This is a genomic window from Puniceicoccaceae bacterium (assembly GCA_040224245.1).
GTDB lineage: Bacteria > Verrucomicrobiota > Verrucomicrobiia > Opitutales > JAFGAQ01 > JAKSBQ01.
Genome location: JBEGIR010000004.1, coordinates 1 through 56,086, shown reverse-complemented (window position 1 = coordinate 56,086; position 56,086 = coordinate 1). Strand labels below are relative to the sequence as shown.

55 protein-coding genes (1 of these 55 cut by a window edge) are annotated in these 56,086 nt (G+C 54.6%); 31 read left to right on the top strand and 24 right to left on the bottom strand.

Annotation, left to right across the window (positions count from 1 at the left end; genetic code table 11):
* Positions 1-952: the 5' portion of a cysteine synthase A gene (gene cysK, locus ABQ298_00690; protein ID MEQ9822883.1), read on the bottom strand. Its footprint begins 11 nt before the window's first position; the window shows 952 of its 963 coding nt (coding positions 1-952); its start codon is at positions 950-952; its stop codon lies off the left edge, out of view.
* 125 nt (positions 953-1,077) lie between these two features.
* Entirely contained in the window at positions 1,078-1,347 is a 270-nt protein-coding gene (gene infA, locus ABQ298_00685; protein MEQ9822882.1) for a translation initiation factor IF-1, read from the bottom strand.
* Positions 1,348-1,534: 187 nt separating this feature from the next.
* Here infA and ABQ298_00680 point away from each other — a divergent pair, with 187 nt between their 5' ends.
* The 10 genes from ABQ298_00680 (at position 1,535) to ABQ298_00635 (ending at position 13,227) form a co-directional block, all read left to right on the top strand.
* Complete coding sequence (locus tag ABQ298_00680) at positions 1,535-2,233, top strand: hypothetical protein (GenBank protein MEQ9822881.1); 699 nt, start codon at positions 1,535-1,537, stop codon at positions 2,231-2,233.
* A 97-nt stretch (positions 2,234-2,330) separates the two neighbouring features.
* The gene (locus ABQ298_00675; GenBank protein ID MEQ9822880.1) at positions 2,331-2,843 is read left to right on the top strand and encodes a sigma-70 family RNA polymerase sigma factor; all 513 of its coding nucleotides are present in this window, start codon (positions 2,331-2,333) and stop codon (positions 2,841-2,843) included.
* Complete coding sequence (locus tag ABQ298_00670) at positions 2,833-3,432, top strand: hypothetical protein (protein MEQ9822879.1); 600 nt, start codon at positions 2,833-2,835, stop codon at positions 3,430-3,432. The genes ABQ298_00675 and ABQ298_00670 overlap by 11 nt, the downstream gene beginning before the upstream one ends.
* 154 nt (positions 3,433-3,586) lie before the next feature.
* Positions 3,587-4,156 (top strand): nucleoside deaminase, encoded by a 570-nt coding sequence (locus ABQ298_00665; protein ID MEQ9822878.1) that lies wholly within the window; start codon positions 3,587-3,589, stop codon positions 4,154-4,156.
* Positions 4,153-5,418: a DEAD/DEAH box helicase gene (locus tag ABQ298_00660; protein MEQ9822877.1), complete on the top strand. Its 1,266-nt coding sequence runs from the start codon at positions 4,153-4,155 to the stop codon at positions 5,416-5,418. The genes ABQ298_00665 and ABQ298_00660 overlap by 4 nt, the downstream gene beginning before the upstream one ends.
* A 157-nt stretch (positions 5,419-5,575) precedes the next feature.
* Positions 5,576-6,700 carry an efflux RND transporter periplasmic adaptor subunit gene (locus tag ABQ298_00655; protein MEQ9822876.1) on the top strand — a complete coding sequence of 375 codons (1,125 nt, stop codon included), beginning with the start codon at positions 5,576-5,578 and terminating at the stop codon, positions 6,698-6,700.
* A 9-nt stretch (positions 6,701-6,709) separates the two neighbouring features.
* Positions 6,710-9,832 carry an efflux RND transporter permease subunit gene (locus ABQ298_00650; protein MEQ9822875.1) on the top strand — a complete coding sequence of 1,041 codons (3,123 nt, stop codon included), beginning with the start codon at positions 6,710-6,712 and terminating at the stop codon, positions 9,830-9,832.
* Complete coding sequence (locus ABQ298_00645; GenBank protein MEQ9822874.1) at positions 9,825-11,258, top strand: efflux transporter outer membrane subunit; 1,434 nt, start codon at positions 9,825-9,827, stop codon at positions 11,256-11,258. The genes ABQ298_00650 and ABQ298_00645 overlap by 8 nt, the downstream gene beginning before the upstream one ends.
* 139 nt (positions 11,259-11,397) lie before the next feature.
* A complete protein-coding gene (locus ABQ298_00640) occupies positions 11,398-11,967 on the top strand; it encodes a helix-turn-helix domain-containing protein (protein MEQ9822873.1) in 570 nt (189 codons plus the stop codon).
* Positions 11,968-12,141: 174 nt separating this feature from the next.
* On the top strand, positions 12,142-13,227 hold the full coding sequence (locus ABQ298_00635; GenBank protein MEQ9822872.1) for a lipid A deacylase LpxR family protein: 1,086 nt from the start codon (positions 12,142-12,144) through the stop codon (positions 13,225-13,227).
* Between the two features lie 79 nt (positions 13,228-13,306).
* Here ABQ298_00635 and ABQ298_00630 read toward each other — a convergent pair whose 3' ends face one another.
* Together ABQ298_00630 and zwf are read right to left on the bottom strand one after the other, a co-directional pair.
* Entirely contained in the window at positions 13,307-14,302 is a 996-nt protein-coding gene (locus tag ABQ298_00630; protein MEQ9822871.1) for a glucose-6-phosphate dehydrogenase assembly protein OpcA, read from the bottom strand.
* Positions 14,303-14,352: 50 nt separating this feature from the next.
* Positions 14,353-15,900: a glucose-6-phosphate dehydrogenase gene (gene zwf / locus ABQ298_00625; GenBank protein ID MEQ9822870.1), complete on the bottom strand. Its 1,548-nt coding sequence runs from the start codon at positions 15,898-15,900 to the stop codon at positions 14,353-14,355.
* A 251-nt stretch (positions 15,901-16,151) separates the two neighbouring features.
* Here zwf and ABQ298_00620 point away from each other — a divergent pair, with 251 nt between their 5' ends.
* Complete coding sequence (locus ABQ298_00620) at positions 16,152-16,628, top strand: cytochrome c (GenBank protein MEQ9822869.1); 477 nt, start codon at positions 16,152-16,154, stop codon at positions 16,626-16,628.
* 31 nt (positions 16,629-16,659) lie between these two features.
* On the opposite strand, the gene ABQ298_00615 is transcribed toward ABQ298_00620, so the two are convergent.
* Positions 16,660-17,085, bottom strand: coding sequence for a YraN family protein (locus ABQ298_00615; GenBank protein MEQ9822868.1), 426 nt, complete (start codon positions 17,083-17,085; stop codon positions 16,660-16,662).
* A gap of 45 nt (positions 17,086-17,130) precedes the next feature.
* The gene (locus ABQ298_00610) at positions 17,131-17,895 is read right to left on the bottom strand and encodes a sulfite exporter TauE/SafE family protein (protein ID MEQ9822867.1); all 765 of its coding nucleotides are present in this window, start codon (positions 17,893-17,895) and stop codon (positions 17,131-17,133) included.
* 96 nt (positions 17,896-17,991) lie between these two features.
* Between ABQ298_00610 and ABQ298_00605 the strand changes: the two genes are divergently transcribed.
* The 9 genes from ABQ298_00605 to ABQ298_00565 all read left to right on the top strand — a co-directional run bounded on the left by ABQ298_00605 (position 17,992) and on the right by ABQ298_00565 (position 26,287).
* Positions 17,992-18,891 (top strand): thioredoxin family protein, encoded by a 900-nt coding sequence (locus ABQ298_00605; GenBank protein ID MEQ9822866.1) that lies wholly within the window; start codon positions 17,992-17,994, stop codon positions 18,889-18,891.
* A 16-nt stretch (positions 18,892-18,907) separates the two neighbouring features.
* Positions 18,908-19,837, top strand: coding sequence for a DMT family transporter (locus ABQ298_00600; protein MEQ9822865.1), 930 nt, complete (start codon positions 18,908-18,910; stop codon positions 19,835-19,837).
* A gap of 156 nt (positions 19,838-19,993) precedes the next feature.
* Positions 19,994-20,530 (top strand): DinB family protein, encoded by a 537-nt coding sequence (locus ABQ298_00595; protein MEQ9822864.1) that lies wholly within the window; start codon positions 19,994-19,996, stop codon positions 20,528-20,530.
* Between the two features lie 20 nt (positions 20,531-20,550).
* The gene (locus ABQ298_00590; GenBank protein MEQ9822863.1) at positions 20,551-21,303 is read left to right on the top strand and encodes an NRDE family protein; all 753 of its coding nucleotides are present in this window, start codon (positions 20,551-20,553) and stop codon (positions 21,301-21,303) included.
* Between the two features lie 5 nt (positions 21,304-21,308).
* Positions 21,309-23,720 (top strand): VTT domain-containing protein, encoded by a 2,412-nt coding sequence (locus tag ABQ298_00585; protein MEQ9822862.1) that lies wholly within the window; start codon positions 21,309-21,311, stop codon positions 23,718-23,720.
* Complete coding sequence (locus tag ABQ298_00580) at positions 23,717-24,184, top strand: DCC1-like thiol-disulfide oxidoreductase family protein (GenBank protein ID MEQ9822861.1); 468 nt, start codon at positions 23,717-23,719, stop codon at positions 24,182-24,184. Before ABQ298_00585 ends, ABQ298_00580 begins: the two co-directional genes overlap by 4 nt.
* Positions 24,181-25,038, top strand: coding sequence for a CPBP family intramembrane glutamic endopeptidase (locus tag ABQ298_00575; GenBank protein MEQ9822860.1), 858 nt, complete (start codon positions 24,181-24,183; stop codon positions 25,036-25,038). Before ABQ298_00580 ends, ABQ298_00575 begins: the two co-directional genes overlap by 4 nt.
* A gap of 227 nt (positions 25,039-25,265) precedes the next feature.
* Complete coding sequence (locus ABQ298_00570; GenBank protein ID MEQ9822859.1) at positions 25,266-25,772, top strand: OmpA family protein; 507 nt, start codon at positions 25,266-25,268, stop codon at positions 25,770-25,772.
* An 80-nt stretch (positions 25,773-25,852) separates the two neighbouring features.
* Positions 25,853-26,287, top strand: coding sequence for an MmcQ/YjbR family DNA-binding protein (locus ABQ298_00565; GenBank protein MEQ9822858.1), 435 nt, complete (start codon positions 25,853-25,855; stop codon positions 26,285-26,287).
* Positions 26,288-26,408: 121 nt separating this feature from the next.
* Here ABQ298_00565 and ABQ298_00560 read toward each other — a convergent pair whose 3' ends face one another.
* Together ABQ298_00560 and ABQ298_00555 are read right to left on the bottom strand one after the other, a co-directional pair.
* The gene (locus ABQ298_00560; GenBank protein ID MEQ9822857.1) at positions 26,409-27,803 is read right to left on the bottom strand and encodes a UDP-glucose 6-dehydrogenase; all 1,395 of its coding nucleotides are present in this window, start codon (positions 27,801-27,803) and stop codon (positions 26,409-26,411) included.
* Positions 27,804-27,825: 22 nt separating this feature from the next.
* The gene (locus tag ABQ298_00555) at positions 27,826-29,094 is read right to left on the bottom strand and encodes a PLP-dependent aminotransferase family protein (protein ID MEQ9822856.1); all 1,269 of its coding nucleotides are present in this window, start codon (positions 29,092-29,094) and stop codon (positions 27,826-27,828) included.
* A 199-nt stretch (positions 29,095-29,293) separates the two neighbouring features.
* On the opposite strand from ABQ298_00555, the gene ABQ298_00550 reads away from it, so the two are divergent.
* Entirely contained in the window at positions 29,294-30,103 is an 810-nt protein-coding gene (locus ABQ298_00550; protein MEQ9822855.1) for an alpha/beta hydrolase, read from the top strand.
* A gap of 34 nt (positions 30,104-30,137) precedes the next feature.
* Here the strand turns inward: ABQ298_00550 and ABQ298_00545 are convergent, their stop codons facing one another.
* The 6 genes from ABQ298_00545 to ABQ298_00520 all read right to left on the bottom strand — a co-directional run bounded on the left by ABQ298_00545 (position 30,138) and on the right by ABQ298_00520 (position 33,843).
* Entirely contained in the window at positions 30,138-30,608 is a 471-nt protein-coding gene (locus ABQ298_00545) for a universal stress protein (GenBank protein ID MEQ9822854.1), read from the bottom strand.
* A 65-nt stretch (positions 30,609-30,673) separates the two neighbouring features.
* Complete coding sequence (locus ABQ298_00540; protein MEQ9822853.1) at positions 30,674-30,898, bottom strand: hypothetical protein; 225 nt, start codon at positions 30,896-30,898, stop codon at positions 30,674-30,676.
* 3 nt (positions 30,899-30,901) lie between these two features.
* The gene (locus tag ABQ298_00535) at positions 30,902-32,170 is read right to left on the bottom strand and encodes an ATP-binding protein (GenBank protein MEQ9822852.1); all 1,269 of its coding nucleotides are present in this window, start codon (positions 32,168-32,170) and stop codon (positions 30,902-30,904) included.
* Between the two features lie 246 nt (positions 32,171-32,416).
* Positions 32,417-32,881, bottom strand: a complete 465-nt coding sequence (locus ABQ298_00530; GenBank protein MEQ9822851.1) for a hypothetical protein — start codon at positions 32,879-32,881, stop codon at positions 32,417-32,419.
* Between the two features lie 327 nt (positions 32,882-33,208).
* Positions 33,209-33,604: a type II toxin-antitoxin system VapC family toxin gene (locus ABQ298_00525; GenBank protein ID MEQ9822850.1), complete on the bottom strand. Its 396-nt coding sequence runs from the start codon at positions 33,602-33,604 to the stop codon at positions 33,209-33,211.
* Complete coding sequence (locus tag ABQ298_00520) at positions 33,595-33,843, bottom strand: hypothetical protein (GenBank protein MEQ9822849.1); 249 nt, start codon at positions 33,841-33,843, stop codon at positions 33,595-33,597. The genes ABQ298_00525 and ABQ298_00520 overlap by 10 nt, the downstream gene beginning before the upstream one ends.
* A 218-nt stretch (positions 33,844-34,061) precedes the next feature.
* On the opposite strand from ABQ298_00520, the gene ABQ298_00515 reads away from it, so the two are divergent.
* Both ABQ298_00515 and ABQ298_00510 read left to right on the top strand, forming a co-directional pair.
* Complete coding sequence (locus ABQ298_00515; protein MEQ9822848.1) at positions 34,062-34,745, top strand: YceH family protein; 684 nt, start codon at positions 34,062-34,064, stop codon at positions 34,743-34,745.
* Between the two features lie 158 nt (positions 34,746-34,903).
* The gene (locus ABQ298_00510; GenBank protein MEQ9822847.1) at positions 34,904-36,007 is read left to right on the top strand and encodes an acyltransferase; all 1,104 of its coding nucleotides are present in this window, start codon (positions 34,904-34,906) and stop codon (positions 36,005-36,007) included.
* Positions 36,008-36,057: 50 nt separating this feature from the next.
* Here ABQ298_00510 and ABQ298_00505 read toward each other — a convergent pair whose 3' ends face one another.
* A complete protein-coding gene (locus tag ABQ298_00505; protein MEQ9822846.1) occupies positions 36,058-36,426 on the bottom strand; it encodes an RNHCP domain-containing protein in 369 nt (122 codons plus the stop codon).
* Between the two features lie 344 nt (positions 36,427-36,770).
* Between ABQ298_00505 and ABQ298_00500 the strand changes: the two genes are divergently transcribed.
* Positions 36,771-37,631, top strand: coding sequence for a hypothetical protein (locus ABQ298_00500; GenBank protein MEQ9822845.1), 861 nt, complete (start codon positions 36,771-36,773; stop codon positions 37,629-37,631).
* Between the two features lie 49 nt (positions 37,632-37,680).
* Here ABQ298_00500 and ABQ298_00495 read toward each other — a convergent pair whose 3' ends face one another.
* The 5 genes from ABQ298_00495 to fabV form a co-directional block, all read right to left on the bottom strand.
* Positions 37,681-38,943 (bottom strand): DUF1343 domain-containing protein, encoded by a 1,263-nt coding sequence (locus tag ABQ298_00495; GenBank protein ID MEQ9822844.1) that lies wholly within the window; start codon positions 38,941-38,943, stop codon positions 37,681-37,683.
* Between the two features lies 1 nt (position 38,944).
* Entirely contained in the window at positions 38,945-40,132 is a 1,188-nt protein-coding gene (locus ABQ298_00490; GenBank protein ID MEQ9822843.1) for a glycerate kinase, read from the bottom strand.
* A 35-nt stretch (positions 40,133-40,167) separates the two neighbouring features.
* Positions 40,168-41,907, bottom strand: a complete 1,740-nt coding sequence (locus ABQ298_00485; GenBank protein ID MEQ9822842.1) for an Rne/Rng family ribonuclease — start codon at positions 41,905-41,907, stop codon at positions 40,168-40,170.
* An 80-nt stretch (positions 41,908-41,987) separates the two neighbouring features.
* Complete coding sequence (locus ABQ298_00480; protein MEQ9822841.1) at positions 41,988-43,208, bottom strand: FtsW/RodA/SpoVE family cell cycle protein; 1,221 nt, start codon at positions 43,206-43,208, stop codon at positions 41,988-41,990.
* A gap of 81 nt (positions 43,209-43,289) precedes the next feature.
* The gene (gene fabV / locus ABQ298_00475) at positions 43,290-44,489 is read right to left on the bottom strand and encodes an enoyl-ACP reductase FabV (protein MEQ9822840.1); all 1,200 of its coding nucleotides are present in this window, start codon (positions 44,487-44,489) and stop codon (positions 43,290-43,292) included.
* Between the two features lie 112 nt (positions 44,490-44,601).
* Between fabV and ABQ298_00470 the strand changes: the two genes are divergently transcribed.
* Positions 44,602-46,566, top strand: coding sequence for a long-chain fatty acid--CoA ligase (locus tag ABQ298_00470; protein ID MEQ9822839.1), 1,965 nt, complete (start codon positions 44,602-44,604; stop codon positions 46,564-46,566).
* Between the two features lie 60 nt (positions 46,567-46,626).
* Here the strand turns inward: ABQ298_00470 and rph are convergent, their stop codons facing one another.
* Entirely contained in the window at positions 46,627-47,361 is a 735-nt protein-coding gene (gene rph / locus ABQ298_00465; GenBank protein ID MEQ9822838.1) for a ribonuclease PH, read from the bottom strand.
* A 154-nt stretch (positions 47,362-47,515) separates the two neighbouring features.
* On the opposite strand from rph, the gene ABQ298_00460 reads away from it, so the two are divergent.
* The 4 genes from ABQ298_00460 to ABQ298_00445 all read left to right on the top strand — a co-directional run bounded on the left by ABQ298_00460 (position 47,516) and on the right by ABQ298_00445 (position 50,491).
* Positions 47,516-48,256, top strand: coding sequence for a DUF899 domain-containing protein (locus tag ABQ298_00460; GenBank protein ID MEQ9822837.1), 741 nt, complete (start codon positions 47,516-47,518; stop codon positions 48,254-48,256).
* Between the two features lie 72 nt (positions 48,257-48,328).
* Positions 48,329-48,721: a hypothetical protein gene (locus ABQ298_00455; GenBank protein ID MEQ9822836.1), complete on the top strand. Its 393-nt coding sequence runs from the start codon at positions 48,329-48,331 to the stop codon at positions 48,719-48,721.
* Positions 48,722-48,786: 65 nt separating this feature from the next.
* Positions 48,787-49,164 carry a YciI family protein gene (locus ABQ298_00450; GenBank protein MEQ9822835.1) on the top strand — a complete coding sequence of 126 codons (378 nt, stop codon included), beginning with the start codon at positions 48,787-48,789 and terminating at the stop codon, positions 49,162-49,164.
* A 4-nt stretch (positions 49,165-49,168) separates the two neighbouring features.
* A complete protein-coding gene (locus tag ABQ298_00445) occupies positions 49,169-50,491 on the top strand; it encodes a sigma-70 family RNA polymerase sigma factor (protein ID MEQ9822834.1) in 1,323 nt (440 codons plus the stop codon).
* Positions 50,492-50,545: 54 nt separating this feature from the next.
* Here the strand turns inward: ABQ298_00445 and feoB are convergent, their stop codons facing one another.
* Positions 50,546-52,777 carry a ferrous iron transport protein B gene (gene feoB, locus ABQ298_00440; protein ID MEQ9822833.1) on the bottom strand — a complete coding sequence of 744 codons (2,232 nt, stop codon included), beginning with the start codon at positions 52,775-52,777 and terminating at the stop codon, positions 50,546-50,548.
* 13 nt (positions 52,778-52,790) lie between these two features.
* Positions 52,791-53,057 (bottom strand): ferrous iron transport protein A, encoded by a 267-nt coding sequence (locus ABQ298_00435; GenBank protein MEQ9822832.1) that lies wholly within the window; start codon positions 53,055-53,057, stop codon positions 52,791-52,793.
* A gap of 391 nt (positions 53,058-53,448) precedes the next feature.
* Between ABQ298_00435 and ABQ298_00430 the strand changes: the two genes are divergently transcribed.
* Positions 53,449-55,008 carry a hypothetical protein gene (locus ABQ298_00430; protein ID MEQ9822831.1) on the top strand — a complete coding sequence of 520 codons (1,560 nt, stop codon included), beginning with the start codon at positions 53,449-53,451 and terminating at the stop codon, positions 55,006-55,008.
* Positions 55,009-55,042: 34 nt separating this feature from the next.
* Positions 55,043-55,417 (top strand): hypothetical protein, encoded by a 375-nt coding sequence (locus tag ABQ298_00425; protein MEQ9822830.1) that lies wholly within the window; start codon positions 55,043-55,045, stop codon positions 55,415-55,417.
* Here the strand turns inward: ABQ298_00425 and msrB are convergent.
* Positions 55,410-56,086 (bottom strand): peptide-methionine (R)-S-oxide reductase MsrB (msrB, locus tag ABQ298_00420; protein MEQ9822829.1); only part of this gene is annotated, 677 nt, incomplete at its 5' end. The two genes, ABQ298_00425 and msrB, sit on opposite strands and share 8 nt — an antisense overlap.

Genomic DNA, 56,086 nt, shown 5'->3' with positions numbered 1-56,086 from the left:
CGGCCTGCAGGGCCTTGGCTTCTTCGAGTGCCTTTTCTGCCAGAGCCGTGCTCAGGTAGCGCTCACCGAAGCTGCAGCCAACGGTGACGATGCGCTTGCCCGCCATTTCGGGACGTGAGGCGAGCTGAATCGACGCCCAGACATTGGCTCCTGTGGAAATTCCGCCCAGCAAGCCTTCCTTGGTTGCCAGCATTTGCGCCGTAGCCAGGGCATTTTCATTGCTCACCTGAATCACTTCATCGACGATGTCGGTGTTCAGGTTCTTTGGAATAAACCCTGCTCCGAGGCCCTGAATCTTGTGGGGTCCGGGATTGCCGCCTGAAATCACGGGACTCGCATCTGGCTCAACTGCAACGGAGTGCAGGGCCTTGCGTGCCTTGATGACCTCGGATACCCCGGTGATCGTGCCACCAGTGCCGACGCCTGAGACGAATGCATCGATGTTTCCACCCATGTCGTTCCAGATTTCCTCAGCAGTCGTTTTGCGGTGTACTTCAGGGTTGGCCGGGTTTTCAAACTGTTGTGGCATGAAGGCCTTGCTGCCGTATTTTTCGACCAGCTGTTGAGCCTTGGCGATCGCTCCGGACATGCCTTTGGGGGCCGGAGTCAGTACAATCTCTGCGCCGAGCATGCGCAGCAGCACCCGGCGTTCGAGTGACATGGACTCAGGCATGGTGAGAATGCACTTGTAGCCCTTGGCTGCGCAGACAAAGGCGAGAGCGATGCCAGTGTTGCCAGAGGTCGGTTCGATGACCACGCTGTCTGCGCTGAGTTTTCCGTCGCGTTCGGCGGCTTCAATCATTGCGCGGCCAATGCGATCCTTAACACTTGCCATCGGATTGAAGAATTCGCCTTTGACGAAAATTTCTGCACCGACCTCTCTGGAGATGCGCTCCAGCTTGATCAGTGGGGTGTTCCCGATGGTTTCGATGATGTTCGTTGCTAATGCCATGATTTTCCTTCGATGATGTGATGAACGATTTGACGGTCAGCTCGCTTCAAGCGGTTGATGCACGCAACCGTCGGAAAAGTTCCAGAGGAAGCTTTATTCCAAAATCGGGATTATTCAAAACAAAATCAGCGTCGACGCGGTCCGTAACTGCGACGGGGTGCGTTGCGATGGGTATTTGCATTCTTGATGCGATAGGTGATGCGCGCCTTTTCGAGATCGTATGGACTCATGATCATTTTCACCATGTCTCCAGTGGTGATCTTGATGAAATTTTTCCGGAGCTTTCCGGAAATGTGGGCCAAGACGCGGTGTCCATTTTCAAGTTCTACCCGGAACATAGTGCCCGGGAGTACCGCTACAATTGTGCCACTCACTTCAATTTCATCATCTGCCATAACCAAATATAAAAGTCCTTTTTTGAATCATCATCGTGTTGAATAAAAGAACAACTAGAACGGAAAATGGCCGGAATGGCAATGAAATTGTCGGCTTGCACAATACCTGCAGTCGTGGTGTTCACTGTGGTCAGCGTTCTTGCACTGCCTTATTGTGATTCGAAGCGTTCTGGGTATCCCTACTCCCATGAGATCTCAATTGGAAAAAATGGGTGATGAAGTCTGGACACTTGCGTTCCCGCTTCGCTTTCTGGGCATGCAGTTGGGTCGTCGGGTCTGTGTGATGCGGTTACCCGGGGACCAGCTGGTCATCCATTCCACAGCTCCCTTTAATGAAGAGCAAGTTCGCGAAATCCATTCACTCGGGCGAGTGGAATTCCTCCTGGAGGGAACCATTCTGCATGATACCTTCAGTCGGGAGGGGCAACGTGCATTTCCCACGAGCACTTACCTGGTGCCAGAGCATTTTCCCAAGGCAGCGATGGGGAGCCGAACAGGTTCAATCGCGGAGATCGAAGGCAGAACGAAGGGCGAAATCCAGGTATTGCGCCTCGAAGGGATGCGCATGCTCAATGAATATGCCTGCTTTCACCGCACTTCCCGCACCTTGATCGTCTGCGACTTGCTGTTCAATCTGGTTCAGGCTACGGGATGGACCCGCTGGTGCATGCGGCACCTCATGGGTGTGAAGCAATGGCCTGCAGTCGACCGCCCCGTGCGCTGGGCAGTGAAGGACCGCAACGCTTTTGTCCATTCCCTGCAGGCAATGTTGGCCTGGGACTTTGAGCACGTCGTGGTCGCCCATGGAGCGATCATCAAGCACGACGGAAAGCGCATTGTTGAGGAAGCCATACAAAGGGCCGGTTTTACTCCAGTTGGACAGTGATCCGATAACGATCACAGGTGATTTGCGACTTTCATCCGATCCATTCCATTCATTTTGTAAGGATTGGGGCATGCTCTGCCACTAGTGCTTATGAATCATGAGAGTTAGTGAGCAAAAGCGAATCTTCAACAAATGGCTGAGCGAGCATCGCGGAATCATCTTTAAAGTCGTGCGTGTCTATTCGAACACTCGACACGACAACGAAGATCTCTTTCAGGAAATTGCAGTGCAACTCTGGAATTCGATTCCAAACTTTCGCAACGGTTGCGCCGAAACCACATGGATCTATCGGGTCGCTTTTTATTCTGCATCCTCCTGGGCGCACAAGGAGCGCCGGAGGCGAGAAACGCGTGAGCAGCTCGAGCAAGCACAACCGTTTTTGAATGAAGGAAGCTCGTTTCACAGCGAGCGGCTTGACTGGCTCTATGAGCAGATCGCGCGGCTTCAGGAGCCTGATCGTTCGCTCGCACTGCTCCTACTCGACGGATTTCGGTATCGGGAAATCGCAGAAATCGTTGGTCTCTCAGAAAGCAACGTCGGTGTGCGCATCTGTCGCATCAAAAAAGCGCTCACGCAAACTTTATCTCAGGAAACCACCCATGAACTATAAGCAAATCAAACAAATGTGGAACGAACAACACGCAGAAGGATTTTTCACCTTCGACGAACAATCCTTCAATCAGCATATTGAGAAACGCTGTGCAGAAACTCAGCATCGAATCAACTGTCGTGACTGGACCACCCTGGGCATATATCTCTTCACGGGGCTGTTTCTGCTGGCCGTGCCTCTCGTGACCGGGAATGGATATCACAAGCTGTTCGGAGCGGGGATTTTTTTCGGTCTCGCCTTCTATGTATTACGCCGCAGGCAGATTCAGCAGGGGATTGAATTTCGCTTCGAGCAGAATCTTGCCGGGCATTTGGCTCGGGCCGTTCACCGTCAACGCGATCATGTGCGCTTCTCAAAATCGATGATTTACTGGGTGGGGTTGCCCTACTTTGCATTTGCGACGGTGAACTTTATTGCAGTTCAGCAGAACTTCAGTCTGGGGTGGTATCTCACGACCTTGATCCCGATCCCGCTCATGTATCTTGTGATTCAACTCGGGCTGACCCGAAGCGATCTGCCCCGACTTCGGGAGCTTGAATCCATGCATGCAGCCTTCCGCGAAGAGAACGACTCAAGCGAGCCATACTGAATCTGAATTCCCTCGTAGTTCCGATAAGTTTCGCGAGTCCCCAGTGTGAGCGTCGACCAGCAGGCAAAATGTAACCGTGAAAACTGGAGTCTGAGACGAGACCGCCGTGATTGATCAGTTGCCTTTTGATCAAAAGTATGGGAATGCGGATGGCATGCAGAAACAGCCGTGTCCTTTTCCCAAGATTCATCCATCCCAGCTTCATAGGGATGATGCGTTTTACATGGCACTGGCCTATAATCAGGCGATTGAAGCCTGGAGGGAGGACGAGGTGCCCGTCGGCGCGGTGATCGAACTGGGCGGTGAAATCATCGCGAGTGCGCACAATCAGGTGATCGGGAGTTGTGATGCGACGGCGCACGCCGAGGTGCTTGCGATCACCCAGGCCTCGCGTGCGACCGGCGATTGGCGTTTGGTTGGAGCAACGCTCTACGTCACCAAGGAACCCTGCCCAATGTGCGCGGGTGCGGCTTTGCTGTCCCGTGTGTCCCGTGTGGTTTATGCGTTTTCCGACCCTCGCATGGGCTGCCTGGGCGGAGCAATGGATGTGAATGCCCTGCAGGATGCCTGGCACCACATGGAGGTAACAACTGGTGTGATGGAGCAGGAGTGCCGCACATTGGTGCAGGCCTTTTTTGAGACAAAGCGTGAAGTTTCCAAGCGCATGAAAGCGGGCAATGCATCGCCTGGAATGAATGGGTCTGAAGGAGAACCCCTGGTATGAAATTTGAAAAATATGCCCTGTGCGAACCGCTTAAGCGAAACCTGGCAAACCACGGGTTTCACCGTCCGACAGACATTCAGTTCAAGAGCATCACACCGATTTTGAGGGGCGAGGATGTGCTCGCAATCGCGCAAACGGGAACGGGAAAGACGGCGGCGTTTGCGATTCCCATCATCGAACGCATTCACACCGGCAAGGTGAGCAAACGGGTGGAGGGCATCGGATGCCTGGTCCTCGTGCCCACCCGTGAGCTGGCCAAACAAATTGCAGGAGTGTTTGAGCGTCTGGCAGCCCACAGCCGTGTGTCGGTGTATTCCCTGCATGGGGGAGAGGAGCAGGACCCGCAGATTCTGCGATTGCAAAAGGGCATTGATGTGCTGATCGCCACACCCGGTCGCATGTTTGATCTGATTCACCAGCAGCACCTTGATGTTTCCACTGTGGAGATGCTGGTTCTCGATGAGGCCGATCACATGCTCGATCTCGGATTTATCGATGATATTCGGTATGTGAAAAAGATGCTGCCGACCCGACATCAGACGGTCTTCATGTCGGCGACCATTGACAAGCACATCAAAAAAACGGCCTATGCGCTGGTGCGGGGAAACGCGATCCGCATCCAGCTCTCGCCAAAGGACCCGGTGGCCAAGAACGTCGAGCATTTTGTCATGTTTGTGAAGCATGATGACAAACGTTTTTTCCTCGAGGAGTTTCTGAACGACCATGCGGAGAGCAAAGTGATCGTCTTTGTGCGCACGCGGGTACGTGCGGAACGCGTGGTCAAGGCAATGGCGCGGGTGGGACTCGATTGTGTTCTGTTGCATGGAGAAATGGAGCAGGCAGAGCGCTCTTCGGTGCTGGATGCGTTTCGCGAGGGTCAGCATCGCGTGTTGGTCGCAACCGACGTGAGTGCGCGCGGTATTGATGTGCCCGACGTGGAGTTTGTGATCAATTACGACCTGCCTGTGAAGACGGCCAACTACGTGCATCGCGTCGGACGCACCGGTCGCGGCACGAGCAAGGGAGTAGCGATCAGTTTCTGTTCAGAAGAAGAGCGCAGCGTGCTCGAGGAAATCGAAACGTTTATCCAAAAACCCGTCGATGAGCTGCGTGTAGGTCGAAAGGCCTATCGTCGAACGGTTGAGATCATGAAAAAGACCGACGCCGAACCCGAAGCCCTTTTTGACTCGTTGGAAACGCTTGTGCAGGAGCAGGGACTCTACGAAGACCGGCGTCCCAAGCGCAGGAAGCGCAAATCCTGAACGACCTGTCAATCACACCGTTGATCGCAAATGGTCCCTACGACTACAGGAAGAGGATTTTTGAATTTCGTAATAATGAATAAACATTCATCCATTTTTATTGACGGATCATTTTGCTCCGTCATTTTCGGTGGATCAACAATTCAAAGTAATGAAGATGAAATCAAATTTCCTGGCGATCCTGATTGTTCTGAGCCTGATGGGCTGTAGCAAGCATTCGGAAACAACGCATGAACTCCCTCCTCCAGAAGTGTCTACCGTACGGGTTCAACCCGAATCGATAGTGCTGACCCGCGACCTTGTGGGGCGGGTGGATTTGGTATCGGAAGCAGAGGTTCGCCCCCAAGTCAGTGGAATCATTCGCGAGGTGCTCTTTGAGGAAGGTTCGGCAGTGACGGAGGGACAGCAGCTCTACGTCCTGGATGACGCCATGTTTGAGGCCGAGCACCAGCGAAACCTTGCAACGCTTAACCGTGCGCAGGTGTCTGCAAAACTCGCCTACAAAACTTACGAACGGGCTTCGGCTCTGGTAGAGGCCACTGCGATCAGTCAACAGGCCTTCGATGATGCGGAGGCTGCTTTTCTCAGTGCCGAGGCTGAAGTGCAGGTTGCGGAGGCTGCTGCCGCTGCCAGTGAAGTGAACCTGGGATACACACGGATCGAGTCTCCTATCGCAGGCATTATTGGAAAGTCCGATGTCACTCGCGGGGCACTTGTGATGGCAGGTCAGGGTACAGCGCTTGCAGTGGTGAGGCAGCTCGATCCCGTTTATGTGAACTTGAGGATGGCCAGTCGTGAGTGGACTACACTGCAGGCACGGATTCGTGAAGGAACCCTTGAACAGGCGATTCGGCACCCAGTGAAGCTGACTTTGGAAGATGGGCGTTCGCTCAGGCAGCCGGGCGAAGTTCTGTATTCGGAAACGACAGTTGATCCGGTAACAGGAAGCTCATTGCTACGGGTGAGAGTGGAGAACCCTGACCACATTCTTCTACCGGGTATGTTTTTGCAGGCACGGGTAAATCTTGCGGTCAAAGAAAATGCGATCCTGGTGCCGCAGAAAGCTGTGCAGCGAAGTGAAGCGGGCACCACCTCAGTGCTCATCCTGAATGATGATGGCAAGGTTGAAAGCCGTGAAGTAACACTGGAAGGAAGCCACGACAATGACTGGATCGTTGGCAGTGGACTCGAAGCAGGGACTCGGGTGATTGTCGGTGGGATGCAGTGGGTTCGTCCAGGTGCTCCAGCTGTTGAATCTTCATCGAATTCGAACCCGCAATAAGGAGCGAGTATGGCACGGTTTTTTATCGACAGGCCCATTTTTGCGTGGGTCATTGCACTGATCATCATGATCGCAGGGGGACTGTCCATGGTCACCCTTCCCATTTCACAGTATCCGCAAATCGCACCGCCGTCGGTGACGATTCAGGCAGCTTATCCGGGCGCTTCTGCCAGTGTGATCGAGAACTCGGTAACGCAGATCATCGAGCAAAATCTTACGGGACTGGATGGGCTGATTTATTTGTCTTCGAACAGCTCCTCCAATGGATCAGCCCAAATCACACTCACCTTTGAAACTGGCACCGATGCGGACATTGCCCAGGTGCAGGTGCAAAACAAACTGCAGGCGGCGATGCCACTGCTGCCTTTGAGTGTGCAGCAGCAAGGAGTCACCGTGAATAAGGGCAATGATAGCTTTCTGATGGTGATCGCATTCTACTCCGAGGATGGGAGCATGAGTGATGGTGAGATTGGGGACTATGTTTCCTCGAATCTCAAAGAGGCTATCGGGCGCATCGAAGGAGTGGGTTCGGTTCAGGTATTCAACTCGCAATATGCCATGAGGATATGGCTAAACCCCAAGTTGCTCGAAGCCTACAAGTTATCGGTGAGTGAGGTTATGGCAGCGATTCAGTCGCAGAATCAGCAGGTAGCGATTGGGGCGTTGGGAGGCAGTCCGCTGGTCGAGGGACAACAGATCAACTTCACGGTAAACACCCGTGGCCGTCTTCAGACAGCAGATCAGTTCCGCGAAATCATTGTTTCGAGTCTGGCAGATGGTTCGAGCCTGACACTGGGTGACATTGCAGAGGTGGAGCTGGGAAAAGAAAGTCATGCCATGAGAAGCCGCTACAACGGCAAGGCAGCGACGGGTGTGGCGATTTCTCTCGCAACAGGGGCAAATGCGCTGAATACGGCAAAGAAGGTGGAAGCATTCATGAAGCAAGAGCAGCAATACCTTCCATCTGGGCTGCAGGTTTCCAAAACCTTTGATACCACTCCCTTTGTCAAGGTGGCGATCAAAGGAGTGGTGAAGACATTGCTCGAAGCGATCCTATTGGTGTTTCTGGTGATGTTTCTGTTCCTCCAAAACTGGCGGGCCACCCTGATTCCAACCCTTGCGATTCCGGTGGTGTTGCTGGGAACCTTCGGGGTGTTGGCGGCATTTGGGTTTTCGATCAACATGCTTACGATGTTTGCCATGGTGCTGGCGATCGGTCTTTTGGTGGATGACGCGATTGTCGTGGTGGAAAACGTGGAACGCCTCATGTCTGAGGAGGGTCTGACCCCCAAAGAAGCAGCGCGAAAATCAATGGATCAAATAACGGGTGCCTTGATCGGAATCGGTGTTGTGATCTCTGCTGTCTTTTTGCCGATGGCCTTCATGGCGGGAGCACCAGGAGTGATTTATCGTCAATTTTCGATCACCATTGTTTCATCAATGACGCTTTCGGTCATCGTGGCCATCGTGTTTACGCCTGCTCTGTGCGCGACGATGCTCAAGCAGATTGAGAAAGGACACCATATTCGTGAGAAGGGATTCTTTGGCTGGTTCAACCGTAGTTTTGATGCAGCAAACTCCCGTTACCAGCGGGTGGTTGATGCCATAACCTCCCGTCGTATCCGGGGAATGATGGCGTATGCAGTCATCGTTGGATTGATGGTCTTTGCCTTCCTCCGCGTTCCGACAGGCTTTCTGCCCGACGAAGACCAAGGAAGCTTTTTTGCAATGATCATGGGGCCAACTGGTTCGACGGAAGAGAATACCACGGAGGTGGTGAAAAAAATGGAGCACTACCTCATGAATCATGAGAGTGATGTGATTCGAAATATCTTCCTTGCGCAGGGATTTAGTTTTGCGGGATCAGGTCAGAATAGCGGCATGGCGTTTGTGGATCTGAAAGATTGGTCTGAACGCAAAGAACCTGAAAAACACGTTTCTGCAATTGTGGGAAGGGCTAGTGCTGCGTTCATGGGAATCAAGGAAGCCATGGTCTTTGCTTTTGCACCTCCACCCATCATGGAGCTGGGCAATTCGACAGGCTTTGACTTCTACCTCAAGGACAATGCAGGGCTAGGGCATCGGGCACTGATGGATGCAAGGAACCAGCTTCTGTACATGGCTTCGCAAAATCCGCTTCTGGCCAATGTGCGACCCAACGGTATGGAGGATGCACCGCAACTGCAGCTGGAGGTCGACACGCGGAAGGCGGTGGCTCATCAACTCAACGTGGCGGAAGTCAACAACACGCTTGGGGTCGCATGGGGCGGCCGTTACATCGATGATTTCATCGACAATGGGCGCGTGAAGAAAGTGATCCTGCAGTCAGCTGCTCCCTTCCGAATGCAGGAAGAGGATTTTCTCGAATGGAGTGTCAAAAATGCGGCTGGGGAAATGGTGCCTTTTGCCGCGTTTGCACAGACCCATTGGACTTACGGGTCTCCGCGGCTGGAGCGCTACAACGGTGTTGCAGCGGTCAACATTCAGGGCCAGGGCGCACCCGGAGTGAGTTCGGGACAAGCGATGGATGAGATCGAAAACCTTGCGAAAATGCTTCCACAGGGTTTTGGAATTGAGTGGACGACGACTTCCTATCAAGAGCGTCAGGCTGGGAATCAAACGGCGGGGCTGTATTTGCTGTCGCTGGTGATTGTATTCCTTGCACTGGCAGCGCTTTACGAGAGTTGGAGCATCCCTACCGCCGTGATCATGGCGGCTCCGCTGGGAGTGTTGGGGTCTCTGCTGGCAGCGGTTCTGTCAGGCCTGGAGCGGGACATCTATTTTCAGGTTGCCATGCTCACGACAGTGGGCCTCACCAGCAAAAATGCGATTTTGATCGTTGAATTTGCAACGCTCAATCTCAAACAGGGCATGCGATTGCGGGAGGCCACTCTGGCAGCAGTGCGGGATCGTTTGCGACCCATCCTGATGACCTCGCTCGCATTTGGATTTGGGGTTGTCCCGCTTGCGATGGCCGATGGTGCTGGGTCGGGTGCGCAGAACGCCATTGGATTTGGAGTGCTTGGTGGGATGATTGTGGGCACGACACTGGGTATCTTTCTCGTGCCCCTATTCTTTTATGTGATTGAACGTCTCTTCATACGGAGAAAACCACAAGGAACTCATGCATAAGGCCTTTATTCAATGGGCATCGTTGGGAGCAACGATCATTTTACTAAGTGGTTGCGCTACGCTGCCGCCGAAATCAGTGGAATCGACCACTCCAGTTGTCTCAACGCAGTGGCAAGTTCCTCAGGGAACCTCCATGCACGGTGGCACAGATTGGGAAAACGTGGTCAATTGGGAAGCGTTTTACCAGCACGCGGGACTGAAAGACCTCATGGAGATGGCGTTGGCCAATAATCGGGATCTGCGGGTTTCCATTCTCAATGTGGAGCGAGCGCGGGCGATGTACCGCATCCAGCGTGCGGATCAATATCCGTTTTTCGCTGTGGATGGATCATTGACGCGATCCGGTGGAGGTGGTGGTGAATCCGTGGAATCGTACCGTGTAGAGGTGGGTCTTGCACAGTTCGAGATTGACCTGTTCGGACGTGTCAAACAACTGAGCCGGGAGGCACTGCACCAGTATCTCGCAACCGAAGAAGCACAGCATACGGTTCGGCTGACATTGCTGGCGGAAGTGGCGGATGCCTACCTTGACTACGTCTATAATGCGGAAGCACTGGCATTGGCAGAGGAGACTCTGAAGAACTATCAAGAACAAATGGGTATTCTGCAGGAACGAATCCGGTTTGGAACAGCATCGTCACTCGAAATCAGCCAGACGCGCGCTGTCATGGAGCAAGCTGCGGCCAGCGTGGCGAATTACAAGGCATCGATGAACACTTCGCTCAATGCCTTGACTCTGCTTGTCGGGCAACCGCTCGACCTTGCTGGGTTGGGGATGACGCTGGATCTGGCTGTGACACGTGCGTTTCAGATTCCCGAAGGTCTTCCCTCCGAATTGTTACTGCGGCGACCCGATATCCGGGCCGCAGAATGGACGCTGGTCGCTGCTGAGGCGAATTTGGAAGCAGCCCGACTGGCGTTTTTTCCCTCCATTGTTCTGACGGGGGCAGTCGGAAGTGCCAGTGGTGACCTCACGGATCTGTTCTCCAGTGGAACGGATGTCTGGAGCTTTGTGCCGCGCATCCGGATTCCACTTTTCCAGGGTGGGCGCCTGATTGCCAACCGGGACGCTTCCGAGGCGTCGCGTGAAATGGCGGTAGCCCAGTATGAACGTTCGATTCAACAGGGATTTCGGGAGGTTTCCGATGCCTTGACACAGCGGGCAGAAAGCGAGCAGGTGTTGCAGGCAAACCGCAATCGATTGCAGGCACTTGAAGAGGTCTTGCGGATATCGCAGGTTCGATTCGATGCGGGATCGATGGACTATTACCAGTTATTGGAAGCAAGGCGTGCCTATGTTGACGGCAAACAATCACTGCTTGCGTCTGTTCGACAGGTGGAGCGCAGCAATGTGTCGCTCTATCGCAGCCTGGGAGGCGGGTTTACTGCAGAGGACATAAATGCGGAGGTGGCAGGTATATTCTGAGAGAACGATGAGAACTGCAGGCAGAGGAGAAGAAATTGACTTTGGATGCCTGCGGTTCTTTGTAGCACACTGAGCATTGCGTCAATCCCGTATAAACAAATACATTAGCAAAATGACAAAGTTGGCAGAGCGGATGCAGATGCAGCGACAAAACATCCTGAATGCTGCGAGGAGGGCCTTTCGGGAGCGCGGCTTTCATGCGGCAACCATGAGCCTGATTGCCGAGTATGCCGGGGTGAGTCAGGGCTTGGCCTACCGCTATTTCAAGAATAAGGATGCCATTACTGAAGCCATCGCCATTGAGGAACAGAAACGGTTGCAAATCTTTGTGTCTGGGTTGAAGGACTTTGATGCGATTATCGCGGCAGTTGTGAATCACGTCAAATCACTGGGAACGGATGAGCATGATCCCCAAAAGGATACGATTCTTGAGATTGAGCTGAACTCGGAGGCGAACCGCAATCCCGCGATTGACGCCATCATTCGGGAATGGGATTCCAAGGATGAAGCGTTGTTCAAGTCGTGTTTGACTCACTGTTACGCGCAACAAGGGCGCACCCTTTCGGATAAGGAAATAGAGGCGAAAATCTTTCTTATCCGGGTGATTTTTGATGGATTTGCGGTTCGCTCCCGCATGGTTCCGGAAATCATGAATGATTCCCTGCTATCAGAACTCGAGCGGGTGTTTCGCGAGATTTTTGAGATCTGATCTTGTTCTGCTTGCGTCCTGTCTGGTCGGTTCTGGAGCGAATATGGAATGATAGCCATCGCACGATTTTGAATGCGTTTTTGTCGAATACATTTTTCCCACGTTTTGCGGAAAACTCAGAATGGCATTGGGTTTGCACGCTTTGGGGTGCAAGCGATCCGGGGAATGCTGAGCATGCTCGTGCGTACCGAGTTGCTGGTATTCGTCATGCTCTCTGGCGGGGTTGTCACTCCAGCGCAAGCTGAGGTCCATCAAGAAGCTGGTGAAGCAGGAGGATTTTGGAGGGTTGAAATCGGAAATGATGCCTTCCTCAAGGAGGACTCCAATTTTACGAGTGGGTTGAGCATCCAGTTTTTCGATGATTTGAGGGCAGCAGATGGCGAGAATTTCGGATCCGGAAATGCATTCAACTGGCCGCTGAGATGGGTTGCCGGGAGTCGGAAAAGTGGGTGGATCAGGGAAGGCTATGCTGTGGGTCAGTTGCTGGTGACGCCGGGGGATCTTCAGGCGGAGACCTGGGAGGAGGGGGAGTTACCTTATGGGAGCACGCTGACGCTTTCGAAGATCTGGCAGTTTTTCAACGAAGAAGAACAACGCGCTCTGCAATTAACGGCAGGTGTGCTTGGAGATGAGTCTGCAGGTGGACGCATTCAGGATTTCGTTCATTCGAAACTGGGTTTGGGACAAAGCCCTGAAGGTTGGGATACTCAGCGGGAGACGGAGTTACTGTTGAACCTGGCGATTCAATACAAACGAAAGTTGTGGCGTTGGGGAGTAAGGCAGAATGATTGGTCGGGGTCTTTGCTGGTCGCATCGGGCGGACAGTTTGGGAACTTGATGACAGGCTTGGATACAAGTGTCGCTTTGCGCTGGGGGTGGAATTTACCTGTCGGATTCTCACCCGAACCCGCTCCACCAGGTGTTGGCATTGCAGATGGAGGGTTTGCTCCATTGGATGAGGGAGCATCGAGTCAGTCGCTCGAATTCGATCTGTCGCTGGGTGCAAATTGGATTGCATACTCGGTCATCTATGATGGAAGCATGTTGACCAGTGATGATCGAAAGGTTGAGCGAAAGCCAGGGATAGTCAGTTTGGGGATCACGACTTCCTATCAGATTCGAAATCGCTTCACCTTGCGAGTCGGACTGGTATTCTCAAGTCCGCTGCTCGAAAACATTCATGCGGATGTGATTTCGAACGGGTCGGAAACCCGTAGGGATGTCTCATATGGATCGATTGTGATCGAGATCCCGTTGTAAAACAGGGATGGTGGTTCCTGCCTGACGATATAGGTGCAATGAGTGTTCCCCACTGCGGGTTGGAAACAGACGTTGGTTCTCAGCGACCGAAAAAGATCGCCTCTGCGAGTACGCTGACAGGTTCGAGCGGGCGAAAGCTGGCGTGGTGGGTGCCGCTGCGATTACCCAGGACGGAGGTTGAGGTTGCCTCGTTTCCCGATGCACAGAGTATCCAGTGAAACCGCTGCGCATTGTCATACAGAAACTCGACCTCAAGGCTGGTATCCTCGCATTCCAATTCGCAGCACCGGAAAGGGACCGAGGGTTTTGTGCCGAGAAATGCGGGTGTTTGATCAAGACAGCGTTCGAGCCAGTTGCGCAATTGGTGAGCATTGGCACGATGGGCTTTATGGGAGCGCACTTCGATGGTGTGCAGTCCATCCACAATGAGTGCGGGGTCAAACGTACTGAGGACTTGTCCGATGGATTGCTTGATCGGGAGCATGCGTGCATCTGCAAGGTCCCGGATGCGCCAGGGGTCTGGGGTTGGGATTTCCTGATAGTCATCGCTCTCCACGGCGGAGTCGTACAGGATGCGCTTCGAGTTTTTCACAAATGCGAGGTATTTGTTCTTCACGGCCTTTACGGGCATGCGGTGGAACCAGTGATAGATCGGGAGGTCGCTTTCCAGCCACACCGATACCTGGTTGAACAGCGAACGAGGTTCGCTCGATGCATATTCCAACAGTACAGCCTCACAGCAGCACATTTCCCGGTGACTCTCACCAATGTAACACTGAGTGAACAGTTTGCCCTTGAGCACATCGGCCTCTCCGGCATCTTCAGAGGGGGCCAAAAACAGAATGCGGCCAGGATGGCGTTGCGTAAACTGGATCGCAGCCTCAAAGAGGGACTGGGCCTCGGATTCACTGGTATCCCAACCCACGTGAAGGATGAGATTGAGCTGTGAGGCGCGAAACTCTGAGGGAGCAGAGGTCTTCGAATCCTCGTCGCCACGCCACATTTCTCTCAGTTGGCGGGAGATTTCGGAGATCGGCATGGGAACGCCGGGTAGATTGTCTAAAATGGAAGCCATGGATCAATCGGTTGTGTCGGGGAGAAGTAAGTCCCGGATCGCATTGTGCATCAGACGCTGGGGCGACGCCACTCGTGACGAAGATCCCAGAGCATGCGTTCGGCGGCGAGCGGTCCCCATGAGCCTGCCGAGTAGGTTTCGAGACCCTGTTGCCCATGTTCTTTCCAATAGTCAAGAAGCGGCGTGATGATGCGCCAGGATTCCTCTGTTTCATCACCACGTATGAAGAGCGTACTGTCTCCGACGAGAGCATCAAGGATGAGGCGCTCGTAGGCTTCCGGAGTATTGGAGCCGTAGGTCGTTGAGTAGTTGAAATGCATTTTCACCGGCTGGGTTCGCGTTTCCAAACCGGGGATTTTGGAGTTGAGCAGCAGAGTCACTCCTTCGTCGGGCTGCACGCGAATCACCATGACATTGGGCGACAGGTCGAATCGGTTGCCTTCACTGAACAGGATGCCGGGGGGGCGTTTGAATTCGATGGCGATTTCACTGATGCGCCGGGCCATGCGCTTGCCTGAGCGCAGGTAGAACGGGACTCCCTTCCATCGCCAGTTGTTGATGAACAGGCGAAGCGCGGCATAGCTTTCGGTTGTGGAGCGCTGGGGAACGTCCTGCTCGTCGAGGTATCCCGGGACGCGCTTGCCCTCCACCAGACCTTCCCGATACTGGGCGCGCACGGCATCTCCCCCATCCTTGCGAAGCTCCAGTGGCTGGATGGCCTTGAGCACCTTCACTTTCTCATCGCGGATGGACTCGGGGTCGAGCGACACGGGTGGTTCCATCGCCGTGAGGGAGAGCAGCTGCATCGTGTGATTCTGAATCATGTCGCGCAGGGCACCGCTCTGGTCGTAGTAGCCAGCGCGCGATCCGACGCCGAGCTGCTCTGCTACCGTGATCTGCACACAGCTCACGTATTCGCGGTTCCAGATGGGTTCAAAAATGGCGTTGGCAAAACGCTGTACGAGCAGATCCTGCACCGTTTCTTTGCCCAGATAGTGGTCGATGCGGTAGACCTGATCTTCGTCGAACTGTTGAAGGATGGTTCGGTTGAGTTCCCGTGCCGTTTCAAGATCCTTGCCGAACGGTTTTTCGATTACGATTTTGGGTTTGAGTCCAGAGGAGTGCCCGTGGCGGGACAGCTTGCTTTCGCCCAGATTGGTGACAATGGGTTCGAACACGCTCGGTGGTGTTGAAATGTAGTAGAGCAGCTGGAACTGGCGATCATGTTCGGCCTCAATTTCGTGTACGCGGTCGTGCAGGCGTTGAAAGGCATTCAGATCGTCGTAGGAACCAGCGAGGTATTCGATATTGGGTTCGATGCGTTCCCAGATGTCTTTGTCGAGACCCCGGCGCGAGAAGGTTTCGACGGCATCGCGCGCGAACTGACGGAACTCCGGATTGGGAATCTCCTTGCGGCCAAATCCGATGAGGGTGAAGTCTGAGGGCAGCAGATTATCCACTCCCAGGTTGTAGAGCGCAGGAATGAGCTTGCGCTGCGTGAGGTCTCCGGAGGCACCGAAGATCACGAGGATCGTTGGGTTAGCCCCGCGGTGTTTGCTAAGCCCTGTCAGGAACGGATGTCGTTGGTTCTCAGCCATATCTTTCGCAAAGAAAGGGGAAAGCCATGCATTTGCAATGTTTGAGCGTTGCGAAAGTGGAATTTCTGCGATGCCTCAGTTAAAACCTTGGCGCATGCCGAGGGTTGATGCAGGACCGCTGATGGCTGGCGGCGTCCGTTCCTGAGCGCTTCCTGCGCATGGTAGACTGGGTTGACGCTTCGTCCGGTTGTTGCTGACAGGAGGGCTGGGTGCCTGCATAGCTGGGATCATCAACTGTTTTCATCGCGTCCATGCACAGCCGGTCATCGCAGGTTTCCTCGAATCAGCAGATCCAGAGTCTCATAGGAATATGGGGGAGCATCCTTGTTTTTACCTTGGTCGTGACGTCGGTGCGCTGGCTGAATCCAGAGCAGAGTGCACTGGTGCGAACGGCACCAGCTATGACTGTTGCGGGTGGCACTGTGCCGGAGTTGCCTCCGGCATCGCAGGAGTTCACGGAGGTGTCCAGTGCGAATCCCATGGTGCGGAAAACCTACCAATTGCACTGTGCTTCCTGTCACGGTATGCCGGGTGAGCCGCGGGTGGCGGGCCTGACCGGCAGTGATTTGTTTGACGGGCAGTCGGAGCGACCCTTCACACGGGAGTCGATTCTGCAAATTCTAAGGGAGGGGTTGCTGGAGAAGGGCATGCTTCCGATGACGGCACTGCTCAGTGAATCTGAAATCGAAGCCATTGCGGATTTTCTGTTGGAGCAACAGCCGGGCTGAATCTGGATTCTACACGCTTGAACAGGTGGATTCAGAATACATCGATGTTGCGAAAGTGATGAATCTCAGTCGCATCTGTCCCCTGCATGCGCAACTCAACGGCATCGTAACGGTAGGTGCGGGGTCGGGGTCGCAGGGTTCGCAGGTAGGCGTAGGCTGCCTTGCGCAGGTTGCGTCGTTTCTTGCGGGTTAGCGATGCAAAGCCGGGTACCCGTGCTCCATCCTGTCGGGCACGGACCTCCACAAAAACCAGAACGTTCCCCTCCCGACAGACCAGATCAATCTCCTGCTGACCGTTGCTCCAGTTGCTTGCCAGCACCTTGAATCTGGCGTGGCGTTTCAGGAATTGGGCGGCCAGCTGTTCGCCGAGTTGTCCCATGCTTCTGCGGTCGTGGGCGACAGGATTGGAGATTGCCGCGAAGAGGGATCGCAGGCGGATGCGCAGATGGGAGAACATGTGGAGGCGTTATTGCGAGAGCTTGGAGGGATGGAGGTTTCGGCTTCAAAACAACAGCATTTTCACCCCTGCGACAACAATGAAAAGCCACACCAGAAAGCTGAAAATGTGCTGGGGCACCCACTTCATGAGGCGAGGTGCGATCATGGCTGCGACTACGGCAAAAACGCCAAATCCGGCACTCAACTTCAGTGACGCCCATGTGATGTTGCCAATGCCGACCTGGATGGGCATCTTGCACAGGTTGATGATGAAGAAAAACCAGGCTGCCGTGCCGATGAAGGCAAATTTGGGAAGGCGTGACATCATCAGATAGATACCGATGACCGGGCCTGCTGCGTTGGCCACCATGGTGGCGACGCCTCCGAGCACACCTGTCGATCCGACGAAGGCCTGCTGCTTGAAGGTCAGGCGTTGTCCGGGAAGTTCATCCGGGTGTTGCTGGAAATACTTGCGCAGGGGTGTCAGTGCGACCATGAGCAGCAAAATGGCACCGATCACGCGTGTCAGCAGTGCGTCGTCCATGTTTTGAAAAACAAAAGCCCCTGCCACCACCCCGAGCAGGGTCCAGGGAAGCAGTCGCCACAGGTGTGTCCACTGGGTGTGGGAATGATAGACCGCTACGGCCACCACATCGGCACAGATGAGGATGGGCAAGAGAATGCCAACCGATTCCCGGCTTGGGAAGATCATGGCCATGAGAATGACAGAAAGGTTTCCGGCACCCGGAAGTCCACCTTTCCCCAGTCCCACCAGCAATGCCGCGAGTATGCCAATTGCACAATCCATCAGGTCGAGTCCGAGCATCATGCTCGCAGTCTTCGCAATTTCCGGGGGATTTCGACTCGAAAGATTGAAAATTTCAGGTATAGCTGGACTGAACGTCTGATCTCGTCCCCACGCATCATGAAACCTGTCTTTTTTCTGTTTCTGAGTCTATTTCTGTGTGCTGCAAGTGTCAGCTATGCCAGACTGGAACCGGGTGACAGCGTCAGCAAAATGCGCTTGGAGCTGGGGGAGCCGACAGCAGAAATCCTGCGGGGAACGACCACGATCTACAGCTATCCACAGGGTGGCGTGCATGTGAGGGATGGACGGGTGGTGCGATTGAGTGAAGGCTTTTATGGCAGTGCTGACCAGATCATCCGGCAATCTGGAGAAAGCTCCTGGCAGCGCAATTTGTCCGAAACAAACCATGGTGCTGAGTCATCGGGCGGCGCAACTTCTGCCCCTGAGGCAAGACAGTCGGATACCGGACTGTCTTGGTACAGCGATTGGAAGCAGGCAAGCGAAGTGGCCGTTCAAGAGCAGCGTCCATTGCTCGTCGTGATTTCGAGTGCAGAGGACTGTTCTTCCTGTCGGGAATGGGAGCGACATTTTCGCAGTCCCGAATTTGTCCATTACGCGCAGGATTTTCTGGTGTTGTTGTGGTTTGAAGCACCGCAACTCGAGGGATCATCGAGTGCAGGCGAGATATTTCCGGATGGCGAACCTTTGCAGCAGCGTCCCGTGTCCACCATTCCAGAACTGCGGGTATTTGCACCGGATCTGAGCGAAATCGGCTGGCTTGGTTACGAGCCGATGCAGACGATAGAGTTTGTGGAGGCTGTGCATGGACTGTTTGAACTGGATCCCGAAACCGCCGAGAAATGGGGGAGGTCGATTCTCGAAGATGAGTTTGGGGACACCCTTGATCGCCTGCTGTGGATCGAGGGGATCAGTGGCAGCGCAATCCTGCTTTCGGCGCAGATCTTTGCGGGCTGCGTACTGACTTTCCTGTTGATTCGTCGATGGATGCGCAAATAATGCGCTGCATTTTCCAATGGTTTGGGTCGGACTTTTTCTTGGCATTGTTGCCTGTTCGTCATCGGTGATTTTCATCAAATCCACGACGATGGATCCTGCCTACCTCGCGGGTCTTCGACTGCTCATGGCATCCTTGTTGCTGGCTCCCTGGTTTATTCGGGACTGTCGTCGGGCAGGCAATATTCAGTTTCGGCGAATCTGGCTTTCCTCCCTTCCGGCAGGCTTTTTTCTCGCGGCGCATTTCATCACCTGGAACGAGGGTGTGCGGTTGACGCTGGCGGCTCATGGAACCCTGATTGTCAACATGGTACCCATCGCACTACCGTTTTTGCTGTGGCTGACGCACCGCGAGCGGGTGAACCGAGTGGAGGTGGTCGCGACCCTGGTTTCGATGGCGGGCATCGCGATACTGGCGATGAATGACTACCACTTCTCCCGGGAGCACATGATGGGAGATCTCATCTGTTTTGCATCGATGTTGCTCTTTGCTGCCTATCTGTCGCTTGGGCGCAAGAACCGCAGCGCACATTCCGTCTTTGTTTACATTGTTCCAGTCTATGTGAGTGCATCAGCCATGTGCCTCGCGGTCAGCCTTCTTCGATTTGAGCAGCTTCTGGACAATGGTCCTCGCGATTACCTGATGGCTTTGTTGTTGGCACTGATCCCGGGTGCGATGGGTCATACACTGATCAATAATGCGATGCGTCACCTCCGCGGGCAAATTGTCGGTGTGATGAATGTGAGTCAGTTTCTGTTTGCGGGTGTGCTGGCATTTTGGGTGTTTGGCGAAGCCCCGAATGCAGTCTTCTATCTCGTCAGCACCTTTATTGTCGCGTCCTGCGTGGTGGCGATTCTGACCCACCGCAGACCGCAAATGATCGATCCAAGCGGCAAGACGACTGGTTCTGAGAACGAACCTGTCACTCCGGCGTCAACGCCTTCATAGGAGCTGCTGCCAGACGTTGCATGGCGGCTTTTTGCCGTGTGAGTGGGGTGCTTTCGAAATTGAATTGGACAATGCGCAGAGGAACTCTAATTTCAGGCAATCGCTTCGCGATCCCGAACGCGATCTGTAACCACACCCTTTCCAGCGTTTCACCCCATGCCTCCTGCCTTGATTGAAGCCAATATCACTTTTTTGGAATCTGCTAAAACACTGCTTGCTGCATTGGATGATGAGCGATTTTCGCAGGTGCAGGTTCCCGGTGGCAAATCGGGCATCGGAGCACACTTGCGTCATGTTTCGGATCATTACGAATGTTTACTGGATTGTCTGGAAAATGAGCGGGACATGGTGGACTACGATCACCGCAATCGTTCCCCAGAGCAGGAACAATCCGTCCAACATGCGGCAGACTGTATCGATTTGATCCTGAGTCGCTTGCGCAATCTGAAGACCCCCTCAATGGAACAGCCCTTGCGGGTTTGCATGCAGACGGGAATGAATGCAGACAGCCAACAGCCGGATTCCTGTTTATCCAGTGTTGGCAGAGAATGGCAGTTCCTTGTCAGTCACACCGTGCACCATTTTGCGATCATTGCGATGCATTGTGAAGCCATGGGAGTGACAGTTCCAGAGGTTTTTGGGGTGGCACCATCCACCTTGCACTATCGGGCTGCTCGCAATACGGGTGCTTGAAATATTGGGGATGCTTGAACATGTGCACCTTGACCTGGGAATTCGCACTCGATCAGTACACGGTATTGTTCAACCGTGACGAACGCCGGGAACGTGCTCCCGCTGAGCCCATTCAAATCACGGGAGCTGGGAATGAGCGGCGCTGCATCCATGCGCGAGACGGTGCCAGAGGGGGAACCTGGATGGTGGTTAATGCGGCGGGAGTCACCACCTGCCTGCTGAATCGGTTTGATGTAGGTTCAGCGGATGCTTGCTCAGGTGAATTTGAAAGCCGTGGCTGGTTGGTGATGACGCTTCGCGACAGCTCGGGCTGGAGCGAAACTCAGATGCGAATTCAGGAACTTGATCTCAAGCGCTATCCTGCGTTTCATCTCTTTCAATTTGATCCGATTCAGGGAGTGCACAGCTTGTTTTGGGATGGGTCCGAAGTGCAGCTGCATGAGCATTCGTGGAGGTGTGATGCGGCCGTTAGCAGTTCATCCTTCGAAAATGATCGAATTGTTGGCGCGCGCCGGGCCAGTTTTGCAGCACAAGTGAGAGCAACCGAGAGGCAGCAACGCCTTTGTGAACTGGAGTATTTCCACCGCAACCGAATCCCGGGGCAGGGTGCGGAATCGGTCAACATGGTGCGTGAGGATGCGCGCACCGTGAGTCATTCGCGCGTGGATGTGGACGCACAACACGTTCGTTTTGCCTACAGCGAACCCATGGGAGAGGGTCCCGAATTTTCAGCTCCCCTATGCCTGAGCTTGCAACGGGAATCCACCCAATGATCGACATGATGCAGACTCGAAAACGTTGGTGGATGCTGGTGTCGGGACTCATCTACTTCCTGCTGCTGGCACTCTCTGCCCGCCTGCATGATCTGCACGTTGGTGACACGCAGGATTCACCTCCGGCAAGCGAAAGCATGGTGCGTTTTCTGAGCCAGTTTGAGGCCGCAGTGTGGTTTAGTGATGACGGCAGGGTTTGGGTGAAAGATGCAACCCGTTTCCACGCGATTGTACGCACCTTTGAGGGCATGACTGGAGGGCTGAAGGTGCCAGAGATGGATTTCACAAGCAGTCAAGCCCCTGTCGTCATTGTTGCAGAATCCTATGCCTGCATGACCGCACTCGCATTTGCCAATGAACATCCAGAGTGGTGTTCGCATTTGGTTCTCATTGATGCAAAAGGGCTGCCTGCATTTGAAACACTTGGGCATCCCCTGTTGGATCGCAGTCTTCGAAGTCTGCAGGGTGGGATAGCCTGGATGCTGCGGCATGGGGTTCCGTTTGCGTGGGCGCTGGCGCCATCACTGGTGGAGACCAAATTGGCGGCAGCCATTGTTGCCAGTGGTTCGGTTCCATCCTTGCTCGACACGCTCGACCTGCAGATGCCCGTTTCCCTGTCGGTGTCACAGGGGCAGGAGCTGGAGCAGAGTCGCGTGCTTCACCGCTGGATTCCTCACTCCCGTCTGATGCGCGCTGCCGATGAGGAACGGATCGTTCCGGATCTCACTGCACGGGTGGAACTAACCGAACCCCACCAAGTTCTCAGACTCACGCCAAACGAGCGAGCAGAGATTCGAAACACGTGGGCGGCGCGACATGAACTGTGGCAGGGGCGGGCGCTGTGGGTAGCCGTGGTTTTGATCGCACTCTCGACCCTGATGAGCGAAGACCTGGCCTGTGTGGGTGCGGGGTTGCTGGTCTCCCACGGAGCACTGGCCTTTCTGCCTGCGGTGGCTGGATGCGTATTGGGGATTTTTTTCGGCGACATCGCCCTTTACGCATTGGGACGGTTTTTGGGGGAGAAAGTCCTGATTCATCGACCCTTTTGTTGGATGCTCTCGAGGGAGACCCTGCTCGCGAGTGAGCGGTGGTTTTTGCGCAATGGCATTTGGGTATTGATCGCAAGCCGCTTCCTGCCGGGCACCCGGGTGCCCGTGTTTCTGGCAGCGGGCATCCTCAAGTCTCCCTGGTGGCGCGTGTCGGCAGTATTGCTCGGTGCAGCTGTCGTGTGGGTTCCGCTGTTAGTCGGTCTGTCGAGCTGGCTGGGCGAACGCATGCTGCACTGGTACGATGAATTTGGGTTCTGGACGGGGTGGATGATGCTGGCTGCGATGATCGCGCTGGTGACCCTCCTGCATCAAGGCATTCCCCTGTTCACCTTTCGGGGACGAAGGTTGGCCTATGGAAAGTGGATGCGAGTGATTCGATGGGAATTCTGGCCCTCCAAATTGCTGTATTTGCCGGTTTTCGTTTACATTATGGGATTAGCAGTGCGATACCGCAGCCTGACGCTTCCGTCTCTTAGCAATCCCATGGTTCCATGTGGGGGATGGCTGGGAGAGTCAAAAATTGAGATTCTGCGTCAGCTTGCAGATGCGGGCGTACCGGTGGCACCTTTTGCCGTGTTGGAACCCCATGAACTCACGGTCCATCGATTGCGGGCAGTGATGGAGGAACAGGGATGGCAGTTTCCCGTCGTAATCAAACCTGAGCGCGGTGAGCGTGGTCGTGGAGTGTGCATTGTGCGCTCGGAAAGCGATCTTGACGATGCGTTTCACGGGCAGTCCCAACGCCTGATTGTGCAGCAGTATGTCGCAGGGATTGAGTTTGGTGTGTTGTACCGGAGGTTGCCAATGCAGAGTGAAGGGTGCATTCCTTCGATCACCCGAAAGCTCTACACCTCAGTCGTGGGAGATGGAGTGAGCACCTTGGAGCGATTGATCCTCAAGGATGAACGCGCGGTCTGTTATGCATCCTCCCTTTTGAAGCGGCACGCCGAATCCATCTACAGCATTCCGGCTGACGGAGAAAGGGTGCCGCTCGTGGAAATCGGAACTCATGCACGCGGTTCCCTTTTTCTGGATGCTTGCGAATTTACCAGCGACGCCTTGCGGCAGTTTCTGGATCGGGTCAGTCACGCTGTGCATGGGTTTTATCTGGGACGTTTTGATCTGAAAGTTCCGGATGAATCGTCCCTGACAAATGGAGAGTCCATTCAGATCCTCGAGTTAAACCTGCTGACCTCCGAACCTGCGCACATGTATGATCCAAAATACCGGGTGTGGCATGCCTGGCGATTGTTGATGGAGCATTGGCGAAGTGCCTTTGAAATCGGTGACCAGGTTCGAAAGGGCGGTGGTAAACCCATCGGAATTCTTGCATTACTGCGACTGGTGCGCCAACACTACCTGTCATGAAATTGACCCGCTCTGATCCGGCCAACTGGCCATTGATTCGGCAGGTCGTGGTCTTTGACGGCGACTGTGGCATGTGCAATCAGTTCGTGGGCTGGGCGATCCGGTGGTTACGTCAACCCGATACCGGCTTCCTGCCCTCACAGAGCGAGGCCGGACAGCGCTGGTTGTCCGCCAATCACAGGGAACCGGAACCCACGACGCTCCTGCTGGTGCGCCCTGATGAGATCTATGAACGCTCCGATGCGGTGCTGGAGCTGTGCGCGGGCATGCGGGCACCCGTTAGATGGATGCATGGGTTGCGTTGGATTCCCCGCAGCGTCAGGAATTTACTTTATCGCGGGGTCGCGCGTGTGCGACGCGCTCTACCGTTTCGCAAGCAGATTTGCCAACTCGATGGCGACCGTCAACGTCTGTTACTTGACAATTCGAGCGCAAACTGGCCTCAGTGGTGGCGCAACCCATGAATGACTCTCCCTCCAATATCGCAGAGACCCTCGCTAATGTTGCCGGACTGACCCTGCTCGCCGGCTGCCTGTATTTCTGGCTGAGACGCTGGAGAGTTGGCCCTGCGGAGACGGGAACCAGTCCGTTGACATCACAAGATGCGTGGAGCGCGGGGTGGCTCGACCTCCTGCTGGTGCTGTGGTGTGGTGTGATGCTGCATTTTGGGATTGCGATGGGCATCATACGGTTCGTGTTTCCGGCGGGATTTGATCCGGCGATTGAATCCATGGACGGCCTGGAGACGAGTTGGTACACGATACTCTACAGCTCAAGCATCCAGCTGGCAATGCTGCTCACTCTGCTCGGTGCGCGCTATGCCTACAAACTGCGCTTTTTTCGTTCAGGTGTGTCAACATCCCCCTCGCTGATAGCCTTGGATCGATTGTTGCGCTACCTCCCATTGATCTGGGCGGCATCACTGCTGTCGATCTGGGTCAATGAGCAATTGGGGATCAGTTCGGGTGAACAGGAAGCAGTTACCCTGATGCAGCGTATCGAAGATCCTTGGAAATTTCTCGCATTGGCAACGCTCGCAATCGTGGCGGCTCCCCTGCTGGAGGAGCTATTGTTTCGGGGCATTGTGCTGCGCTTTCTGATCGGGCAGACCTCATGCCGGGTTGCGCTGATCGTGAGTTCGTTGCTGTTTGCCCTGTTGCATTTCAACCTCGATTCGTTTCTGCCGATCGCGGTGCTCGGGTTTCTTCTTGGCAAGATTTATCTGGATACGGGGGACCTGCGTACGAGCATTTGGATGCACACGTTTTTCAACACCCAATCGGTATTGGTGCTGACACTCAGCCGATGGGTTGAGTGACGGGGATCTGAGAGTCTAAGAGCTTCCGCTGCAGGCATTGCCGATTCGGGCCAAGTCAAACTCTTGTGAAATCCCTTCGTTGCTGTCGCAAATCCGTGGTTTCGGGTCGTTTAATGATTTGACGATACTGAGTTCGTGGCTTTTATGAGTTAGATATGTTCAAGCTTATCAAGCCTATCGCTCTGACGGCTTTAGCCATACTCCTCAGTTCTTGTGGCTCGGATACCATGACCGGGCCAAGCCCCGAGGATACTGTATTGGTTAATACCTCTGAGATCCGCCCCGACTGGATCCAGGAACTCGATCTCGGTGAACAGGGCATTGTGCTGGAGGAGCTTGAAGAAGAAGGACTGGAAGTGCGCCAGGCCGCTCTGGTGGATCCTGAAATTTGGGGAGACCCCAGCCGACCCAAGATTTCCGTGTATTTCGACCTCGACAAGTGGGTTGTTCGACCGGCAGACCAAGGACTGGTTGAGAGTGCTGCACAAACCCTGATGGATCGTCCTGAACTTCAGGTGTTGCTGACCGGTTTCTGCGACTGGCGGGGCACTACGGATTACAATCTCGCCCTGGGTGAGCGACGTGCGAACAGCGTCAAGGATTTCCTGGTGCAACTGGGAGTGGACGGCGGTCGCATCAGTGTGCTCTCTCGCGGCGATCTGGATGCCGTAGTCAACGCAAGCCCCAGTCAAATGGCGGAGGAGCGACGAGTGGACATTTTGATTGTTCGCTGAGCGATAGACCCCGGATTTGGTTTCGCGCGTCAGTCACAGGATTTCCGGCAGGCGTAAAAGAGAAGAGAATTGGGAATCAGATGGAACCCGAAGCACTGCGGTCATACTTGCTTGGGTTTCCAGAGGTGAGCGAAGAAACTCCTTTTGGACCGGATGCGGTTGTTTACAAAACGGATGGCAAGATGTTTGCCCTCACCGATTGGGATACCCTTCCACTGCGCATCAACCTGAAGTGTGACCCGGAACGCGCCCAACAGTTGCGTGATGCCCACCGATGCGTGGAACCCGGCTACCACATGAATAAAAAACACTGGAATACAGTGACGCTCGATGGCTCCGTGCCCGACGCCGTGTTTCTGGAATGGGTTCGCCATTCCTTTGAGTGTGTATTGAAGGGCATGCCCAAGGCGCGCCAGCAGGAAATCCGAAAACAGCTGGAGTCGAATGCCCGCTCGGAGTCACCCGCCACGCGGGAACGCGAATCCCTGCGCGAGGATCTGCGTCGCGGCATCTGATCGCAAACACGGCTGCATCTCTCCACAGAGTGTCGAGTGCATTGAGGTGGTGTTGTGCATGATTGCCATCCGGATGAAAGTGTCGATCCGGATGGACTTCATTTAATACCGCAACGGATGATCAGGCTTTCCCGATTCGGGGGATCGCTGTTTTTCCGATGGCGTGAGCATCAAATCCCAGTGCCTGCATGGCATTGACATCCAGCAGGTTGCGACCGTCGAATAGGAAAGCAGGCTTGCGCATGGACTTCTGAATGCGGGCGTAGTCGAGGGTTTTGAATTCGTCCCACTCCGTTAGGATGATGATGGCATCTGCATCCTTGGCTGCCTCGTAAGGGTCTTGGCAAATCGTTACATACGGATTGGGTGAGGCATCCGACATCTGTGCGGGCTGCTGCAGATCGTGGAAGATTTGCCGCTCGGTCACCTTGGGGTCGTAGATGTGCAGCATCGCGCGTTCTTCGAGCAAGTCCCGGCAGACGTAAATGGCGGCGGATTCCCGTGTATCGTTGGTGTCTTTTTTGAAAGCAAACCCAAAGACCGCGATTTTTTTGTCGGTCACCGTATTGAACATCTCCTTGAGCATGCGTCGTGAGAAGCGGCGCTTCTGATAATCGTTCATCGAGACGACCTGGCGCCAGTATTCGGCAACCTCAGGCAGTCCAAATGTATCGCAAAGGTAAACCAGGTTGAGAATGTCCTTTTGAAAGCACGAACCCCCAAATCCAACTGAACTCTTGAGGAACTTGGGGCCGATGCGAGAGTCAGTTCCGATGGCGTGAGCGACCTGATCCACATTGGCTCCGGTCGCTTCGCAGAGTGCAGAGATTGAATTGATGCTTGAAATGCGCTGAGCAAGAAAGGCGTTGGCGGTGAGCTTGGACAACTCGGAGGACCAGAGATTGGTGGTGATGATTTTTTCCCGTGGAACCCAGCTACCGTAGATCGATGCGAGGGTTTCAACGGCGGCCTGGCCTTCGGGACTCTCTTCGCCGCCGATGAGCACGCGGTCAGGTTGCAGCAAATCTTCGACAGCAGTGCCTTCGGCGAGGAATTCCGGATTGGACAGCACCTGGAAATCCAGTTTGCGCGAGTCAAAAATCTTTTTGAGCGACTCGGCGGTTTTGACGGGAAGCGTGGATTTTTCGACGACAATTTTGCTCGACTCCGAGACATCTGCGATCCTGCGTGCGCAGGCTTCGATGTAGGTCAGATCGGAGGCCGAACCCGCACCGACTCCGTACGTTTTGGTTGGGGTGTTGACGCAAATGAAGATCAGGTCTGCTTCTTTGATGTGGGTGTCGACATCGGTGGAAAAGAACAGATTTTTCCCCCGGCATGCTTTCACGATGTCATCCAGCCCAGGCTCGAAAATCGGCAGGTGATCTGAGTTCCACTGGTCAATGCGCGACTGATTGATGTCAACGACGGTCAGTTGAACGTGCGGGCACTTGTGAGCGATGACGGCCATGGTGGGTCCGCCCACGTATCCGGCTCCGATACAGCAAATTTTCATGAGAAATTGGGTAGTAGGTAGGTTATGATGAGATGGAAGCGACTTCACAGAAGCGCCTGGAAGCTTCCACGAGTTTATCATCGCAAAGCGCGCCGATACTCAAGCGAATAAAGTTCCTGGGAGCTTGTGGGGCGAAGCAGAAGCTACCGGGCACGTAGATGACGCCCTGTTGTTTGCATTTTTCACTGAAGATTTCCCCCATGTCCGTGTTGATGGATTCGGGGGCACGGAGCCAGAAGAGCAGGCCTCCGGCGGGTTTTTCCCAGTGCCATCCGCGCTCGTGCAAACCAAACTCACGCAGGGTGGAGTCGAGCAATTCCGCCTTGCGACCGTAGTGCTGACCGAGCTGGTGAGTCAGCGAATCATAGGCGTTGCGCAGCAGCACTTGTTCAATGATTGCCTGAGAGAAGTTGGAACTGCCAAAGTCCTGATTTCCTTTCGCGCACACCATCTTGGCGAACCATTCGGGATCGGAGCAGGTGCCGTAGCCGATTTTCAGTCCGGTAGCCAGGGGTTTGGTATAGGTTCCCAGGTAAAGCTTTGGAAATGCGTCAAAGCAGGGCAGACTCATGATGCTGGGTGTGGGGTCGAGCTCATCATAGGCGAGTTCGCGGTATGCGGCATCTTCAATCACGGGAATGCGGCACTGCATGTTTTCGAGCAAGCGGGCGACCGCTTCCTTTTCCCAGAGTTTCAGACAGCGGGATGAGGGATTGGCGTGGTAGCCGATGAGGTAGGCTGCTTTGAGCCTGGGTAGCTCGCCCCGGGCTTTGAGGTCCTGTAGAATTGCCTCGAGCGCATCGGCGTCGATACGACCCTGTGCATCCACCGGGATGCCAATGGGCCGGACCTGCAGCCCCTGAAGCATGGAGAGATACACAAAGTATGTCGGACTTTCGACCAGCACATAATCGCCGGGGTCACAAAGGGTGTGGGTAGCCAGAAAAAGTGCCTGTTGCGAGCCGTTGGTGATGAAGGTGAGATCCTTGTCAAAGGCATGCTCCTGTTCCATTGGCAGGGCGTTGAGCCGGTCGCAGGTGAGCTTTCGAAGGATGGAGCGGCCCTGGGTGGTGCCGTATTGCAGGTATTCGTGATTCGGATTGGTGTGCGGCAGCCCGGCTACGATTTCTCCGATCAGATCGCTCGGCAGCACGGCGTTGTCGGTAAAGCCGGCAGCGAGGGACAGGATGTCCGGATATTCGAGCGGGATGGACATCAACTGATTGATGACCGGGACTTCGAGGGTTTCTCCAACAGAAGAATAGCGAATGGATGCGGGTGCTTGGCTCATGAGCGTTCAGGATGATGACATCCGTCAACGTGTCGGAAGGGTTGGTACGCGTTGCGCAGTCCAACCCATGAGAAAGCCTCGATTTCTCGCATATCCGCTGCCGTGAAACAATCTCAAAATTTAAATTGCCCCGGCACGCCTGCATGAGCGATGCTCCAGTTCTATTGTCCCTGTGGTCCGTCGGTGCGGGGCATTCGCTATGCAAGTATTCCGGCACATCCTTCAATCGGTCTGGTCCCTTCTCTGGAAGATCCTACTGTTTGTGGTGTCACTGCTCTTGTTGGCATCCCACTGGTTTGCGGATATGCTGATCTTTCAGCCACCACCACCTTCTTACACGGCGGACTACCGCTACTTTCAGGTGGAGACTGAGCGTGGAGAGCGCATTGCCTGTCGCTTCCTCAGCCACCCCACTTCGCGCTACCTGATCATCTATTCTCACGGCAATGCCGAGGATCTGGGGTTTGTGGAAAATCTGCTCAAGGGATATCGCCAGGCCGGATTCAGCATTCTGGCCTACGACTATCCAGGTTACGGGCTGAGTAGCGGCAAGCCCAGCGAAGCAAGCGTGTACCGTGCCATTGAGGCTGCGACAGGATTTGCCGTTTCCCAGCTTGGATACCCGCCCGAGTCGATCCTCTTCCATGGACGATCTGTGGGGAGTGGACCCGCTGTGGAAATGTGTCGTCGTGGAGAATTCGCCGGACTGATTCTGGAGAGTGCCTTCACCTCCACGTTCAAAGTGGGCATGGAGATCGCATGGCTGCCCTGGGACCGTTTCCAGAATTTGCGCAAGATTCCGGAAGTGAGTGAACCAACCTTCGTCATCCATGGCACCGAGGATGGCGTGGTCCCCTTTGAACACGGTAAGGCATTGTTCGATCATTCCCGCGCCCCCAAGTTCTTTTATTGGGTGGATGGAGCGGGTCACAATGACATCCTACCCTACATGGGTGAGGAATACTGGCAAATTCTCCGTGATTTTGTGCGATACCTGGAGCAGGACTAAATCCCCACATCATCCACTCCGGCTGGATGCCGTCTCATTCCTCTGGAATGAAAAACAGGGCACACGGAGCCTTCTTCACAAGTGCGAGTTCGGGATTTTCTCCGAGCAGGCGCGAGAAGAACCCCTTATGGTGCAGACCCATGATCAGCAGATCGGGCTTGTGTTGTTCGCACTCCCGGATGATGCCAGCGACTTCGTTGCCAATGAATACCTCAGTGGAGACTGTTAATCCCTGGGCTTCACCCTGTTTCTTGAGCGTCTCCATGATGGCTTCATCGCGCTCAACCTGATCATCCACGATTTCAGTGGCGGTGGGCATATCCACGCCAAAACCAGTCATGCCACCGTAGGGGCCGATGACGTTGGAGTGCACAACACTGGCTTCCGGTTCCTCCACGTGCAATAGAAGCACCTCGGCCCCCAGTTTACCAGCCAGCTCATATCCCTGCTTCAGGATCCGCTGGGTTTGGGCGGAAAAATCCACCGCAATCATGATTCGTTTCATACGGATACCTCCTTTCGGGTTCCCTCTAAAGATATGGGAATTCGGCGGATTTGCAAACGATGACGTCAGCTGGCAAATAGTGCTTTCCCACGGTTCGCTGCTGGCAGCGGCGGGGTATGGGTTTTCAGGCGGTCGTGCAGAATCACCTCCCGTTTGTCCGTGCGCCTGGAGTCGTCGTTGAGACCCACCGGATCCGCCGTGTTGCCATTGAGCGTGTCGTAGCCGTAGAGGTGCTGCAACCGTTGCACCATGGCCAACTCGATGTCGTTTTCGGAGATGAAATTCGGCATGGCTTAGAGTTCCCAGAGCTTGGAGATCGGCACGGCGAGGATGCGGGAGTCTCCCAGAGCAAAGGTATCATCGCCATCATGCAGAAGCACGCCCGTCTGGAAATTCCCTTTCGCGTATTCTGCAAGTTTGTGAAGGCCTTTGGCATCACTGGAGGAAACCGATTGCGAGAGTTTGATTTCCACACCCCAGACCTTGCGCCCCCGTGTGATGACACAGTCCACCTCGTTCTTGTCCTTGTCCCGGTAGTGCCAAAACCGCAGATGAGGTTGGAACCAGCCCGCTTGCGCATGGAGTTGCTGCACGACAAACGATTCCAGCAAATGACCGAACCGGTCCCGCTCCTTCAACCAATCGCCAGCTTGAAGTCCTAACAAGGCCGCGGCCAGGCCGGTATCACAAAGATGAATTTTTGGCGTTTTCACCGCACGTTTGGTAGCGTTCTCATGCCAGGCGGGAAGTTGGCGGATGAGAAACATTCTCTCCAGGATCGCGATATGGTTTTCGATGGTGATCCGCGCTTTTTTCAACGCGGTGGATAATTCGGATACGTTCAGAAGGGTGCCAGTGCGCTCGGCAAGCAGCTCCATCAGTTTCAAGAGGTCCGTCCCTTCCTTGATTCTCGCAACATCGCGAATGTCTCGTTCGATCACGGATTGAAGATACTGGAGCAGCCAGTCCTGGGCGCGGGTGGGGTCGCGCCGAACGGCCTCGGGATAACCTCCTGCAATCAACTTGCCGGGTAAGGTGGATGGCACGGGTGCACGGCTGCCAACCAACTCGGTCTTGATTTCCCCAGCGATGAATTTCTGCAAGAACAGACCTTCCGAACCCGCGATCTCGGATTCCGTGAGCGGATGCAGTTGAAGGATTTCCATGCGCCCCGCGAGCGAATCGGCCAGGTGGGGCAATTGCAGCAAATTGGCGGAGCCGGTCAAAAGAAAGCGACCCGGGCGCCGGTCGTGGTCCACACTGCGTTTGATTGCCAGCGTAAGCCCCGGTGCGCGTTGCACCTCATCAATGGTGACCTCATCCGCCAACTCTGCCAAAAAGCCCTGCGCATCCTCCCTCGCGAGCTTCAGGTAGGCCGCGTCATCCAGGCTCACCAGTTGGCGGGTGGGAGCCATCCGGGAAACGAGGGTTGATTTTCCACTCTGGCGTGGCCCCAGCAGGCAAACCACCGGGGTATCTTGCAATGCCTTCGCGATGCTTTCCTCCAAACCGCGTGCCAGGAAGGTTTTGGGGCTAGGCGCAGATGGACGGTCCCGACTCATTGCAAAGGATGTAGTTGACCATTTGCAAAGTGTCAATGCGGCAATTTGTAAAGTTATTGTTCGACCATTTGCAAAGTAATCGCCCGATAGATGACTACATAGATGTGGCTGATGGCTCTCTGTCAACCGGCAATTTGCTCTCTGGTGGCGCGGCTGATTGTGCCCTGACCCCACACCAATTCCGCTCATTTGCGAACGTTGCACCAGGGATCGCCTCAGTTTCGGGTCCGATCAACCCTGAGCGTTTCAGCGGGTCGGGAACCGTCGGCTCCCATACAGGTATGCCCACCCGATGGCCAGATTGATCAGTGATGAGAGCAGGGAGAACAGGGGACGTGCACGCAGTTCTATTGCATGGGGACTTTCGACAAGGAACAATAGGGGCAGGAATGCGATTCCCCGAAGCAGGAAGATGCATCCGATCAGCAGCAGTGCTGTTCTGCAAAAGGGAAGCGCGCGAAGGATGCCTGCGCCCGACAGTCCGTAACATCCCCATGTTGCAAACACAATGGCCAGAACCGCCGTGACGACACTCGGAATCCACGATCCTGCTTCCGCATGGAGCGCCATTTCCTCTCCAGCACCGAAAAACCGATAAGCATCGGCCCCGATGGCGATCATGATGACGTGCAGGAGTGCAATCAGCAGACAGGCGATGCCCCCGGCTAGCAACAGGACGGCGGCCGTGGAACGAGGAGATGATGGTTCCATAATTTCAATACGTGAGGTGAGTTGAGCTATACGCTTCCATCTACCTGACGGATTCGGCGATTCATTTCAACGTCGGAATGCATCCGCCACAGAGATCTCACAAAACACGGATTTGGGGCATTAGGTTCCCGAAGAACTGCTGACCGAGCAGCAACGCAAGGTCATTGTGTTCGACGGTCATCGAATCGCTGCTGCGGGAAAAGGGAAGGCAGGCAGGGACTTTGGGGATCTGGGACGTGGGGAAGAAGAATATTTCAGTGGATAATGATAAGGAAATAGTCCGCGAATATTCGCAGAATCATTCAACAAGGAGGAGGTTTCGCTGGTTCACTCCTCAAACTTCACTTTTACCTGCGGCAAGTATTCGAAATGACTGTCGCGGGTCAGGAGGAGTGCATTGTGCTGGTAAGCGCAGGCGGCGATCCAGATATCGTTAGTGGGGATGGGAGTTCCGTTATTGCGAAGGTAATGAAGAAAGTCCGCATATATTTCTGCGGTGTGGCGGGTGAACTCCGGTTGCTTCACTTGGGGTTCATCGAGAAACGAATCCAGTTTGCTCAAGTTGTGGTTCAGCCGGTTCCCATCTTTGAACCCGTGAATCAATTCACCCATTACGACAACTGGCACTAGAATTTTGTCGGAATGTGCAAGTGTCTCTTTCCAGTATCCAAACCGTCTCCAATCACTGTAGGCATTGGTGTCGAGAACAAGCGTTATTTCCATAACTCTTCGTCGATTTCGTTGAGACGTTCCAAATACTTATCCCAATCGGGTCCAAAATCAGAATCACCCGCAAATTTATCCAAATTGTTTTTCCGGACGGGTTTTTTTTGATCAATTTCAAGACCTCGCGCCAATGCGTTCACCAAAACCGTATTCATGGATACACCCCTGGCTTTCGCTTCTTCTTTGGCCTTTTTCACCCAGGACTCTTCGACCCTTCTGATGGTCACCTGCTTCATGATGCATGCACTTTCGCATGAAAAGTGCATGCAGTCAACGCTTGAAAGTGTACAGCTCTTGAGCGTGCATGTTCCGGAGTTTGTTAAACACTGTCGGGTCTCCAGATTGGGGTGTGCTTTTCTGGGCGCTGCTACCGACGAAGGGGTTTTCTTCCGACGTAGCAGGAGTCGATGCAGCTTTCTTGATTCCTGAAGAAGAATGGAGTAGAAATGCTCTCATGAGTGAGCAACCGGAAGCAATGGGGGATTGGACTGCGGAAGAAATCAGGGTGATGGGGGTATTGCTTGAGAAAGAATCCGTAACGCCGGATCAGTATCCCATGACGCTGAACTCCCTGATCACGGGCTGCAACCAGAGCACGAGCCGGGCTCCGGTGGTGGACTACGAACAGGTGGAAGTGGAGGATGCGCTCACGTTGTTGCGGGATCGCAAGCTGGTTTACCGGGTGGATCAGGCGGGCGCAAGGGTACCCAAGTTCCAGCACCGCCTGGTGGAGCAGTGGCAACTCACGCGTCCGGAACTGGCGGTGCTCTCGGTCCTGATGCTGCGCGGACCGCAAACTCTCGGACAACTCCGTCAACGCACCGAGCGCATGTATCAGTTTCCGGATCTGGAGCGGGTGCGGCAGACGCTCGACGGGTTGATGCAGCGGGAAATCGACCCCGACTCCCTGGTTCGCATCCTTCCGATGCACAGCGGCACCAAAGAAGTGCGATACACCACAACCCTGGCACCGACAGATGTGCAGAGCGAGGCGCCCAACGGGCTTGTGGAGAGTGTGAAACAGGAGACAGAACCCTCCCCGGATTCACTTCAGGGGTTGCGCCACCGGGTCAGGGAGCTGGAAAGCTCGCTGGAGTTGCTGCGTCAGGAGTTTGAGACGTTCCGCTCCCAATTCTGACACGATTTTCTGCAACGGATTCTAAGCGTCGATCCAAGGATGGTTGTGGCATATTGCCGAGGCGGATGTCACGTTTTGCAGTCAACCTTGAAACCTTTGCAGGGTTGTATCCGTCATGGAAACACCTATGTCGATTTCCCCCGTATAGACCTTCAATCATGAAGCAGCCCCTGCCCGTTCATTCCCGCAATGCGGCCATTGATCACATCCGCATCTTTCTCACACTTTTGGTGATCTTTCATCACGTCTCCATTGCGTATGGCGGCAGTGGCGGATGGTACTGGAAGGAAGTGGAAGACGGATCGAACCCCTTGCTGATTTTTTTCAACGCCGTCAATCAGTCCTACTTCATGGGATTCTTTTTCCTGTTGGCGGGTTACTATACCGCACCGTCGTTCGAGCGAAAGGGAGCCATGCGTTTCACAAAGGAACGCCTGCTGAGGCTCGGCATTCCGCTGACGGTGTATTTCTTTGGGATTGCTCCCTTCACGGTTGGCCTCATTCGTCACCACGAAGGGGCAGGACTCTTCGAGGGATGGTGGAACATGATACTCGCAAAGGAGTTTGAACCGGGGCCGCTCTGGTTTGCAGAGGCACTGCTCCTGTTCACGTGTGTCTATGTGGGATGGCGGCTCATCCGGGGGAAAGGAAATGGACTGAAAACTTTGCCCGGTGCCCTTCCTCTGACGTTTTGGGCGATGGGTCTTGGATTGGTGTCCTTTGGCATACGACTCTGGCTGCCCGTCGGTGAGTCGGTGCTGTGGTTGCAGCTTGGCTATTTCCCCTGCTACATTTTCCTGTTTTTTGCGGGAATTCTGTGTTCCCAAAATCAACTCCTGGAGCGCATCACATTTCGACAATCCTGGCCGTGGATGCTGGTTTCAGCTGTGGCATTTGCTATTCTTGTCGCAGTCTTTTTCACAAGATCGCAGGCGGGTTCCTTTTCGGGAGGTTGGAACCTCAACGCTTTGTTTTATGCATTGTGGGACCCCTTCATGGCATGGGGCATGATACTGGGTTTGCTGTGGCTGTCTGGGAAATGGTTTGCAGGCCCGACTGTCGTGGGTTCCTGGCTCGCCGGGAATGCGTATGGGGCCTACATTGTGCATCCGCCGATTGTCGTGGGGTTTTCCCTGGCATTTTCGCAAGTGGGTTGGCAACCCACGCTAAAGCTACTGGTGGTGGGTTGCCTGTCATGCCTGTGCAGTCTGCTACTGGCTGCATTGCTGCGCACCATTCCCGGATCGAGAAAAATCCTGTGAGGAATCGCATGCGCCGCTTCCGTGGAAGTGTGCATACGCAGGGCTTCCCCTCACCATAGCAGTGGGAAGGGCGGACGGGTGATGGGTTGGATGGCCAGGGCGAGCAGGGTGCGCTCGTCGTCATCCCCGGCGATGCGGTTGAGGTGCACGACCTTGCAGGATTCGCAGCGGTGCACGAGCATCCACTCGCCGTCCTCGCGAAGGGCAATGGAGATGGGTTTCATAAGCGAACCGCAGCCGGCCTTGCGGTCGCCGGGAGTGTGATCGAGATGCACGCTCCACAGGCACCACGGGCAGTGATTGCGGTGCTGGGTGCCGGGTGCGTCGAGACTGAACTCAAGTCCGCAGTGGCGGCATTTCAGATAGTGTGACTTCGTTGCAGTGCGCGGTCGCGCAGGGGATGGAAAAGATTTGGACATGTGAAAACAGCGTTGTGGGCTGGGTGGCTCATTCAAACCTGCCGGGCAGGCACACGCGTAAGACACGCCTCCAAGGCATGTATCGCGACTCATTGTTTCGCACCCTGCGCGCACGAAGCGCGTTGTCGATCTCCGCTAAAGGGGGTCGCGTGCGAAACCACAACTATGCTACAATCTCTAACATCCAAAAAGTATTGAAGGCATTAACCGCAGGTAGTGCTGTGGCGTCAAGCTCAAGATGATTCCCGGATGGGAGGCATCCAGCGGTGTGGCTGAATTGACTCAGGAAGGGAGTGTTACGTTTCGCATTGGATGGTGGCTGGTTTTGCGATATGCTTTTCTTCATGAAATTGCATCAAGGTCTTCGATCAGGTTTCCACTTGGGAGCCTTGGGATTCGGGTTGCTGTTGACGGTGGGCAGCGCGACGGAAGTGTTGGAAAACCGGATTGGTCGCTTTGATCCCTCCCGGGATTTGTTTCTGGCTCACTTTGACAGCAAGACGGATGTCGATGACCTGCATTCCATTGCAGGGGTAGCGACTGTGCTGGCGGACCCACGCTTCGCAAAAGTGAATTTTCATGCGGTGGCGGGGGCGTATGGTGTGCAGGACGGGCTATATGTGCCATCGAACGAGTTGTTCGAACTCGCGTTCGGTTCGCAATGGTCCGACGCCCACAACGCCTATGATGAAGCTTTGCAGCAAGTCTTTGGGAAGGTTGAGCGGACCCTGAAGCAGGGCGGCAGCATCTGGATCGCAGAAGCCGGACAATCGGACTTTTCAGCGGATCTCGCGAGACGAGTGTTGCAGTATCTACCCGGGGTGGATCTTCGCGAGCGCTTCCACATCGTGCAGCACAGCAACTGGAATGAAGAGGTGACCGATGCTGAGGATTTGCAGTTTGTGCAGACGCACACGGCCTATCAGAAGATTCCAGACGGGAACGGATTCAACAACGGCACCCCTGGATTCAGGGACCCGAACTGGATCGATTGGAAGTCCTATATAAAGGATGCGCGCCTTACCGAAATATGGGAGATGGCGCTTGAGATCGCCAACCGCTACAACGCGGCGGAAGGACGATACCTGAACACGGCGATCCAGGAAGGCGGCATGGACTTTTCGGATGTGGTGGAGACCTGCTGGATTTTTGGGTTTGAAGCTCTGCCGGATGCCGAAGCTTTTTTCAAGGAATTTGCTCAGTAGGCATCGGGGGCATGGGATTCCGACTCCGGATGCCGGACTGGATGGGGACTCAACGATAAATGTGATGGGCGGCGGCCCAGACCCGGAACTTGTCGGAGCGCGATTGCCAGCGCTCGATGAAACCCCTCGCATCCGCATCGGCGCCCTTGGTGGAGATTTCGGTCCACCAGGCCTGGGACCCGACGTGTTTGTTAAAGAGCGAAATTCGTGCCGCTGTGGCACTGGCATAGGGGTTTTGCTGCTGCAGCTTGCAGGCTAACGGCATCATGTGAAAGCTGAGAGCGGTTGGGCGAAGGGTTTCCCAGTTGAATACCTGCACATAGGCTCCTTCCACGGTGTTGCCGCGTGCATCTGTGGCACTGGCTTTGACAAACTGCACACCGCGCAGCTTGAGTGCGTTGAGCGCGTCGACGAGGTGGTCGGTCTCGATTCCGGGCATGCTGAGCAGGCGGAAGGAATACTCGGTCCCAAACCCATGGCGAAATGCATTGATCTCGGCCCCCAGCCCCGTCATCGCGTAGCCGAGCACGGAGGAGAGTGTGGGAATACCTGGAGACGTGGGAACCCATTCCAGTCCGGTCTGATCCCAGGTCATGGACCTGCGCCAGTTTTTCATGGGAATGATGGTCAGGCGACCGCTGTTGCGCACCGACTGTGGCAGATCGAGCCAGCCCTCGGTCAGCTTGGCGATGCGTGCAAGTTCACCAATGGTCAATCCGTGAACATAAGGCACCGGGAAGCTGCCCACATAGCTGCGCAGATCCTCGTCCATGGGTGGACCATCGACCTTCTCACCGCCAAGCGGGTTGGGTCGGTCGAGGATCATCACCTCAATATCGTTGCGAAAACATGCTTCCAGCGTCAGCCGCATGCAGGACACGTAAGTGTAAGAGCGCACCCCGATATCCTGCAAGTCGATAACCATGACATCCAATCCTTCCAGCATGGCATCGGTGGGGGTGCGGTATTTGCCATAAAGCGAAAACACGGGCAAACCGGTTGCCGCATGCGTCTGGTTTTCAATCGGGTCGTTTGCTGGAGCTTTTCCATCGATCCCGTGTTCGGGGCCGAACAGGGCTACCAAATTCACCTGGGCGGCTTCGTGAAGAATCGTTATCGTGGAAACTCCGCTTGAATCTACTCCGGCGGGGTGGGTCAACAAGCCCACTCGCTTTCCTTTGAGGGGTTCAAAATCACCTTCCCTCAACACATCGATGCCGGGCAGTACGGGAGCTGGATTTGCAGCTGTAGCAGCGATGGCACCCACAAGGGCCATTGCAATGAGCAGGGACAGTCGAATCAGAGGCATCATCTCAGGCTGAAGGTGGGAAGTGTTGAATGAAGTGCTGCACTGCTTCGCGCAGGTGTGTGGCCTCGTTTTTAATATTGGTCTCGACGGAGGCATTGGGGTCGCCAAGGGGATGTACGGTCACGTCAGGATGCAGATTGGCGAGGGATTGGGTTGCGTCTGGGGTGGCCTTTCCCGGGAGGATGCAGACCGGAGTGTTGAACTTAGCGCACTGTCGTGCAATTTCGACGGGACCCTTTCCCGAGAGCGAACTGGCATCCAGAGATCCTTCGCCAGTCAGCACCAGGTCGGAGTTTTGTATCGCCTGATCAAGATCAAGCACGTCACAGATGAGTTCAAAACCGGGCACGATCAGGTTTTGAAATGCCAGGCTGATGCCAAAGGGCAAGCCCCCTGCAGCACCCATGCCCGGCTGAGCGGGGTCGACACTTCGCATACCGCGGGTCCGCAACAATTGTCTGCAGGCCTGTTCCATGCATTGCTGCATGCGCGGCAGATCGTCTGGGCGCATGCCTTTCTGCGGACCGAAGACTGCTGCAGCTCCAAAAGGTCCATGAAGCGGGTTTCGCACATCACAGGCGAGACGGAGCTGAAGCTGCGGAAGCCCATCGGGAGCGTTCCATTGGGACACGCGATGCCAGTTGATGGGCAGGAGCGGTGAGACCCATGCTCCCGAGGCATCCCGCGCGGTCAAACCCCATGCTTCGAGCAAACCGATACCCATGTCCTGTGTGGCACTGCCACCCAGCCCCATCAGGACAGCGGTGGCACCTTCCCCTGCAGCGTAGTGCAGTAGTTCCCCAACGCCAGCCGTTGTGTATTGCCAAGGATCGCGACTGGTATTGCCAACCAGATGGTGCCCGGCAGCCTGCGCCATTTCGACGATGGCGAGCAGCCCTTGCTTGGGAAGGTGCAGACGCTGGCGCAGGGAGTCGGTGAGTGTGGAAATGGCCACATAGCCGACCCTTGCCGACCCCGATGAGAGGTCGGGATAGGTGACCCGGTAGTCGCGAAACTCACCGCCGAGTGCTTCGGTTACGATCTCACAAAACCCCTCACCCCCATCGGAGAGCGGCTTTTGTGTGACGTGAATTTCTGGCCGGACGGCAGAGATCGCATCGGCTGCGGTCGCGCAGGCAGCTGTGGCACTGAGCGACCCCTTGTACTTGTCAAATGCGAGCAATACTCTCATTGGCAGGTGCAACCGTGACCCAGCGAACAAAGCGGTCAGCGGATTTCGGCGCTGGTTTTTGCGTCGATGATACTGAAATTTTCAATGTGGATACTGGCATCTGCGCGGAAGGTCAGCTTCACATTGTATTCCTGTTCAAGATTGATGAGAATCTCCTCATCCTCATCCTTGAGGCGCTGCAGATTCATGGGATGCAGCAACACATAGAGGTGGTGTTGCGATTCGGGACCTGCGTGCTGGCGCAAGTGGCGCACGGCGGCAATGAGACGACGCTGGATCTCTACGCTCATGGTGCGGTCCGATTTCACAATGCCACGACCTGCGCAGTAGGGACAGGAGGTGTAGATCCCACTGGATGTGCTTTCCTTGTGGCGCTGGCGGCTCATTTGCAGGATGCCCAGCTGGGAGATTGGCAGGATATGGCACTTGGCCTTGTCCTTCTTCATCTCCTGTTTCATCTTCATGTAGACCGAATTGCGATCCTTGCGCTGCTTCATGTCGATGAAGTCGATGATGATCAATCCACCCACATTGCGCAGTCGAATCTGGCGTGCGATTTCGGTGGCGGCTTCAAGATTGGCATGCAGGATGAAATCTTTTCCATCCTTATTGGCTCCCTTGTGTCCGCCCGTGTTCACATCGATGGCGACGAGGGCCTCGGTCTCCTCGATCACGACTTCGCCTCCCGAAGGCAGCGGAACCTTGCGCTGGAAGGTCTGGGAAATCTGTTTTTCAATGTTAAAGCGTTCAAAGATCGGAATCTCTTCCTTGAAGTGATTGATCTTGGATTTGGAGCGTGGGGAAATCAGTGAAACCAGTGAGAGCATGGTTTCGTGGGCTTTTTTATCGTCCACCAGCACGCGATCGATTTTTTCTGTGAGGAAGTCGCGAACGGTGCGCTCAATCAGATTGGGCTCCTGATACAGCATGCAGGGTTCCTTCCCCTCAGAGAGCTTCTTCTGAATGCTTTCCCAGATGTTGAGCAGGATGTGCAGATCGCGAACGAAGTAGCGGTCCTTCTTGCCCTCACCAGCGGTGCGCATGATGACGCCCATGCCATCGGGAATGGTCAGCTCGCGCAGGATCTTCTTCAGACGGCCACGCTCCCCCTTGTCCTGAATCTTGCGGGAAATGCCGCACTGACCGGAAAATGGCATCAGTACCAGAAAGCGTCCGGGAATCGCAATGTTGGTTGTGGTGCGCGGACCCTTGTTGCCGATGGAGGCCTTGGTGATTTGAACGATGATTTCGGAGCCGATCGGATAGAGGCTGGGAATATCCTTGATCGAGATTTTTGCCTTGGCCTTCTTCTTGTCTTCCGAGGTATTGTCGCGAACGATTTCGACGGTGGAGTCGTTGGCTGCGGGCAGGATATCCCAGTAGTGAAGGAAGGCATTTTTGGCCATGCCGATATCGACGAAGGCGGCCTTCAGGCCCGGTTCCAGATTTTGGATTTTGCCACGGAAAATGGTTCCGACCATGCGCTCATCGCCTGAGCGTTCGACCTCAAATTTCTCAAGCACCCCGTTCTTGAGCAGGGCGACGCGTTTTTCGAGGGGTTCGGAGTTGACGACGATTTCCGTAAAGTCGGCTGACTTGCCGCTAAGCGTATTGACCACCTTCTGAAGGATCGGCATTTTTTTGGCCCGTTCCTGGGCGGCTTTTTGAAGATCCTTTACGGGAATGGTCTGTTGGGATGTATGTTTGGGAGCTTTGGAGAGTTCATCGCGATGAGTGGCGATTTGTTCTTCCGTCAAGTTTTCTTGATTTTGCATGGTTCGTGTTCCGTTGGACGGAGGAACCTTTTTCTGAGCGATGTTGATGCTACGTCTTCGATGGCGAGAGGCGATTCATCTCAAATGAATTTCTCGCGATACCGGTAGATACTTTGTTGAAAGGCTAGTAACGTAAAACAGCTGAGTAAAAAGGTTCCTCCGTGACTTAAGAATGGGAGGGGGAGACCGGTGACGGGAGCAATTCCCATGGTCATCCCCATGTTGATAAAAGCGTGAATGAACAATAAAACACTGACACCTGTTGCCAGTAGTTGACCGAAGCGGTCGTGAGCTGATTGCGCGATCCGGAGTCCGTTAAAAACGAGGATCGCAAAAAGGAGAATGACCGATGACGCGCCAACAAATCCGGATTCCTCCGCAATGACGGAGAAAATGAAATCGTTGTATGCTACGGTCTGGGGTAGGTAACCCAGTTTGGCTTGGGTTCCCTCGGTCCAACCTTTGCCAGACCAACCCCCGGTCCCGACCGAAATCAGGGACTGGCGCACATTCCAACTGTCCCCCAATCCCTGTGGATCGATGAGGTCAGGTGCAATGAACACCATGAGGCGGTTGCGCTGGTAGTCCTTGAGTGGGATCCATGAGTGTGGCTCGTAAGCTCCCCGGTCTTCCAGTGCGGAAAGGTTGTTTTCGTGAAGAAACTGTTGATAGCGATAGAGATCCCACCCTACGACGGACACCAACAGCAGCCCGAGTCCCAGCGATATCTGAAAGAATCGCTTATGGAATCCTGCGCTGTAGAGTATGATAAACGTCATGATGGGAATCACCAGTGCCGAACCCAAATCGGGTTGAGCGAAGATGAATACGGTAGGGATCAAGGTGACCCCGGCAACCACCGAGACGGAGGTGAGGGTCTCGCCAAATGTCTGAAAGTGAAATTTTGAGAGTAATCTGGCAACCAAAATCAGTGTAGCGATCTTTGCCATCTCCGCAGGTTGCAGGGTGATAAACTTGAGATCTATCCACCGTCTTGCGTTGTAGATCTCAGTGCCCGCCGGTGTGAGGACGACCAGCAGCAGCGCAACGGCTCCGAGGTAGAGCCAGTGTGCCTGTTCGAACCAGATGCGATAGTCCAACAGTGAGACGATGAAGTAGATGACTACACCCAGAGTAATCCAGATGAGCTGTTTGATCCAGAGATCGCCGCTGTTGTAAACCTGGGAAGAGTAGATGAACATGACGCTCATCACCAGCAGCCCTGTCATGCAGACTGGCGATATCCAGTCAAAGCGATGCCAGCGAATGCTTCTCCACGAGAGAACCAGCATCCGCAGCATGCGACTGAAACTGGAATTTCTGATCAATGAGAAAAGAGTGCACCTTCGTTGAAGCGGAGCGGGTCGTTGCCGAAGCAACAGTTACTGGATGACCGTCGGATCTTCCCAGTGCGCGTCGACTGATGCCTCGTAGTCCACTCCCTCGTAACCAAAACCGAACAACTTCAGGAATTCCTTCTTGTAGTCATCAAACGCCGAGATGTCTTTGAGGTTCTCCGTGTTGATACGATTCCAGATTTCGAGAATTTCCGCCTGCACATCGTCCCGCAATTCGAGATCATCCACGCGGATTCGGATGTCATCGGTCTTGGAGGCAAGTGCCTTGCCATACAGGTGATCGGCAAAGAGACGGTAGATTTGCTGCACCACACTTTCGTCGACCCCCTTCTCTTTCATCACCTTGAGCATGATGGAGATATAGAGAGGAACCACAGGAATCGCGGCACTGGCCTGTGTGACGACGGCCTTGTTCACGGACACGTAGGCGCGCCCCTTCATGTTGGCGTAGCGTTGTGTCAGTTCCCGGGCGGCACGCTCGAGGTCTTTTTTGGCCTGACCAATGGTACCGTCCTTGTAGATCGGCCAAGTCTGCTGGGGACCAATGTAGGAATAGGCGACCGTTTGGAATTGCTCAGACAGCAGTCCGCGTTTGTTCAGATAGTCGATCCAAAGCTCCCAGTCCTGTCCACCCATCACCTTGATCGTACCAGCAATTTGCTCCTCGGTTGCGGTTTCAATGGTAGCGTCAAATACGGTTTCCTTGTCGGTGTTGATGGATTTACCCGTGAAGACGGTCTCCCCGATGGGTTTGATAACCGAGCTGTACACCTCACCTGTGTCCGGGTCCGTGCGACGCGGTGAAGCGAGACTGTAGACAATCAGGTCCACCTTGCCCCAATCCTTTTCGATCAGGTCGGCAGTTTTCTGTTTGATGTCATGGGAAAATGCATCACCGTTGACGTTTTCTGCATAGTGGCCATCTGCCTGCGCTATGCGTTTGAACGCCAGTGAGTTATACCATCCGGCAGTGCCGAGGCGCGTTTCAGTCGACGGGCGTTCAAAGAAGACACCGATGGTCCTGGCACCCCACGCATAGGTGGGAACAATGCGGGAGGAAAGTCCGTAGCCAGTGGAGGCTCCGATCACAAGCACGTTTTTCGGACCCCCAGTGATGGGTCCGGCAGAGCGAATGGTGGCGATTTCGTCGTGAATGTGCTGTTCACACCCCTTGGGATGGCAGGTCACACAGACAAAACCTCTCACGGAAGGTTTGATAATCATGAATTCGGTTGAATATTGCTAAATTCTAAGGATACAGAATGGTATGTTACCCAATTTGAAGCATTGCTGAGAGTCAATCCCAAGCATTGCCCCATCTGATATTCCCTGAGTGATGCATGAAGTGATTGTCTCTGAAAAGCAACCCTGGACTGCCGATACCGTGGCGCACTTGTTTCAGCGCATGGCGGTGCAGTACCGTGGACTGACGGCATTGGTCAGTCATCGGAACGCAAATGATCAACGCAGTCGTCTGACTTACGATGCACTGATCGAACGGTCCACTGAGGTTGCGGAAGGCTTGGTTGAGTTGGGACTCAATCCAGGGGACCGTGTGATGGTGCTGGCGGACAACCGACTGGAGTGGCAGGTTTCGAGCATTGCGATCACCTTTGCGGGTGGAGTGGATGTGCCGCGCGGCAATGATGCAACTCACGACGAAATCAACTACATTGTCAGCCATTCCGCTTCCCGATTTCTGTTCGTGGAAACTGCGCGTCACCTCGAACGCGTGCTTCGCAATCTCGATGACCATGACAGCCTCGACGGAATCGTGGTCATGGATGAGGACGGGCTGACCGAAGAACTGCGACAGGATCCCCAGATCACCTCGCTTGACGAACTTGCCCGAGCGGGCCGGAAACGCATGGACGCTGGCCGTGCTCAGTGCCCGCAGCGCATCGAAGCCATCCGCCCGGAGGACCCCTACACGATCATCTACACGTCGGGCACGACGGGGCGTCCCAAAGGAGTTGTGCTCACCCACGCAAACTTGATGTCACAGGTTTGCAATGTGCCGATCACGATTCGAAAGCAGTGGGAAGTGCTCACGATCCTGCCGATCTGGCACAGCTATGAACGCACTTTCGAACTCATCGTGCTCGCACGGGGGATTCAGATGACCTACTCGTCGGTGCGCACCATTGGGCCTGACATGCGGGAACTCCGTCCCCAGATCATGGTATCGGCGCCGCGACTTTGGGAGAACGTGTATTCCCGGATTCAGCACAGCATCCGCTCAGGATCGGTGGTAAAGCGGACGATGTTCAAATCTGCCTATGCTTGTGCCTATGCGTTTTTCACCGCACTGGATGTTTTGCGGGATCGGCAGCTTGAGCTGCGCTACATTGCACCTCCCGAGCGAGTGCTGCGAAAAGGAATCGCGGCACTCGTGGCATTGGTAGCATTTCTGCCCTATCGCTTGATGGATCGGATTGTTTTCAGCAAGCTTCGGGCGGTGATCGGCGGGCGCTTTGAATTTACCGTTTCGGGTGGTGGCGCCTTGCAGCCACACATTGACCGGTTTTTCAATTACATCGGGATTCGAGTGCTTGAGGGATATGGCATGACGGAATCGGGACCCGTCTTGTCGGTTCGCCTGCCCGAAAAACTGGTGATCGGCACGGTGGGTCCGATGTGGCCGCACACCGAGCTGCGCATCGTGGATCCGGAGACCAAGGAGTTGCTTTATCCCAACCCGAAACTCCCTCACGAAGGAAAGGGACTGAAGGGAGAAATCCACATTCGGGGACCCCAGGTGATGCAGGGCTATTTTCGCTCTCCAGAGGAGACTGCAAAAGTGATCCGGAAGGGTTGGTTGAATACAGGGGATCTCGGTGTATACACCTTCAACAATTGTTTGAAAATCCTCGGACGCACCAAGGACACGGTCGTGCTGTTGAGTGGTGAGAACATCGAACCAGTTCCGATTGAGAATCGGATTTCCCAGTCCGAACTCATCGCCAACTGTATGGTAGTCGGACAGGATCAAAAATACCTGGGACTGCTCGTAATTCCGTCAGTGGAAGGCTTTCAAATGATCGATTCCTCGCTGGACAGCATCGAAAAAATCACAAAGTCGAAGGAGGCAAAGGCAATGGTGGATGCCTACATTCACGATGTGGTGAGCGCCAAGGCCGGATTCAAGTCCTACGAACGCATTCACTCCTGGCGATGGATCGACAAGCCCTTCGAAGTGGGGGAAGAGATCACGACGACATTCAAACTCAAACGCCATGTGGTGGCTCGGCGCTATGCGGATGTCATCGCATCCATGTTTCCCAACGAAGCGCGCAAGTAAGTGTGACTCCTTGGATTGCTCTGCATCGGCAGAGCGGGTTGCGGGCAAACGCAGTGAGGGTTACGCATCCAGCGCCTTCAGCTGGGCTTGAGTGAGTTGTGCGATGCCCAGTTTTGCGAGTTCGATAAGGCGATGAAGCTGCGTTTCGGTGTAAGTGGCTTCTTCCCCGGAACTCTGCACTTCGATGAATTTGCCGCTACCCGTCATCACAATGTTCGCATCAACGGTGGCTTCCTTGTCCTCCTGATAATTGAGGTCGAGCACCTCCTCATCAAAATAAACGCCCGTGCTGACAGCCGCAACGCTGTCCGTGAAGGGGTCTTGCTCAAGCACGCCCTCCTTCATGAGCTTATGAATCGCTAGTTTTGCTGCGACATAGGCACCAGTGATCGAAGCGGTGCGAGTTCCACCGTCTGCCTGAAGCACATCACAATCGATCCACAGGGTTTTGTCGCGCATTTTGGAGAGGTCCATCACGGCACGCAGGGAGCGTCCGATCAGGCGCTGAATCTCAATGCTGCGTCCATCGACCTTGCCCCGGGAGCTGTCGCGATCCTTTCGCTGCAGGGTGGAATATGGCAACATGGCATATTCTGCCGTGAGCCAACCGGTTTTCACACCCTGAACGACCATCCAGCGCGGAACTTTGTTTTCGACAGTAGCCGAACAAATCACCTGGGTATCGCCAAACCGGACGAGAACCGACCCGGTTGCATGTGGTGCGAATCCCGTAATGAAGCTTACTTCGCGCAATTGATCGTGCTTACGCCCGTCTGGTCTCAAAAAATCCAACATTCCGACTATTCAAGAACGCGTTTTCCAGATTAATCAAAACCTTTGTCAGCATCGATCACATCTTTTCCCGAATGTTCAGTATGCCCTGTCTTTTTTTTCTACGCTCGTTCGTCGTAGTGATGAGAGACTGAAATCATCAACCCTGACAGAGCAAATGAATAGAAAACCCAAATCACTACCCCCTGTGGTATCGCGTGAAACATGGCTGGAAGCGCGCAAGGCGCTTCTCATCCGGGAAAAAGAAGCAACACGACTGCATGACGCGCTCGCCGCCGAACGCAGGAGACTGCCAATGGTAAAAGTGGAAAAAGACTATGTCTTTGAAGGACCGGATGGGGAAGTTCGCCTCGTTGACATGTTCGAAGGCCGCAGTCAGCTCTACGTGCATCACTTCATGTGGATTGATCAGCGTAATGACTTTTGCCCCGGCTGCATGCGAGCAGCTGACCTGACCTTTCGTCAGGCACTCTTTACCGAACTCCACAAGCGGGACATCACCTTCGTTGCCATTTCGAGGGTGCCGCTCAGCCGAATCGAGGAAGCCCGAAGTGCCTACGCATTCCGCTTTCCCTGGTATTCTTCTCTGCAAAATGACTTCAACTATGACTACCATGTCACGCTGGACGAGCGCAAACATCCGATCGAATACAACTATCGCGGGAAACAGGAGCTGTTGCAAAATGGTTTCTCCGAGGACATGCTCAAAGGAGATTGGCCCGGCAACAGCGTCTTTCTGAGGGATGGCAACAACGTCTACCACACCTACTCCGCATACGCGCGTGGACTCGACCTGCACTGGACCCCACACAACTTCCTTGATTTCACCCCATACGGGCGGCAGGAACAGTGTGAAGATTCCCCTGATGGCTGGCCGAAGGAAGGCGCGACCCTCTAGTCCTGCTTCCCCAAAACGGATTGTGCAGCCATGCGTCGCAGCCGCATTACTCACCCATTCCCTCACCGTATCATGCGCACCATTCAGTGGTTGGTGCCTTCGGCTGTATTGCTGGTGCTGCCCAAGTGTCCGGTCTGCTTCGCGGGATGGATTGCAGTCACTACTGGCGTGGGGGTTTCGATTTCTGCGGCAGGAATCCTGCGCTCCGTTCTACTCATACTCTGCATGCTTGCGCTCAGTTATCTTGCGATTTCCCGCATTCGACGCAGCGCCTGCAAGATGCGCAGAAGTGTGGGCGTTGCTACCAGCGGTGGCGGAACAAACGCAACCTCTGCAAATCAAACGGACAGAAATGCGAGCGACAATCATGGAACTTTTTCAGCCGACCGTGCTTGGCGAGAATCGTGTTGCGAATATCTTTGCGGGAGTACTGAGCTGCCGGAAATCAAATCCGGAATGGACTGACCGCTTTGTTCCCAAAACCCAAAAGTAAAGACTCCATGCATAACGAGAATCCAAAAGTTGAATACATGCTCCTGTTTCGAGGGTTGCATTGGGAGAAGAATCTCTCCCCGGAAGAAATCCAGCAGGTCATGACCCGATGGGTTTCCTGGTTCGATAAACTATCGGAAAAGGGGATCCTGAAGGCGGGTCAGCCGCTCGCCGAAGAAGGCAAGATCGTATCGGGAACGGGTGGACAGAGCGTCGTCGACGGACCCTTTGCCGAATCCAAGGAAGCGATTGCGGGGTACTTCCTGCTCGAGGTTGAGGATCTCGATCAGGCTGTCGAAATCGCGCGCCAGTGTCCCGCCTTGGAGCATGGTCTCCAGGTCGAAGTGCGACTCGTCAGCAGATGCTGCAATGCCGGGCACATTGCCGAAAGCCTGATGTCGTCGCTGGCAGATTGACCCGATGGGGAATCGAGGTTCAGCGCGGGCGTTAGCGAATGGAAACGTCACACAGCTGACGGACCATCTCTTTCGTGAAGAAGCGGGGAAACTGGTTTCGATCCTGACGCGCATCTTTGGGATCGAACGGCTGCAGCTTGCCGAAGATGTCGTGCAGGAGGCGTTGATGCGGGCATTGAAGTTTTGGCCCTACTACGGGGTTCCCGACAACCCGTCGGCGTGGATCACGCGCACCGCAAAAAATCTGGCCATTGATGTCATTCGTCGCGAGGCCCTGTTTCGCGACAAACAGGACCAGATGACGATCACCCTGCAGGAGTGGCGACAACCGGAGTCTCCAGATGACGCGGCCCGATTTGAAACCGAAATACAGGATGCACGGCTGCGATTGATGTTTGCATGCTGTCATCCGGATGTTCCGATGGATTCCCAAATCGCGCTTGTGCTGAAAACGGTTTGCGGTTTTGGGGTGACAGAAATCGCCCGCAGTTTCCTTGTTTCCGAAGCAGCCATTGCCAAGCGCCTTACCCGTGCCCGCAATACCATCCGCGAGCATCACATTCCGTTTGAAATTCCGGCAGGAGCAGTATTGGAGGAACGACTCGAGGCGGTACTTCAGTCCATCTATCTGCTCTTCAACGAAGGTTACAAAAGCTCCACAGGAGACGCATTGATCCGTTCGGATCTTTGCCTGGAAGCGATTCGCCTCGGTTTGCAGTTGACCGACCACCCGTCGGGAAATCATCCGCGATCCCACGCCCTGCTAGCGCTGATGTTGTTTAATGCAGCCCGGTTTCCGGGGCGACTCGACGCAACGGGCAACATCCTGCAGCTTGAGGCGCAAGATCGTTCCCGCTGGGATCAGTCCATGCTGTTTCGTGCGCTTCACCACCTTTCGCTTTCGGCGGCGGGCGACGAAGTCACCAGTTTTCACCTCCAGGCGGGGATTGCTGCCTGTCACTGCACGGCGCAAGATTTTGCCTCCACTGACTGGTCACGGATTCTGATGCTCTACAACCACCTCGAATTGCTGGCACCCTCGCCCATCGTGAGCCTCAACCGGGCGATTGCCTTGGCCAAAGTCGAAGGCCCTCAGGCGGGACTCGCGGTGATCGGAACGCTCACCGACAGTCGACTGCTCGAATCCTATCCTCTCAGTTTTGTCGTTCGGGCCGAACTGGAAGCGGAGATGGGGGATTTTCACCTGGCTGCCAAGCATCTGCGCCGCGCACTGGAACTAACCGAAAATGCGAGCGAGCGCAGACTGCTCACGCAACGCTTGGAACGGGCGGAAAAACAGGCGATCTGTGGGGTCAGTGCCGGATGACGTTGCCTGCAATCATTGGCATGGGTTGAACCGACAGTATGGAATCGCATTCGTTCAGCTCATGATCCAGCTCAACCCCTGATAGGTCAGGATGGAAGTGATCCAGGCGAGTGTGGTCATGAACGTGAACGACAACACAGCCCAAAAAGTGTTGGCTTCGCTACGGATCACGGCAAGCGTGGAACCGCACTGTTGGCAGAGCGCGAAAAATACCATGATGGCGAAGGCGACCGGAATCGTGAAGAGCGGTTGCCCGGCTCGGTGCCCGTCGGCCCAGGTTGCCTGATGCATGGCAGCGCGTAGATTGGGAGAGGATTCATCGACTTCTCCCCCGAGGCTGAAAATGACGCCCATGGTGCTGACAATGACCTCTCTGGCCGGAAAACTGGCAAGGATGCCAACGGAAATGCGCCAGTCAAATCCGGCGAGATCGAAGACAGGTTGCACCGCTTTACCAAAGCGACTGAGATAGCTCTGGTTAATGTAGGCAGCATCGAGCTGGCGGGAGAATTCCTGGGCGACCTCGGAGTCCTCTTCCTCGAGTTGTGCGGTGAATTCGGCCTCACTGAGACCCTGCTCTACAAACTCGGACTGCACCCGGACGAGGGTTTGAGGTTCGACTGTGTCGGGGCGTGGATAGTAAAGCAGTGCCCAGATCAGGATGGTGATGACAAAAATGACGGTGCCGGCTCGATAAACAAACTCCCTGCCTTCCGACCACATCCTCCAGATGAGGTTGCGAAGTTTGGGAACCTGGTAATCCGGCATTTCGATGATGAAGGGTTTGGAAGGGGTTCGGCGCAATATCTTGTGCAGAATCCATGCCGTTGGAAGCGCCACGAGAATTCCGAGAATGTGGATGGCAAAAAGGGTGAGGCCAGCCACAAATGGGCCGTAGCGTGGTTCAATCAGGGCACCGATCAGCAGCACATACACTGGCAGGCGAGCGGAACAGCTCATGAGCGGCGCGATGAAAATGGTGATCAGTCGGGATTTACGGTCTTCTATGGTGCGGGTCGCTAGTATGCCGGGGATTGCACAGGCAAAGCTGGAGAGCAGCGGCACAAAACTCTTCCCGCTCAGACCCGCCCAGCTGAACATGCGGTCCATGAGAAAGGCAGCGCGTGCCATGTAACCCGTTTCCTCAAGCAGCGAGATGAAGAAGAAGAGGATGAGAATTTGCGGCAGGAAGATCAGGAATGCCCCTACCCCTTCGATCACTCCATCCGTGACCAGACTCTGCAATTGCGGATGTCCTTCCAATCCGGAAGCGGCAATTCCCTGCAATCCCCCCTTCAGGAAGTCAATCAGATCCATGAAAGGGGCGGACCAAGAGTATACGGATTGAAAAACCACGTACATGAAGACTGCAAAAATCAACATGCCCCAGAAGCGGTGGGTGAGCAGGCGGTCAATCGATTCACCGCGGCGTATGATGCGCGAATCCTTCTGGACGATGACGCCGTCAGTCAGTTCGGCAATGTGCCGATGATACAGCACGGCTTCGACGGTGTGGGGGTGAAATCCGGCCTTGCGAATGCGGCTGCGACACCGTTCCAGTGCGGTCTTGAGTTCGGGCGCCTGGGAATTGATGCCCGGAAGGGTGGGCATGGTGCTGTCAAAGATGAGTCGGTATGCTTCAGCTGCATTTACAGCAATCTGCGCCTTTTTCAGTTCGGAGCGAAAGTCATCGATTGCTGCGGCCATCTCAGGTTCCCATTGCATGCGGTGCATCAGACTGGAACAGTTGTGGGCGTGCAGAATGGCATGTTTGAGTTCGGCAATGCCCTCGTTTCGCACGACATTTACTGGAACCACAGGGACGCCGAGACGCTTCGACAGCAGGTCGGTCTGGAGCTGGGTTTTTTGTCGAAGGGCTGAATCCCAGAAGCTCAGCGCGATGACCACTGGAATGCCGTGCTCAGCCAGTTGACAGGCGAGATAGAGGTTTTTGTTCAGATTTGTGGAATCCACCACGCAGATGAGCACGTCCGGTTTGGCGGTGTTGGGAATGTTGCCGTTGATGTAGTCGTGAACGATCTTTTCGTCGGGGGAGCTGGCTGCGAGACTGTAGGTGCCTGGAAGATCGGTCAGATAGGCAGCCTGCTTGTCGAGAAAAACGGTGCCCGTCGCCATGGCAACCGTGATTCCGGGATAGTTTCCAATGCGTTGACGCAGTCCGGTAAGTGCGTTGAAAAGGGTGGTTTTGCCGGTGTTAGGGTTGCCTACAAGGGCAAGCTGAAGGGGCCGGTTTTGGGATGAAATGACGGGTGTGGATGCGCTCATGAACCGTGAAATTTCAGCAGTTGGACGTTGCAGTGCCACCCATGACGGGGATGCGTTCCACCAGAATCACCGCTGCTTCCTTTCCGCGCACGGAAAAATTGCGTCCGTCTACTTCAAACTCAAGAGGGTCTCCCATGGGTGCAGGTTTCACGAAGCGAATGGTCTTGTTGGGCAGTACGCCGAGGTTCATCAGTTTCTGGCAGACCGAAGCATCCTGATCCATCGAGATGATGCGTGCAGATTCGCCACGTTTCAGCTGGGCTAGACTTAGTTGATTCATGTTGAAAAATTCCAGACAGTGGTATTGCTTATTGAGACGATATCTCAACAACGGATACCAGCACAATCAGAATGCAAGTTTTTTGTCCACTTCTAATCCTTTCATCTTCCGGGAATCCGGGGACCGCAATGCTTTCTGCCGACACTGCGGCCGTGGCATTGGTTGTGGGAACATGCGGCCTGGTGGCGGTGGCCATGCTGGTGCGCAGTTGGAAGCAGGCAGGAAAGTCCAGCTGTGGTTCGGGAAAATGTGGATGCGGCAGCAAAACACCCCTCCTGAAAGTAAAGAAAATGTAAATTATCCACGAGAGTGTGGCTAAACTCCCTTCAGGTTTCGCAGAATCTGTCGATTAGGTATAAGACTTTCTTTGCAGTGATGCGACTGCTTTACCATGGAACGACTTTCCCTCAGCCAGATTGCCGATTACAATAACCGGGATGCTTTTGCCCGGGTGAGGAATGGTACGTCCTCATCCGCCGCTTCGTTCCTTGAATCTGTGCGCAATGAACAGGATTTCACTCGCCTGAGGTCGGATGGCATCGAGGGCAGTTATTCCATTCTTTCCGGAGTCGCCGACCGTCTTGAACTTGTGAGATCGAATCTGACGACGATGCTGGGCTACTCGCGTGCCGGGCAATCCGCAACATCCCCGACCAAGCGCGACGAGTACATCGGATTGATGCGAAGCCTGTCGGGCGGAATCGATGACATCGTCGACAATACGGTTTGGAAGGGCAACAAGTTGCTTGATGGGCGACCGATTGACCTCAGCCTGACTGCGAACGGAAACGGTGCCAGTGAACGGCTCAATCTGCAAAGCTTTTACACTTCGGATGTGGATGGTTTTGACCTCACGTCCCAGCCAGCTTCTTCGAAAGGAACGATTTATTACGATTATTACTCTGTCTTTCGAAATTCGGCAGCTGGTGTGGTCGGGCTGGATATTGCAGGAGCGGAAGGCAGTGAGGTGTCGCCCGCACGACAGGAACTGGAAAATGGAAACTATCGGCTTGAGATTTCCTATGCGGGGCCGGATTCGAGCATCACAATCAAAAACTCGACGGGAGTGCTCATCAACACGGTTAAGGGCGTTGATCTGAGTGGAAGTGGTGAGGAAATCGTTGATTTGGAGGTGGGGATTTCACTGCGCATCGAAAAGGAGCAGATTCTGAAATCTGTGGACAAGTATGACTACGAAACCAATGGACCGGCAAAATTGTATGCCATGCTCGCGTATGAGCGAACGTTTCAGCACGAGTTGAAACAGGAGGGGTTTTCCCAGTTTTCAGACCAATCGGTGAAGGTCAATTATCAGCGTGATCTCACGGACTCGGAAGGTGGAAAATTGAGCTTCGGTGCGATCAAGCTCGCAGGTGTGGATTCTGATGAGCTCTCCATTGCATCGGGACTTTATAATGTCACCGTGAATTACAATGGGGCATCCTCGTCACTGGAAGTGAGAGGGGCTAATGGTAAACTTGCCTACGTCAATTATCGTGTGGATCTCTCGGGTTCCGAACCGATCAACATTGATACGGGCAAGGGGCTGGCTTTTACGATTGACAACGAAGGTTACACAGGTCGTGGGAAAATGTCGGCCACTCTGGAGTATGAGGCGAGTGGGAATAATAACGCTGAATTTGATTTTTCGGCCTATACCCGCAAAATCGAGTCCGCCATTGCCCGCCTGGATGCGGATCTGGTGCAGGTAGAGCAGTCCATGCAGCGCATCTACACGGTGTACCAATACCAGACAGGCAATTTTGGAAACCTATCCAATGCGACTCCGGGGAATCAGGCTGCTTCTCTGATCACGGGAAGTGCGGGAAGTGACACCCTGTTTGGAGCGACCAGTGGTCTGTTTTCCGCAACCGCCGAAGATTTGTTCAGCAGCACCGCGTCAGCGATAGCGGCGCAGGGAGAAATTGTGTATTCCCGCTACCTGGCCTGACGGTGGAGTATTGATTATTGCGAGAGAAGAACGGATGTCGAAAGCACCTCACAACGGATTGTCTGCCTATCAAAACGCTCGAAAACTGGAATCTTCAGTTCGGCTTGAAAATCTGCTTGCCCACTATGATGGACTCAGGCAAGCCGCAGCGCGACATGATCGCATGAAAGTCGAAGCGATGGTGCTGCGGCTGGAGCAATCGCTGCAATTTGAGGCAAATCCAGTATTCGCCTGGCGGCTGACACAACTGTATGGGCACATTCGAAGTGCGGTGAAGCGCGAGGATTTTCAGGAAGCCTGCAGGGTGGCTGATGAGTTGTACTGCATGTGGCAGCATGCGAGCGCATTGATGGAACCGGGAACTGCGACGAGTGAGAGTACTGCGCAAACCGTTGATCGCATCAGCTGAACAGAGGGAGAAAACGGTCCAGGTTTTCCTTCTTCAGATCGGTGACTGGTACAAAGCGTAAAGAAGCGGAGTTGATGCAGTAGCGCAGCCCCGTGGGTTCGGGGCCATCGGGAAAAACATGACCGAGATGGGAGTTGGCTCTGGCGGAACGTACTTCAATACGCTGCATTCCGTGGCTGTCATCGCTTCGCTCAATCACCGCATCGGAGGAGATGGGCTGCACAAAACTCGGCCAGCCTGTGCCGGAGTTGAATTTGTGAATGGAAGCGAAGAGGGGTTCTCCAGAGACCACATCCAGGTAAATGCCGGGTTCCTTGTGATTCCAAAACGCATTTTCAAAGGGGCGTTCGGTTCCATTTTTTCGGGTGATTTCGTATTGCTCGGGCGTCAGGATGCGGCGCAGCTCTGCGTCATCGACAGGAAGGCCACAGGCATCCCCACATGCAGCGCTAGGCGTCGTTGCGCTGGCGGACGCCGAGGGTTCGAAAGATGGATTGGAACGGCTTTCGCTCATGAAAGGGTGCAGGTTTTGTGTAAAGTGGTTTTCCAGATGGAATGGGTAAACGTTGCAAACGATACTGTGATAGCGCCAAGTGCTGAGTCCGTTTTCAGTTATCCGATAACGGTCGGCATCTTGAAGATCGGCAGGAACATGGCCACCACGATGGT

What these genes read in the sequence shown, in the direction of transcription:
- ABQ298_00510 (MEQ9822847.1), top strand. Translation starts at nt 34,904, where the DNA reads ATGAAGCAGCCCCTGCCCGTTCATTCCCGCAATGCGGCCATTGATCAC.
- ABQ298_00655 (MEQ9822876.1), top strand. Translation starts at nt 5,576, where the DNA reads ATGAAATCAAATTTCCTGGCGATCCTGATTGTTCTGAGCCTGATGGGC.
- ABQ298_00570 (MEQ9822859.1), top strand. Translation starts at nt 25,266, where the DNA reads ATGACCGGGCCAAGCCCCGAGGATACTGTATTGGTTAATACCTCTGAG.
- ABQ298_00515 (MEQ9822848.1), top strand. Translation starts at nt 34,062, where the DNA reads ATGAGTGAGCAACCGGAAGCAATGGGGGATTGGACTGCGGAAGAAATC.
- ABQ298_00490 (MEQ9822843.1), bottom strand. Translation starts at nt 40,132, where the DNA reads ATGAGAGTATTGCTCGCATTTGACAAGTACAAGGGGTCGCTCAGTGCC.
- feoB (MEQ9822833.1), bottom strand. Translation starts at nt 52,777, where the DNA reads ATGAGCGCATCCACACCCGTCATTTCATCCCAAAACCGGCCCCTTCAG.
- ABQ298_00635 (MEQ9822872.1), top strand. Translation starts at nt 12,142, where the DNA reads ATGCTCGTGCGTACCGAGTTGCTGGTATTCGTCATGCTCTCTGGCGGG.
- ABQ298_00615 (MEQ9822868.1), bottom strand. Translation starts at nt 17,085, where the DNA reads ATGTTCTCCCATCTGCGCATCCGCCTGCGATCCCTCTTCGCGGCAATC.
- ABQ298_00665 (MEQ9822878.1), top strand. Translation starts at nt 3,587, where the DNA reads ATGCAGAAACAGCCGTGTCCTTTTCCCAAGATTCATCCATCCCAGCTT.
- ABQ298_00505 (MEQ9822846.1), bottom strand. Translation starts at nt 36,426, where the DNA reads ATGTCCAAATCTTTTCCATCCCCTGCGCGACCGCGCACTGCAACGAAG.
- ABQ298_00630 (MEQ9822871.1), bottom strand. Translation starts at nt 14,302, where the DNA reads ATGGCTTCCATTTTAGACAATCTACCCGGCGTTCCCATGCCGATCTCC.
- ABQ298_00575 (MEQ9822860.1), top strand. Translation starts at nt 24,181, where the DNA reads ATGAATGACTCTCCCTCCAATATCGCAGAGACCCTCGCTAATGTTGCC.
- ABQ298_00610 (MEQ9822867.1), bottom strand. Translation starts at nt 17,895, where the DNA reads ATGATGCTCGGACTCGACCTGATGGATTGTGCAATTGGCATACTCGCG.
- ABQ298_00600 (MEQ9822865.1), top strand. Translation starts at nt 18,908, where the DNA reads ATGGTTTGGGTCGGACTTTTTCTTGGCATTGTTGCCTGTTCGTCATCG.
- ABQ298_00470 (MEQ9822839.1), top strand. Translation starts at nt 44,602, where the DNA reads ATGCATGAAGTGATTGTCTCTGAAAAGCAACCCTGGACTGCCGATACC.
- ABQ298_00480 (MEQ9822841.1), bottom strand. Translation starts at nt 43,208, where the DNA reads ATGCTGCGGATGCTGGTTCTCTCGTGGAGAAGCATTCGCTGGCATCGC.
- ABQ298_00640 (MEQ9822873.1), top strand. Translation starts at nt 11,398, where the DNA reads ATGCAGCGACAAAACATCCTGAATGCTGCGAGGAGGGCCTTTCGGGAG.
- infA (MEQ9822882.1), bottom strand. Translation starts at nt 1,347, where the DNA reads ATGGCAGATGATGAAATTGAAGTGAGTGGCACAATTGTAGCGGTACTC.
- ABQ298_00595 (MEQ9822864.1), top strand. Translation starts at nt 19,994, where the DNA reads ATGCCTCCTGCCTTGATTGAAGCCAATATCACTTTTTTGGAATCTGCT.
- ABQ298_00545 (MEQ9822854.1), bottom strand. Translation starts at nt 30,608, where the DNA reads ATGAAACGAATCATGATTGCGGTGGATTTTTCCGCCCAAACCCAGCGG.
- rph (MEQ9822838.1), bottom strand. Translation starts at nt 47,361, where the DNA reads ATGTTGGATTTTTTGAGACCAGACGGGCGTAAGCACGATCAATTGCGC.
- ABQ298_00540 (MEQ9822853.1), bottom strand. Translation starts at nt 30,898, where the DNA reads ATGCCGAATTTCATCTCCGAAAACGACATCGAGTTGGCCATGGTGCAA.
- ABQ298_00670 (MEQ9822879.1), top strand. Translation starts at nt 2,833, where the DNA reads ATGAACTATAAGCAAATCAAACAAATGTGGAACGAACAACACGCAGAA.
- ABQ298_00425 (MEQ9822830.1), top strand. Translation starts at nt 55,043, where the DNA reads ATGTCGAAAGCACCTCACAACGGATTGTCTGCCTATCAAAACGCTCGA.
- ABQ298_00645 (MEQ9822874.1), top strand. Translation starts at nt 9,825, where the DNA reads ATGCATAAGGCCTTTATTCAATGGGCATCGTTGGGAGCAACGATCATT.
- ABQ298_00450 (MEQ9822835.1), top strand. Translation starts at nt 48,787, where the DNA reads ATGCTCCTGTTTCGAGGGTTGCATTGGGAGAAGAATCTCTCCCCGGAA.
- ABQ298_00445 (MEQ9822834.1), top strand. Translation starts at nt 49,169, where the DNA reads ATGGGGAATCGAGGTTCAGCGCGGGCGTTAGCGAATGGAAACGTCACA.
- ABQ298_00550 (MEQ9822855.1), top strand. Translation starts at nt 29,294, where the DNA reads ATGCAAGTATTCCGGCACATCCTTCAATCGGTCTGGTCCCTTCTCTGG.
- ABQ298_00565 (MEQ9822858.1), top strand. Translation starts at nt 25,853, where the DNA reads ATGGAACCCGAAGCACTGCGGTCATACTTGCTTGGGTTTCCAGAGGTG.
- ABQ298_00620 (MEQ9822869.1), top strand. Translation starts at nt 16,152, where the DNA reads ATGCACAGCCGGTCATCGCAGGTTTCCTCGAATCAGCAGATCCAGAGT.
- ABQ298_00460 (MEQ9822837.1), top strand. Translation starts at nt 47,516, where the DNA reads ATGAATAGAAAACCCAAATCACTACCCCCTGTGGTATCGCGTGAAACA.
- ABQ298_00590 (MEQ9822863.1), top strand. Translation starts at nt 20,551, where the DNA reads ATGTGCACCTTGACCTGGGAATTCGCACTCGATCAGTACACGGTATTG.
- ABQ298_00605 (MEQ9822866.1), top strand. Translation starts at nt 17,992, where the DNA reads ATGAAACCTGTCTTTTTTCTGTTTCTGAGTCTATTTCTGTGTGCTGCA.
- fabV (MEQ9822840.1), bottom strand. Translation starts at nt 44,489, where the DNA reads ATGATTATCAAACCTTCCGTGAGAGGTTTTGTCTGTGTGACCTGCCAT.
- ABQ298_00555 (MEQ9822856.1), bottom strand. Translation starts at nt 29,094, where the DNA reads ATGAGCCAAGCACCCGCATCCATTCGCTATTCTTCTGTTGGAGAAACC.
- ABQ298_00675 (MEQ9822880.1), top strand. Translation starts at nt 2,331, where the DNA reads ATGAGAGTTAGTGAGCAAAAGCGAATCTTCAACAAATGGCTGAGCGAG.
- ABQ298_00525 (MEQ9822850.1), bottom strand. Translation starts at nt 33,604, where the DNA reads ATGGAAATAACGCTTGTTCTCGACACCAATGCCTACAGTGATTGGAGA.
- ABQ298_00485 (MEQ9822842.1), bottom strand. Translation starts at nt 41,907, where the DNA reads ATGCAAAATCAAGAAAACTTGACGGAAGAACAAATCGCCACTCATCGC.
- ABQ298_00435 (MEQ9822832.1), bottom strand. Translation starts at nt 53,057, where the DNA reads ATGAATCAACTAAGTCTAGCCCAGCTGAAACGTGGCGAATCTGCACGC.
- ABQ298_00495 (MEQ9822844.1), bottom strand. Translation starts at nt 38,943, where the DNA reads ATGATGCCTCTGATTCGACTGTCCCTGCTCATTGCAATGGCCCTTGTG.
- ABQ298_00680 (MEQ9822881.1), top strand. Translation starts at nt 1,535, where the DNA reads ATGAGATCTCAATTGGAAAAAATGGGTGATGAAGTCTGGACACTTGCG.
- ABQ298_00660 (MEQ9822877.1), top strand. Translation starts at nt 4,153, where the DNA reads ATGAAATTTGAAAAATATGCCCTGTGCGAACCGCTTAAGCGAAACCTG.
- zwf (MEQ9822870.1), bottom strand. Translation starts at nt 15,900, where the DNA reads ATGGCTGAGAACCAACGACATCCGTTCCTGACAGGGCTTAGCAAACAC.
- ABQ298_00520 (MEQ9822849.1), bottom strand. Translation starts at nt 33,843, where the DNA reads ATGAAGCAGGTGACCATCAGAAGGGTCGAAGAGTCCTGGGTGAAAAAG.
- ABQ298_00530 (MEQ9822851.1), bottom strand. Translation starts at nt 32,881, where the DNA reads ATGGAACCATCATCTCCTCGTTCCACGGCCGCCGTCCTGTTGCTAGCC.
- ABQ298_00535 (MEQ9822852.1), bottom strand. Translation starts at nt 32,170, where the DNA reads ATGAGTCGGGACCGTCCATCTGCGCCTAGCCCCAAAACCTTCCTGGCA.
- ABQ298_00500 (MEQ9822845.1), top strand. Translation starts at nt 36,771, where the DNA reads ATGAAATTGCATCAAGGTCTTCGATCAGGTTTCCACTTGGGAGCCTTG.
- ABQ298_00650 (MEQ9822875.1), top strand. Translation starts at nt 6,710, where the DNA reads ATGGCACGGTTTTTTATCGACAGGCCCATTTTTGCGTGGGTCATTGCA.
- ABQ298_00580 (MEQ9822861.1), top strand. Translation starts at nt 23,717, where the DNA reads ATGAAATTGACCCGCTCTGATCCGGCCAACTGGCCATTGATTCGGCAG.
- ABQ298_00455 (MEQ9822836.1), top strand. Translation starts at nt 48,329, where the DNA reads ATGCGCACCATTCAGTGGTTGGTGCCTTCGGCTGTATTGCTGGTGCTG.
- ABQ298_00585 (MEQ9822862.1), top strand. Translation starts at nt 21,309, where the DNA reads ATGATGCAGACTCGAAAACGTTGGTGGATGCTGGTGTCGGGACTCATC.
- ABQ298_00560 (MEQ9822857.1), bottom strand. Translation starts at nt 27,803, where the DNA reads ATGAAAATTTGCTGTATCGGAGCCGGATACGTGGGCGGACCCACCATG.
- ABQ298_00430 (MEQ9822831.1), top strand. Translation starts at nt 53,449, where the DNA reads ATGGAACGACTTTCCCTCAGCCAGATTGCCGATTACAATAACCGGGAT.